Genomic DNA, 43,858 nt, shown 5'->3' with positions numbered 1-43,858 from the left:
TTTTTTTATTGGGAGGGACTCTTGTGAGTATCGTTGCAAATCCAGAAGCCCTTCGAGCGCTTGCACGGAGTTGTTCGGGTGCTTCGTTTGACATACGATATAACGCCAAGTTGTTTGTTGATCGGTCACAGGGTACAACTGCATGGCGAGGAAGTGCAGCGCAGGCATTTTTGCAAACGACGGGGCACCTGCATGAAGATTATCGAATTGTGAGCGTGACGTTGGATGATGCGGCGGGTGTTTTGCACGCGTTGGCAGGGCAGATGGATCATGTGATCCACCTCCGCCAACAAGCACAGCATCTCTACCAATCGATTGTCCATATGCGACCGGAAACGCCAGACCAGCACGACTATGTAAACGAACAGCGTTGGCGGGCGCAAGACCTGCAAAACCAAGCGGAGGTGCTTGCACAAGAAGCAGATCGGCGGGCATCGCAGGCGTTGGGGAACTTGCTGTCCTTCCAGAACCGCTTGACCCTGCCTCATTTAATGAGTCTGGGGGGCAAGGGCGCTGTAGCGATTGACGGTCTGCCTACGTCGTGGCAAGACTATTATGGGCGGCACGGGGAACTGTTTGAAGATGGGAGTACGCCAGAGTTAGATCCTACTTATACAGATGCGCAACGACGGGAGTACATGCATGCACTTGCTCAAGTGATGGTGTATAACGTCTATGTCCCGGATACGTTGAAAGCAGGGCCAGACAACGACTGGACCAAGCGTTGGATTCAGGAAGCGATGCAGGACGGGTATACCTACCTATTTGGGAACAAAAGCGATGAAGAGATTGAGCAGATGGTTGTAGGCTACTTCAATGCCCAGCGCATGGACGAGGAGATTGACAAGCTGAAGCTGGAGGGCTATGACATCACCGCAGAACCTGATTACGGTGACTACCTCATCCATCACATGAATGGTGAGGACATGCTTCCCGGCGGTGGTGGAGGCTATATCATTGGCAGTGTTGTCGGTTTCAAGGTAAAGGTACCCAAGAATGTCAAGTTGCCGGTGGGAACCGCGCAGTTTTTGGCGAAGTTGTTCAAAAGCAAAGCTGGGCGTGTCGTGCGTACCACAAATACCGGAATGCAGTATACATCAACGACAGGTATAAATGGGGAATTGCTCAGCGTATTCGCCAAGATCGAGAAACAGCATCTCAACACGGGATCTGGTACTACACAGGCCTCACGCGACATGGCACGCCAATTAGGAAATCCTGATGACGATGCTGGACACGCTTTAGGAAACGTACTAGGAGGTCCTGGTGGGGCGATGGCAGGTAACATCTTCCCGCAATCACCCAATGTAAACAGGGGAGATTTCCGTGTTTTTGAAAGCTATGTTGTGAAGGCTGTCAATGCGGGCAAGCAAGTATTTGTACGAGTCGTTCCTAGGTATAAAGCGGGTTCTACACGACCCTATGAGATCCTGTACCAAGTCCGCATTGATGGAAAAACAATCACTGAAGTCTTTCCAAATCCATAGGAGGAATTCAAATGAGTGCGTGTTATATCATGAAAATTGAGGATCAAACTGAACAGCAAAGCCGATCTGATACTTCGTTCATCGGGGGAGTCCCAGTTCTTCCATCGGATCATCAGATTCCGCAGTGCACCCTTTGTGGTGCGGAACAAACGTTTTACTTCCAAGTCGCGTTTCCTCCAGAACATGTGTGGGACGGCTTGACTATGGCTGTTTTTGCCTGTACGTCATGCGCAGTTCGGGGTGCCTTTATTCCTGAAATGTTGACAGGGAGGCTGCATGGGGTTGAGGTCCCAAAAGATTTTCTTACGAATTACCAGACAAACTTTCGGGTCCTGGTGTTTAGTACCCACAACGGCATCATGAGAAACGACTACCAAATGAAGGTCAAGTTCAAGCGAATCGAACTGGTACGATCAGACGACCCAGATGTAGAGGAACACAAGGTAGGAGGGAATCCAAATTGGATTTTAGAAGATGAGACCCCTGGATCTTATCAAGGTGGCATTTCTATGGAGTTACTTTTGCAGTTTTTACAGGGGTATGAATTTGAGATTCTCACTGAAGCTCCAAGGCAAATGGAATTAGAATGGTTGACTACAAGTAAACCTTCGGAGGATCTATTCTATAAACTTTTTATCCAGAACCAACTGTACTTTTTCGGAACGGTTGATCAGGACCACCCGCTCGTCTACATCCTCACGCAAGTCTAATAGGCCCTTTTTCAAACAAATCCACGTAGTCGTAGGTCGTTTCAACGAATTCATCGGCAGCAGACTGCTCGGCGGCGCGCTTGATGCCTTCAATCGTCACGGTATGGAGGAGGATGCAGTAGATGTCGCGTGGGTACCGGGTGCATTTGAAATCCCGTTGATCGCGCAAAAAATGGTAGCATCCGGCATGTATGACGCTGTCATCACCCTCGGGGCCGTGATTCGTGGGTCCACCCCGGCTGGGAAGCGGCTGTGACCGCGATTGAGATGGCGAACCTCGGCAAGCTGTTCAAATAAGGAAGGATTTAGCAAGCCTCATCTTGAAACTAAAAGTCGGCCCTCTGCGGAGGCCGACTTTTTTATTGGGAGGGACTCTTGTGAGTATCGTTGCAAATCCAGAAGCCCTTCGAGCGCTTGCACGGAGTTGTTCGGGTGCTTCGTTTGACATACGATATAACGCCAAGTTGTTTGTTGATCGGTCACAGGGTACATCTACTTGGCGAGGAAGTGCAGCGCAGGCATTTTTGCAAACGACGGAACACCTGCATGAAGATTATCGAATTGTGAGCGTGACGTTGGATGATGCGGCGGGTGTTTTACATGCGTTGGCAGGGCAGATGGATCATGTGATCCACCTCCGCCAACAAGCACAGCATCTCTACCAATCGATTGCCCATATGCGACCGGAAACGCCAGACCAGCACGACTATGTAAACGAACAGCGTTGGCGGGCGCAAGACCTGCAAAACCAAGCGGAGGTGCTTGCACAAGAAGCAGATCGGCGGGCATCTGCCAAAATTGAACCGCAACATCTCAAAACAGGCTCTGCGACCAATCAAGCCTCTCGCGATCTGGCTCGTGCTCTAGGAACACCCACTGACGATGCAGGACATGCAATAGGTAGTCAACTTGGTGGACTGGGCGGTGCAACCTCGGGAATCATTTTTCCACAGGCACCTAGCATTAACCGAGGCAGATTTCGAGACTTTGAAGACGAGATTGCAGAACTTGTGAAGGAAGGTAAGCAAGTTTTCATACGCGTGGTACCGAAATATGAAAATGGTTCAACTAGACCAACTGAAATTCTGTATCAAGTACGAATCGAGGGGAAAACAATCAGCAAAGTCTTCCCAAATCCATAAAGGAGGTAAGTTTACATGACGGTCTGTTATACACTTACGATTGAAGAGTCCGAAGTTATACAAAGTCCAACCGAGGATTCATTTGTAGGAGGACAACCTAAGTTACCGTTCGAGCACGAGATTCCGTGCTGTCGGGATTGTGGGGCGGAGCAGTCTTTCTTTTTTCAAGTGGCATTTCCAGAGAAACATGTTTGGTGCGGACGAAGTATGGCTGTGTTTATGTGTACGGCCTGTGTGGAGGAGGAGACTTTAATTCCGCGAATGTTGAATGCGCCACTCCTTGGTGCCGACATTCCAGCGGGTTTTCTCGACGACTACCAAACGAATTTTCGCATCCTGATTTTTGAATCGTCAAGGGGCGTTTTGAAGACAACGTATCAAGAGAGAGTCAAGTTTAAGCGGATAAGCCTCGTAGAAACGGATGACCCGAAGCGCAACGATCATAAGCTTGGTGGTGAACCCAATTGGTTATTGGGAGACGAGACGCCAAATACCTACAATTCAACTCAGCGCATGGCGTTTCTCATGCAGCTTTTGGAAGGCTATATGTTTGAGATCGGATCAGATGCACCACAGCAGTTGAAGTTGGGGTTGGGCACTGTTCCCGTGCCTATGAATAAACCCTTTTATCGCCTGTTTCTGAAAAACCAACTGTACTTTTTCGGAACGGTTGATCAGGACCACCCGCTCGTCTACATCCTCACGCAAGTCTAATAGGCCCTTTCTAAACAAATCCATTTGGTAACTATATCTACATACAGGTATACTACATGTATCGATTCGTACAGGGGGCACTTTTAGAATGAAAGAAACCAATCGTAAAGCGGTGCTGACCGCCGTCCTGCTCGCCAATTTTTTAGCAGCCATCGACGTGTCGATCGTGGGGACCGCGATGCCGACGATCATTGGCACGCTCGGTGGATTGCCGATCATGTCGTGGGTGTTCTCGGCGTTTCTGCTCGCCTCCACCGTCACCGTGCCGATTTACGGCAAACTGTCTGATCTCTATGGGCGCAAGATCATCTTTATGATCGGGGCTGCTTTTATCATCATCGGGTCGATTCTCTGCGCACTTTCCGGCTCGATGGTGCAATTGATCATCTTCCGCGTCGTCCAAGGACTCGGCGCTGGCGGCATCATGGCGGTGGCCACCACGATCATCGGCGACATCTTCACCGTCGAAGAGCGCGGCAAGATGCAAGGCTTGCTCTCATCCGTTTGGGGAATCTCCGCAATCCTCGGGCCGCTGCTCGGAGGCTTGATGATTAACTTCTTGTCTTGGCAGTGGGTGTTTTACATCAACGTGCCGGTCGGACTCATCGCGATGGCGGTGCTGTTCACCGCTCTCCACGAGAACATCGAACGCAAGAAACACTCGATCGACTACATCGGCTCGCTTACACTCGCTGTCTCGATGACCTCGCTCCTGCTGGCACTGCTCAGCGGCGGTGCGGAGTATGCTTGGGTATCTCCGCAAATTTTGGGGCTGTTCGGGGTCGCCATTCTCTTTCTCATCTGGTTTATCTTCAATGAGCGTCGTGTCGCAGAACCGATGATCTCGTTCGAACTGTTCAAAAACCCGACGATCTCTGTCGCCTCTGGAGCCAACTTCCTGATCGGTGGTGTGTTGACGGGTCTCTCTTCCTATATTCCGTCCTATGTGCAAGGCGTGCTCGGGGATTCGCCAACGATGGCGGGGATGGTGCTGATGCCGCTGTCGATCGGCTGGCCGATCGCTTCGTTTATCGGCGGCAGTCGATTGACGACATGGGGCTACCGTCGCACGGCTTTGATCGGTGTGGGGGGGATTGCCATCGCCTCTGTGCTGCTGAATTTCACGACGATTCAGCTTGGAGAGTGGTATCCGATGGTGGTGCTGTTCGTGATGGGCTTTGGGATGGGGCTGTGTACGATGGCCTTTATCGTGGCGACCCAAACGGCTGTCTCCTGGAACCAGCGCGGGATTGCGACCGCTTCGTTGCAGTTCATCCGCTCGCTCGGTTCGGCGGTTGGAGTCGCGATCATGGGGGCGGTGATGAACGCAAAAATCATCAGTGACCTGATGGAGAGTGGCGTGGCGAACCCGCTGGAGGCTTCGAATGCGTTGTTGGATGAGAGCCGGAGACCGCATCTGCCTGCCGATCTGCTGGACAAGTTGGTGAATGCGTTTGATAACGGGTTGCACTATGTGTTCATCCTGCTCGCGGTGTTCGGGGTGCTGAGCTTTGTGATGACGCTGACCTTCCCGAAAAAGCAAGTGCAGGTGGAGGAGAGGGAGGTAAAGAGGGTTTAGGAGAACGTCATGACCATTGGGATTAGGCCGTGAACGATTAGTCTAATCGTAATAGCCTGAATCAAGGTGACAGATTGCCCTTGCGTGTTTCACGCGAGGGTTTTTTGATTGTTCGGAGGTTGGGCGTTAATTCGACCCGCCATGCTACACAACTTTCATTGGAAAGAAAAAAGCACCTTGAAAGGTGCTGGCATCATCACTTATTTTATCGTTTGACTTGTAATATGGGGACCAGGGTCTAGATCAGCGGCATTTTTAATGCCAAGAGGTGCATTTGCGAACAAAAGCGATAGAACAAGAACAGCAATGAGCTTTTTCATGAGTAATTATCATCTCTCTTCCATCAATTGTTCTAGGAGATCGTTACGTTTGGTTTGGTAGAGGAGTGCGCACTCGAAATTTCCATTACTTTGGTAGGCTGCTACAGCAATCTTTAAAGCTTCAATCTGATCTCTTACCATCCCAAGTATACCAAATATTTCTGATGACTTTATACTATACTGGATGGCTTCCTCAAGTTTTTGTATTGCTAAAAGGTATCTACTATTTGAACTGAGAAGTTCCCCAGCTTCAAGGCAAATTGAGATTTGATGATTTTTCTTGATTTCCAAGGCGTTTTGTAAGACATCTCTACAGGAGATAAGATCGTTAAGCTCCAAGTAGATGTTTGCCATTTTCGCAAAAATGAAGATTACGCCAGGGAAATAGCTATCGTTTTCAAACTGTCTTGCACAAACTTTGAGATCCCCAATTGCTTGTACTGGATCGGTTTGCGAGGTTATGGAGGTGGCGACAGTTATTTGTACCTTTGTCCCTAATGTACTTAAATTTAAACTTTTGTAGAGGAGTTTGGCTTGTTCTAATAACTCGTTTGCAGTTTCGTATTCTTTTCGGTTTTTAAAGGCAATTCCTTGTACAAATAGTGAGTCTGCATATCGTTTGATATCGTTCGTTGTTTTGTAATACTCTCCTGCCTGCTGTAAGTAGAATATTGCGTCAAGAGATCGCCCTTTCCTCCGCAAAGCAAGCCCGACATTATAAGAAATGAAAGCCGCTAACTCATCGAATAAAGCAAATCTTGGGATGTAATCGTAAGCACGGTGGTAATTATAGAGGGATCGTTCAGTGTCCTGTTTCTGAGTGTAGGCGTTTCCGATTTTATTTCTTATTAAGGCCATGAAATGAGCGTCATGATAATTTTCTACTTCTAACTTCTCGATCAAGGGCTGAAGGAGTTCAAACACCTCATTGTATAACGTTTGTTGATACCGGCACTCTGCCAAATGGACAATAAGTGTCATTCTCTCTTTCGCGGTCAGTTCAGGATGAGCCTCTAAATCAACAATAAATGACTCTGCTTCCTTAGACTGGTTACGTTCCAACAATGCCTCAATCAGACGGATCCGACTGACCAACTCCATACGTTTATCTTCTTCTTGCAAAAGTTCATGAACCGGGATCTTGAATGCAACAGCTAATTTCGTAATCATTTCAGGAGAGGGTGCGTATTTGTCGTTTTCAAGTTTACTGATCCATCCATTCGTTACTTCACAAAATTTAGCAAGGTATCCTTGTGACATTTCACGCTCATTACGCAATCGTTTGACCCTTTCTCCAAGGGTCTCATTTGTATGTAAAGACAGATTCATTTTTACACCTCTATTCATAACAATCAGAAATATTATACAAGAATGACCTTAAATAAACAACCAAGTATATAATTTTTACTTGTTGTTCCAATCGTGCAAAAAAGCTCAAGAATTGCTCACTCTGACAAATCAAATATAGACTCATCTCATAAACCGATGTGAGGTGATTCTGTTGAATATCAACGTTCTAGGGCAACGCATCAAAGAACTTCGCATGAAAAAAGGGTTGAAACAGCAGGAACTATCTGAAGGGATTTGCACACCTAGCATGATCAGTCAGGTGGAGAGTGGACGAGCACGACCGTCCCATGACATCTTGGTCGGGATCGCGGACCGGCTTGACGTCTCGTTGGAGTTTTTGATGGCAGATGCCAATCTCAATATGAAAGTCTCCAGCAATTACAAAATGGCACGGGGGTTTATCGCCAGTCAACAATACCGCACCGCTGTAGAGCTTCTTGAAGAAGTTTTGATGGAGCCGGATACGAGGACTCCTTCGGCGGAAGTCAAGATCGACCTAGCTGAATGCTACCTCCACGAGAAGGCATATGACCAAGCGTACTCTTTTCTTCATGAAGTCTTGGAAGAGGCGGCACTGACAAAGGGCAAGTACCAACTGGCTGGTGCTCTCAAACTTCTTGGAGAAATCGAATTTGAACTGCAACGCTACGCATTTGCCCTGCGTCATTGGAAACGGGCTGTCGAGGCTGTTGAGAAATCGAATGTAAGGAATCGGGTGTTATTGATCCCACTCTTGGTAAAGCTTGGGATTTGCTACCAAGCCATAAACCAAGATCAGGAAGCCATTTCTTGCTTCCAACGTGCAGCAAGGCTCAACGACAAAACCACAGACCTGAACTCAATCGCAGATCTGTACATGCATATGAGCGCGGCCTATCAGAGTACGGGCGATCATTGGAAGGCGAGTAGCTATGCAGAACGCGCAGTCGGCATTTGTGAGGGTTTAGGTGTACTTGCTCTTGGTGAGGATATCCGCACTAAGTACGCTTCATTTTTAGAGGAAGAGAATGAAACTGAAAAGGAAATTGAAGCGGTATGGAGTTCCATTCAGGGCACGCAGGAGGAGAACTCGTCCGAGGTCGGGTTTGCCTATTTGAGGCTGGCAAAATTGTACGAAAAATTAGATCAGCATGAATCGGCCATACAAGTCTGCGAACAAGCGAATCAGTTGCTACCTACCCAGCATCCAGACCGCACAGAGCTATACCGTGTCTGGTCGTGGGCTGCCTTCCAAAATGGCGATTGGGATCGTGCTAAGGAATTGGAAGCGAGCAGAGAGGAGGGGGAATCGCGTGGGATCGAGCATGGGGAAGCCAATAAAAGTCGTGACGGTGAGATGGGGCAATGAAGACGATGACGGGGTATTCAAAATAAAAGGTGTGCTCGTTTCGGAGAAAGTTGTCATCACGATCTTCGATGGTGACTTGGAGATTCATTTTGTAGCACCCACGGAAGATCCGACAGAGTATGAATTGATTCAGTGCTTTGGCCCCCTGTTCAGAGTGGGGGATCATGAAAGTGAACTTCCCGTAATCTTCGAGGACTTACATAAACTCTCCTTTGTGGAATTTGCAAGGAAGTATCCTCATTCGGAGATGTTGGACTATTTGAATGAGAGAAATCTCCGCATCCCCGGTCTAAATGTCGGGAAAAGGGAATCGGGTACGATTCTGCAATGAGGATCATTCGTGAATTGTGCGTGGGTTCGAAAGTAGAGCAAGCGAAAAACATGATGATTGAGGGAGACAACATCAAAGCCATGAGGGAGCTCCACCAGCACTTTGGACAAATCGATCTCATCGTCACCGACCCACCCTACAACACGGGGCAGAGCTTTCGATATAACGACAAGTGGGATGGAGGCGATACACAGAGCAGTTCACGCCATCCAAATTGGCTGGACATGATGAGACCGCGTCTGCAGATGATGCACGAGATGTTAAAGCCCGGTGGTATTCTTGCGATCTGTATAGATGACAAGGAGTTGTTTCAGCTCGGACTGATGATGAATAACGTGTTTGGTGAACGAAACCGGATCGCAATCATCAATTGGCAGAAATCGTATGCTCCTAAAAATGACAGCAGACATGTATCTAGCGCCACGGAGTACATTTTGGTCTATGCTCGTGAAAAAGAAAAGGCCAAAACAGGATTGCTTTCGCGTGACGAGGAGATGAACTCAAAATACAAAAACCCAGATCACGACTCGGTAGGAGATTGGAGAAGTTCTGATCCTACCGCATCCACTCCTGCTAAGAAAGATCGATATGCGATTCAATCTCCTTTTACCGGAGCGTTGCATTATCCCGGCTGTCGGGCATGGTCACATCCAAAGTCGAAGATGAAGGAATGGCTCGAAGCGTGGGGCTGCCGCTATGAGGAAAGATATTTGCAGGATGGGCGAGCTAAAGCACTGGTGCTTCACAAAGCTCCGACTCCGAACATTCCCACCAGACAGAATCTCGACAACAACTTCGTAGTGGAAAGTGATGAAGTCTTTCATGATCCGCGCATTGTGGCCACTCGTCAAAGGGTAGAGAAATTGCGTGACCACCATGCATGGCCGGTTCTCTATTTCGCATCCAAAGGGAAGGGGCGCCCCGCGATGAAATGCTATTTGAAGGACGTTAGACAAGGGAAAGTTCCTTTCACCTATTGGGCGGATGAAGAATACGAGGAGTCTGAAAGGATCGGTGTTCAATCCTGGGGATACAAGGAGTCCGGCCACAGTCAAACGGGAATCAATGAAATTAACGCGATCATGGGCAAAGGACATCAGTTTCAAACGGTTAAGCCGTTGAAGCTGATTAAAAAAATCATTCAGTTGTGGTGTCCACCGAAAGGCATCGTCTTAGACCCTTTTGCTGGTTCAGGTACAACGGCACATGCAGTCATGGAGTTGAACCGTGAAACGGGTGCAGATCGACGGTTCATTTTGATCGAACAAGGGAATCCTGAAACCGGGGATCAGTACGCACGGAGCCTCACTCAAGAACGTGTGCGAAGAATCATAACAGGGGAGAGACTATCACTTCAAGGGCAGTTAGTACCATCAGCGGAACCTCTAAAGGGAGGTTTTGTGTTCAAGGTGCTGCAAGATTAGATAAGCAATAAGTAGAGCAGCCATGACAAGGTTGCTCTTTTTTCGTTTTGGAACACATCCTGTCGCACATATCTGTTAACTCTCTATTCCAATTTTGGAGCGGTATTTGAGTGGAATATTGTATCCCTCTCGTGCTAAGAAGGACAAGAACATCATGAGGATGCGAACAGCGTTATGAACAGTACGTGAGGAGAGACAATTGATTTCTTCTCCAACTTCTTCGAGTTTGGAAATTGGAAAATTGCTTCGTCGATCTCATCTCTTGAGAAAAATAACTCCAGCTGAGCTTCACGAAAAAGCAAGTCCAGGTAGGAGAAGGAAGATCGAAATAAAGGAGAACATAGACACGGTTTTGTTTATTTTTGACACATAAGCACTCTATGATTTACAATGATAAAATGATTCTATTCTATTTATCGTGAAGGAGATACTACCAACATGAGTTTTGACTTTTCAACCTTGAACCTCTGGGCGGTGCTCGTGGCGACTGTGATCGGGATGGTCGTGGGATCGCTGTGGTACTCGCCGGTTCTGTTCGGCAACGTCTGGATGAATCTGATTCAAAAGAAAAAGGAAGACATGGTCAGTTCAACTGGGCCGATGATCGGGGCGGTTGTCGTCTCGATCGTGAACAGTTTGACACTCGCGCTGTTCCTGCACGCAACGAATGCGCAGACGGTGGCAGATGGCCTGCTCGTCGCTGCGCTGCTTGCGCTCGTCGTGACGATGGCGACCTTGATCAACTACCTGTTTGAAGGCCGGGGGATGAAGCTCTTGGCGATTCAGGTTGGCTACCATGTCGTTGTGTTTCTCGTAAACTCGGTGCTGCTGACACTGTGGAGCTAACAGCCTCAGAATCCCCTCTCGTGTCGTGACTGGTATGATATAATACACGGATAGCCAGTACAAGGGGGATTCAGCATGGCGAAAAAACCGAATTCCAAAAAGAAAAAACCCAATATTGCTTCTGCGAAACACATACCGAAAGCCCAACGGAAGAGCATGCTCCCTTGGGTGTTCGGAGGGGTTATCGTCTTGTTGCTCGTGGGTCTGATCTGGGGAACCATTCGTGGGGCTGCAGCATCAGAACCTATTGACGGCATCGCCTGTGAGAGTATGGAAGGCAGTGCCATTCACAACCACGCCCATCTCTCCATCTTCGAGGACGGCAAGGCAGTCACCGTGCCCAACGGCATCGGCAATGGCAACAACGCTTGCTATTATTGGCTCCACACTCATGATGCAACTGGCGTCATTCACGTCGAATCGCCGCAGGTGCGGGAGTTCACACTAGGGAACTTCTACAACATCTGGGGCAAGGAACTCAAGGCAGATCGCGTATACGTCAACGGAGAGCTGTTCAGCGGCGACCCGAAAACCATCAAGTTGGAACAACACACCCAAGTCACCGTGGAGACGGGGCCGACCTTTGTTGATCCACCGACATTCACCTTCCCAGCGGGGGATTGAGATGTGAAAAGGCTGACATCCGCTAGTGGATGTCAGCCTTTTTTATCTGTCGAGTTCCTTGATCGCAACGACGAGACCGTTTGACGTCTGTCTGATCTGTTCGAATGAGGTTTGGACTTCCTCCATACTCGCGGACTGTTCCTCGGTAAAGGATGCCAGTTGTTGAATGTTATCGTCAATTTCCACGATCGATCCTTGAATCGAATTCAGCAGGGATTGGATGCCGATGACGGCGCTTTTGCTGCGTTCCGCCATCTTGCGAATCTCATCAGCTACCACGGAGAACCCACGGCCGTGCTCGCCAGCTCTTGCCGCTTCGATGGCGGCATTTAACCCGAGCAGATGGGATTGATCCGAGATCTCCTGAACAAAGGAGAGGATCTCACTGACATTTTTGATCTGTTTGGACAAATCCGTGCTGACCTCGGATGCTTTGCCGAGGCGACTTGCGACGTCATGTGAAGCGGTGGTAGCATCTGCTGTCGAGGCGGAAACTTCATGGAGTGAGCTGGAGAGTTCGTTGGCGACGCGACGCAGCATGTCTGTTTTTTTGTTGGAAACGATCGTCGAGAACACGCCGACGACCTTGCCGTTCTCGAGGATTGGAATGGCCGTCGAGATATAGGAGACGCCAAAGCGCTCTGGACCGCGCTCGTCCTGTAAACGTTTCCCGGTAATTAATGCCGTGTGTGTGACAGTGCCTTCAAACAGTTCGGACTTCATCCCTGCTTGAACTCCAAGGTTGAGTTGCTTTCCAGGCAAACAACAGAGCACTTTCTCTGTATCTGCGAGGATCATGCAGGCATCCTCGGGGACAGACTGATGTAGAACTTCCATGCTATTCAAAATTTCAGTCAATCTTTCTGACACGGCATGATTCCTCCTTACTCCATATAGGATCATTTTATACTATAATTGAGTTGTAAAAAAGGGGTGCGTGAAAAGAAATGACCCTCGCACGGACACCAGATTCCCTGAGACTACATGGGTTCTCCTCTGAATACACATCACAGAATGACGCCTGACAACGCTCCAACAGCGCAAAACTCTTCGCCATGTGGCTTGAGGGTATGGTATGATAATTTAGAACTTATTTGCCCAGAAACAATTGGTGTTTTGGCTGGCAAAAGGAGGGCATGTAATGTTTTTCAGTGGTTTGGATATGAATGAAATTTTGTTTCGTGCGCTCGCGTTTCTGATCGGGATCACCGTTCACGAGTTTGCACACGGGTTTGTTGCGTACCGGTTGGGCGACCCGACGCCGAAAGCACAGGGCCGTTTGACGCTGAATCCGATCGCTCATATGGAGTTGATCGGGACACTGATGATCTTGTTCGCGCCGATCGGTTGGGCGAAACCTGTGCAATTTAACCCACAGAACTTCAAGGGCAACAAGCGACTAGGCACGATCTTGACCACGATGGCGGGTCCGGTTGCCAACTTGATCATCGCGATCGTGTTCGCATGTCTGCTCATGGCGATGGAGCGACACAACTGGATCACCGATACGGCTTGGCACAGCTTCTTCCTTCAATTCATGTCCGTGACATTTAGTTTGAACCTCTACTTGTTCCTGTTCAACCTCATTCCGATTCCGCCGCTGGACGGCTATTGGATTCTGCGCGACCTCTTGCCGCGCAAGGTCGCGTATGACCTGACACCGTTTGAGAAGTACGGTTCGTTCATCCTCCTGCTGTTTATCTTCTTGGGGCTGTTCGACACCGTGCTGTCTCCGATCTTCCACGTATTGGCGACCTTGATCATCGGCCTGTTTGGATGGGTCTAGACGGTAGATGATGGCGCTGAATCTACAGTTGGATTCCTTCGAGGGTCCGCTTGACCTGCTCCTGCACTTGATCGACAAGTCGGAGATCGAGATCACCGACATCCCGATCGCACGGATCACCGATCAGTACCTCTCCTACTTGCACACGATGCAGGAGCTGAACTTGGAGTTCGCCAGTGAGTTTCTGGTCATGGCTTCTCAGTTGCTCGCGATGAAGTCCGGTCTGTTGTTGCCGCGTCCGATCGAGATGGATATTCCCTTGATCGACTACGAGGAAGACCTCGACTATGACCCGCGCCAAGCCCTGATGGAGCGTTTGATCGAGTACAAGAAATTCAAGCAACTGGCCGACGATCTGCGCGACCGCGAGGAGAAACGCAATCGCGTCTTGACCCGCCCGCCGGAGAATTTGACGCACTTGATTCCCGAGGTCGAACCGAATCCGGTGGAGGGTGTGACGCTGTTCGACTTGCTCGATGCGTTTCGCAAAGCCCTCGCCAAGGCCCAGCCTGACGAGTATGTTGCGGGCATTCAACGCGACGAGATCTCTGTGGAGGGCCGGATGCAGGAAGTGCTGGATCTGATGATCTTCAACGGAGGTCGCGTGCGGTTCTCTGAACTGCTCGGCAGTTTTTACCGTCGCTCAGATATCGTGGTCACGTTCCTCGCGCTGCTCGAACTGATGAAGGGGAAAAAGGTGATCTGTCTACAGGATCACCTCTTTGACGACATCTTGATCGAAGCGCAGTAAGTTTGTGAAAGTAAGGGTGGAATGAAAGTGGATGCCAGAGAGAGGAAAGCCGTGATCGAAGGCTTGCTCTTCGTCAGCGGCAGCGAAGGCATGGAAGCGAAGCAAGTCGCTCAGATCTTGGAGATTTCCGTCGAGGATGCGTTGGATTTGCTCTACGACCTGCAAACGGAATTCAATCGGGAGCAGCGAGGCTTGCAGATCGCTGAGGTGGCGGGTGCGTTTCAGCTCACCACGCGCCTCGAACACGTCCCGTTTTACGAGCGGTACGCCTACGAACCGCAGACCTCCGTGCTCTCGCAAGCTGCGCTGGAGACGTTGGCGATCGTGGCGTACAAGCAACCGATCACTCGCTCCGGCATTGAAGAAGTGCGTGGGGTCAAGTCGGAGCGTGCGATCAACACCTTGATCTCCAAGCAACTGATCAAGGGCGTTGGCCGCGCCGAAGGGCCAGGACGCCCGATCCTGTTCGGCACGACCAAGGAATTTCTCGAGCACTTCGGGCTCGGTGCGCTCCAAGAACTGCCACCGCCGCCCGCCTTCGTGCCCAGTGAGGCATTGGAAGAGGAGGAGCACATGCTCTTCCAGACCCCCGAACCATTTCCTAGTGAATAAAGAAGCCTGAGCCGCGCTTGCGGACTCGGGCTTTTTTGTATGAACTGGTACTTAGTGGGCAAGCTAAGACGGAATCTGAATGTCTGGAGGAAGGCGGCCATGACCTGGGGTTGGGGGCTCCTGCTGGGGCTCTCGGTGGTGATCGTGATCCTGCTTTTGTTGCCTGTGCGCGTCGAAGTGCACTTCAAGCGCGAAGGCATGGATGACCGGTTGCATCTGGGCGTGCGTGCCCTGTTCGGAATCGTGCGGCTCGGCTATGACATCCCAGTCGTCGCCCTCATGGAACGCACCGGAAAGATCGCGATCAAAAAAGAACCGGCCCATCAGATGCCAGAGAGCAAAAAAGGCTGGGTGACTCTCACCATCGAGGAAATTGACAAAGGGATGCGTAAACTTAACGACGTCCGCAAACGAATAGGGAAGTACAAGCGTGCCATCCGTCGGTTGACGCGATCGTTTCGCTTGGAACAGACGACATGGAAGACCAAGTTTGGCACGGGTGACGCTGCGCAAACCGGTTGGTTGACCGGACTAGGCTGGGGGCTCAAGGGTGTTTGTAGCGGTGTCCTCTACCGCTATTTCACCGTCGAAAGCCGCATCGTGTACGATGTGCAACCACACTTTCGGGCGAAGGGTTTTCGGTCGGAGTTTACTTGCATAATCCGTTTTTGCCCCGGAAAGACTATGATAGCAGGACTTACATTGGTGATCTTATGGGTGATGGAGGGGATCAAATGGCGGAGCATCCGATTCAAGGGCTGATGTCAACAGCGATGGAGAATCTCAAGGAAATGGTCGATGTGAACACGATCATCGGCGATCCGGTCGAGACTCCAGATGGCAGCGTCATTTTGCCGGTATCCAAAGTAGGCTTTGGTTTTGCAGCGGGTGGGTCGGAGTTTGATCCAGAAGTCGAAGCTGGCAAGAAGGACCACGCAGATGTCGAACTTCCGTTTGGCGGCGGTGCAGGTGGTGGGGTCTCGATCACTCCGATCGGTTTCCTCGTCGTCGGCAACGGCCAAGTGAAAATGCTGTCCACCGAAGGCCCGAATCAAATGTATGAAAAACTGATCGAACTCGCCCCGCAAATGGTGGACAAGATCTCGCAGATGATGAACAAGAACACCAAGCAACAAAGTGGCGGTGGCCAAATTCAAGGTGCGACAGGTTCGAGCGGTGGTTTTATGAGCAAGAACAAGCAAGCAGGCAATGCGCAGCAACAGCAACAAGGCGACTGCTAGACAACGTATGGAAAAGACGCCCCTTTTGATAAAGGGGCGTCTTTTTTGCGTTCAGAGCGCTCTCGTTAGTTGAAAGCCATCGCTTGTCCTGTCGCGTGGCTTTGCATCGCCAATTCAATCACGCGGATCGTGTCGCGAGCCTCAGCAGCGGTGACCGGCAGTGCGGAACCCGTCAGGATCGCGCTGGCGACTTGCTCGTAGTACGACTCATAGCGTCCGCGCAGTGTCGGGATGCGACCTTCTACTGTCAACCCGCCGACATCGGTGGTGATCGTTCCATACCACTCGGGCCGATCCTCGCCCCAACCGGCATCGCCAGGAGCTTGCCCCGCGCGCAGGGCGTTCTCTTGGGAATCGATGCCGAACTTGCGGAAGCTGCCCTTGGTGCCGTGCAAGATATACCGTGGACCGGCTTCCCGCACCAGAGCCGATGCGCGCAAGGTCACACGCAGGCGGTCGTAGTTCAAGACGACATGAAACGAATCGATCGTCTCGGCATGTTCACGCTGAATCTTCAAGTCCGCAAATACCGTGCGCGGCGTACCAAACAACACCAGCGCTTGGTCGATCAGGTGCGACCCAAGGTCGTAGAGCGTCCCAGAACCGGGGACATCCTGCTCCCGCCAGCGCACCTGTACCTGCGGGCGCCAGCGGTCGAAGTGTGCCTCATACGAGAGGAGCTCGCCCAACAACCCGGTCTGCAACAGTTCTTGCACCGTCAAAAAGTCATTGTCAAAGCGGCGGTTGTGGTAGACGCTCAGCAGCACCCCTTGCTCGCGCGCCAACTTCACCAAGGCATCGCCCTCCTCAGACGTGACGACGAACGGTTTTTCCACAATCACATGCTTGCCGGCGAGGATGGCGTCTCTCGCGTATTCGTAGTGTGTGGTATTCGGAGACGTGATCACCACCAAGCCGATCTCGTCATCGTCCAGCAAGTCCTGAAGGGTCGGTACGACGCGTACATCTGGCAGGTCTTGCAACACGGTGTCAGGCTTCGACGAGACGACCGTTGAGAGGTGCAGGTTCTCCACCGCCTGCAAGATCGGCGCGTGAAACACGGAACCGGATAATCCATATCCAACGAGTCCTACCTGGATGGTCATCTTGAGAATTCCCCCTTGATGCTTTTGGTTATCGTACTGCGAATGAGCAGGCTTGGCAAGTCGTAAAAGCAACGGCCTGTACATACTCCGAACTTTCTCTCATATAGATAGGACACAGGGAAAATCTGAGGAGAGAGTAGGAGGACTAGATGAAAGCAAAAGTGCTCGCGGCCACGCTCACGTTCGCCGTCGGTGTGACGCTACTGCCGATTTCCGTGGGGGCCTCCCATGATCCGGCGGCTACCACCTATGTCGATGTCGCACCTGCCACCAACAATGTCTATGCGGGAGAAGTTGCCATCAGCGCCCGCTCCGCCGCGGTGATCGATGTGCAGACCGGTCGTCTTTTGTACGAAAAAAGCGGCGATGACAAGATGCTGATCGCCTCGCTGACCAAGATCATCACCGCCATCGTCGTCATCGAATCAGGAATAGATCTCGACTCGCAGACCACCGTCTCCAGCCGAGCCGCTGGCAAGGAGGGCTCGTCGATCTATCTAAAAGTCGGCGAAAAGCAGACGGTCCGCGACCTGCTCTACGCCGTTATGCTACGTTCTGGCAATGATGCCGCCACCGCAGTAGCGGAAGCAGCGGGCAAGGGGTCAGAAGCGAAATTCGTCGAGATGATGAACGCCAAAGTCGAAGAACTTGGACTCAAAGGCACACACTTCGCCAACCCTCACGGCCTCGATGCCAAAGAGCACTATTCCACCGCACACGACATGGCGATCCTGACGGCCTACGCATTGCGCAACCCGACATTTGCGGAGATCGTCTCCACCAAGGTCAAGACGATTCCCTACCCCGGCCAGGACTATGACCGCAAACTCTACAACAAAAACAAAATGCTCAACCGCTACGACGGTGCGGACGGTGTGAAGACCGGCTACACCAAAGCGGCGGGGCGGTGCCTCGTGTCCAGCGCCACCGTCGATGACCGCCAAGTTGCTGTCGTCACCCTCGACGCCTCAGGCGACTGGGTCGATCACCAACGCCTGCTTGATTACGGGTTCATGAAGTACAAGAACTTGCCGATCGCCAAGGAGAACGATGTGGTCAAAACCCTGCCGCTCGAAGGTGGGGTGGACACACAGGTTGATGTGTTGGTCGGTCATGAGTTCAACTATCCGATTCGCAGTGATGAGCAGGACAAACTGCGCACGGAGATGACTCTCGACGATCATCTGAAGGCACCGGTCGTCGCGGGGGAGAAAGTCGGGGAGCTGAAGGTGTACTACGAGGACAAACTTCTCGGCATCGTTCCGCTCGTCGCTGCCAAGGATGTGCGGGAAAAAACGTTCTGGGAACGCTTCAAATCGATGATCAGCGGTGTGATCCAGAACTGACGAAGAGGGAGGGGGAACCCGCATGATCAATGCGATCTGGGTGATTTTGCTCGTGACGGGTGTGATCGTCGCCGCCCTGAACGGCAGGATCGACGTCGTGACCGAGGCGGTGCTGGGTGGAGCCAAGCAAGGTGTGATCGTCTGTGGCGGTCTCCTGAGCATCGTCGTGTTTTGGATGGGGCTGATGAAGATCGCAGAGGCAGCGGGCCTCGTCCAATCACTCGCCAAGCTGATCTACCCGCTGGCCCGCTTTTTGTACCCATCAGTGCCCAAGGACCACCCGGCGATGGGCTCGATCGTTGCCAACATGAGCGCCAACATGCTCGGCCTCGGTTCGGCCGCCACGCCGCTCGGCCTCAAAGCGATGCAACAATTGCAAGACCTCAACCCGCACAAAGATCGTGCGTCTGACGCGATGTGTACCTTGCTTGCCGTCAACACATCAGGACTGACGATCATCCCGGCGACGGTCATCGGCCTGCGCATGCAGTACGGCTCGACCAACCCGACACAGATCGTGGTCACCACGCTGCTCGCGACATTCCTCGCGACGACGTGCGCGGTATTTCTTGACCGCTACTTCCGAGCGCGGGAACGGCGCAAGGGCGGGTGGCAGGTATGATGCAAGTCGCACAGTGGTTTGCGGCGTGGTCTCTGCCGCTGATCATCGCCTTCATCCCGGTCTACGCCTATCTGATCAAAAAAGTGCCTGTCTACGATACCTTCATCGACGGAGCGAAGGACGGGTTCAGCACCGTGCTGGCGCTGTTGCCGCATCTCGTCGGGATGCTGGTTGCCGTCACCGTCTTTCGGGAATCAGGTGCGATGGAACTGCTGGTCAACGCGTTGAATCCGCTGCTGCAACCGCTAGGGGTGCCGCCGGAATTTCTGCCGATGGCGTTGTTGCGCTCGATCTCCGGGTCGGGCAGCATGGCGGTGATGACCGACATCTTCCAGACGCACGGCCCGGATTCATTCCTTGGTCGGCTCGCCTCGACGATGCAAGGGGCGTCTGATACCACGCTGTATGTCTTGACGGTCTACTTTGGTTCGGTCGGCATCCGCAAAGCCCGATACGCCGTCAAAGTCGGCTTGCTTGCCGACCTCGCCAGCGTCATCGCGGCCCTGTTCGTGACACACTGGTTCTTCGGGTGATCGTGTGAACGCTTCGCCCTCTGTGCGCATAGGATGGAGGTACGCAAGGGGGCGGGAGCAGATGAAGTTCTCGGGCATCGTGTTGCATGATTCCGGCTGTCCGAACGTGAGAAGCAAGGCCGGGTATGACTTTTTCGTCGGTCGTGACGGCCTCGTGACACCGTCGAACGACTTCACCGACGACGATCACTTGCATGTCTGCGTGGAAGGGGATTTTGATGATCCAATTCCGGCTGAGGAATATCTGCTCGTTCGGGAGCAGATGTTTACCTTGGTCAAATTGGTGTTGCGTCTCGCCTCGCTGTTCGAGTTTGACCCACAATCGATGAGCGCCCACGGGGATACTTGCCCAGGCGAAGAGTTTCCTTGGCACGACCTCAAAGTACGCATCGGACGCCCCCCTCATTAGATGAGGGGGGCTTTGCTTTTTTCTGCTACTTCACCCAAAATAAACCACAGCTTAGGTGCGAGTTTAAGGGTTTTAAAATCTTCTAGACAGTATTGTCCTGTAAGATTAGAATGTTTATTACTTGGCCAGGAAGCTGAGAGGGGAATTTGTCGAACCCAACCTGTCGCGCCCCATTGGGCCGTGACCCTTAGTACATGAATATGGAGGAGACAATATGAGTTATGTAATTTCAGATAAGGAATCGAACACCATTCCCTTCAAAGAAACGGAAAACCCGGTAGAGGGGCCAGTTGTCGCGGCCCTCTCCCGTGGTCAGCGCGCGATGTGGTTTTTGTGGAACTTGAACCCCAATGGGGCAGAATACGGACTTCCTATGGCGTGGACAATTCGCACGACGCTTGAGATCAACGCTCTACAGGGAGCACTGCAGGACCTTGTGGATCGACATCCGGTCTTGCGCACGACGTATTCGGTTCGTGATGGAGAGCCGGTACAACTGATCCACGCCCAGAGCCAAGCCCACTTTCAACAGGTGGACGCATCGGGATGGGACGCAGATCGGCTACATGCTCGCTTGATCGAAGAGACCCATCGTCCCTTTGATCTGGAGAAGGGTCCCGTCTTCCGAGTTCACCTCTTTTCCCGTGAGAACAATGAGCATGTGCTGCTATTGAACAGCCATCACATCGCGTCAGATACTTGGTCGCTCATCATTTTGATGGAGGAACTGGGCATTCTCTATCGTTCGCGTGTATCCGGGATGCAACTCGACCTCCCGCCGACCGGACTTTTGTACACGGACTTCGTCCCTTGGCAACAGCAAATGTTAGCGGATCGCCGAGGCGAGGAGCATTGGCAATACTGGCAAACGCAACTGGCCGCCCCACCTACCTTGGATCTGCCTACGGATCGACCGCGACCACCCGTACAGTCCCATTCCGGTGCTGGGTTTGCCTTTCAAATAAGCCAAGAGATAACACAGGAATTGCGTCTGTTGGCTAAACAAGAGGATGTTACTCTGTACACGGTATTACTTGCCTCTTTTTATGTCTTGTTGTACCGATACACAGGGCAGGAGGATCTCGTTGTTGGCTCGCCTCGCTTCGGAAGACCTCCGCAAGGCTATGAACGAACCGTTGGTTACTTTGCGAGCCCGTGTGCGTTGCGAACCCAACTTGCCGGCGCTACGCCATTTACACAGTTCCTGTCTCAGGTCCGACAGGTCTTGGTCGGAGCCAAGGATCATCAGGATTTCCCATTCCCATTCTTGGTGGAGCGGCTGGGTTTGCAGCGTGATGTAAGCCGCAGTCCTGTGTTTCAGGTTGCCTTCACGTACCAGAAGTCGCACCTAGCGCACATGCAGGGAGTTGCCGCTGCGAGGATGGGGTTTGCGGGTGCCAAGCTTGATCTATCTGGCTTGCAACTGGACTCGTACCCGTTGGAGCAACACAGTGTGAAGTTCGACCTCGACTTTGTAGTCGAAGAAGTGGAAGGTTCCTTGCGCGCGGTCTGTTGGTACAACACGGATCTTTGGGACCGAGAGACCGTCGGCTATCTGGTCGATCATTACCAGGCTTTGTTGGTCAGCGTAGTACGGGACCCCCATGAAGTTTTGGATGCACTTTCCATGCTGACCCCGCAGGAGCAAACGGCCTATGCGGAGTGGAACGCCACTGATACTCCGTTTTCGGAGGCGTGCGCCCATCATCTTTTTGAGGAGCAGGTGGCACGCACGCCGCATGCGCCGGCACTCCGAGCTGAGGGGCGCGAGGTCTCCTACGGCGACCTCAATCACCGTGCTAACCAGTTGGCCCACTATCTGCGCCGGATCGGTCTGAAAAAGGGTCAGCTCGTCGGCCTTAGCATGGAGCGCAGCCCGGACTTGGTGATCGGGATCATCGGCATTTTAAAAGCCGGCGGTGCTTACTTGCCTCTGGACCCCACGTATCCCCAAGATCGCCTCGCCTATATGATGGAAGACTCCGGATTAGCGTTGCTTTTGACACAAGAGTCTCTGCGCGCACAATTTTCGGCAGTGGGCGTGCAGCAAGTGTACCTCGATGCGGACTGGGCGACCATCGAGCAGGAGCCAGTAGTCAATCCGGAACCTAGATCTGCTCCTGCGGATCTGGCCTATGTCATTTACACATCGGGTTCCACGGGGCGGCCGAAGGGTGTGCTCCTTGCGCATCTCGGGCTGTCCAATCTCGTGCAGTCGATGAGTGAAGCATTTGCGATTCAGCAAGGCAGTCGGGTGCTGCAGTTTGCATCTTTCAGTTTTGACTCCTCTGTCTCCGAAATTTTCACAGCGCTTTGCATCGGCGCAACCCTTTACTTAGCGCCAAAATCGGATATGATACCGGGTTCTGCGCTCATCAATACCATCAACACCAACGCCATCACGGTCGTCACTCTGCCTCCCTCTGTGCTGGCACTTTTGCAGCCTGAGGATGTTCCAACTTTGAAGACGTTGGTGACGGCAGGCGAGCCGTGCAGTTTGGAACTGGTCAAGCGCTGGTCAGCAGGGCGGCGCTTCCTGAATGCTTACGGACCCACAGAAGATACGGTTTGCACGACGGTTGCCCATCTGCATCCGCAAACGGATCGCGTGACGATCGGGCGCCCCATCGCAAACACGAAGGTCTATGTTCTGGACAAGCACCTGCAACCCACGCCGCTGGGAGTTGCTGGTGAGGTGCATATAGCGGGCGTTGGCCTAGCTATGGGCTATCTCGGACGTCCTGATCTAACAGCTGAGCGCTTTATCCCGAATCCCTTCGGTCTATCAGGCGAGCGCATGTACAAGACCGGTGATCTGGCTCGTTGGCTACCCGATGGTCGCTTGGAATTCTTAGGCCGTCTCGATCATCAAGTGAAGATTCGTGGCTTCCGCATCGAGCTAGGCGAACTTGAATCGGTCATCGCGGAGTATGCAGGCATTCGTGAAGCGTTGGTCGTGGCACGCAGGGAGGCGAATGGTGACCAGCGCTTGGTTGCATACGCCATCACGCACGATGCAGCAGCCGTAACGGTGGCAGATGTACGGGCCTATGTCCAAAGCAAGCTGCCAGACTTCATGGTCCCTGCGGCCTTTGTATTCCTCGATGCATGGCCCCTGACACCGAATGGAAAGATTGACCGACGAGCATTGCCTAGCCCTCCTGATCGAACGACTGCGGCGAGCACAGTCCTGCCACAGAACCCGCTGGAGCAACAGATTTCTGCCGTGTGGATGGAAGTGTTGGGACTTGGGGCGGTGGGGATCGATGACAATTTCTTCGAGGTTGGTGGACATTCGCTAAGCCTTGTGAAAGTCGAGGTACGGTTGAAGGAGGCGCTGGGGCTAACCGTTCCCACGATGGATCTGTTCCGCTTTCCTACGATTCGTTCGCTGGCCCATCATCTGCGCACCTCGCAGGGAGCCGGGCAACAGCTGGACGCGCAGAGCAGGGAAGGCGAGCGTGCAAAGCCTCGAACGTTCAAACCTAGCGCAACGGACACGGACATCGCCATCGTTGGGATGGCTGGCCGTTTTCCGGGTGCCAACAGCGTGGACGAATTCTGGCGCAACCTGATCGCAGGCGTTGAGTCCGTGACGGATTTGCCGGATGGAGAGTTGGTGGCAGCGGGCGTTGACCCAACGTTGATACAGGACCCTCGGTATGTGAAGCGCAAGGGCACCTTGGAAGGGGTGGAGTTGTTCGATGCACCTTTCTTCGGGTATCCCCCGCGCGAGGCGCAGATGATGGACCCTCAGCAACGCTTGTTCTTGGAAGTGGGATGGCAGGCACTTGAGCACGCTGGCTACAGCAGTCAGGCATATCCCGGCCGGATTGGTGTCATTGGCGGGACGGGGCGACCGGGTTATCTGCTCCATCATCTCAAGACCAACCCCGAGACCGCTGCAGAACTCTTCCAGACGACCATCTTGAATGAGAAAGATTTCTTGTCCACACGCCTCGCGTACAAGCTGGACCTGCGCGGTCCTGCGCTCACCGTCCAGACGGCATGTTCGACGTCGTTGGTCGCCGTTCATCTGGCCTGCCAGCAACTGCTGCAGGGGGAATCCGACATGGCGCTGGCGGGTGGCGTCTCCATCGAGGTTCCGCATGGAACCGGGTATCTCTATCAGGAAGGACACATCCTGTCGCCCGATGGACATTGCCGAGCGTTTGACGCCGAGGCACGTGGCACGGTACGGGGAAGTGGCGGCGCCGTTGTTGTCCTGAAACGTCGCGCCGATGCCGTGGCCGATGGAGATACCATATGGGCTGTGATCAAAGGCTCTGCCATCAACAACGATGGCAGCATGAAAGTTGGCTACACGGCACCGAGCGTGGATGGGCAGGGCGATGTCATCGAGCAGGCACTCCAGCGGGCGGGTGTGAATCCCCGCACCATCGGGCTCGTAGAGGCGCATGGTACGGCTACACCGCTGGGGGACCCGATTGAAGTTGCAGCCTTGACGCAGACCTACCGGAAATACACGGAGGATCAGGGGTATTGCTTCCTCGGCTCGGTCAAGACCAACGTGGGGCATTTGGACGCAGCCGCTGGCGTGACGGGGCTGATCAAGACGGCTCTCGCTCTGCATCACGGCGTCGTGCCGGCCACGCTCCATTTCCAAGCACCGAACCCGAAACTCGGTTTGGAAAACAGCCCGTTCGTGGTGAACAACAAATGGGTGGAGTGGGAGCGTACAGGGTTCCCTCGCCGGGCGGCGGTCAGTTCCTTTGGGATTGGCGGCACCAATGCTCACGTGATTCTGGAAGAAGCGGCGGGGCAAGCGCCCACGAGTGCTGGCCGAGCGAATCATTTGCTGATGCTGTCGGCGAAGTCGGAGCGCGCATTGGACGCGATGACCACTAATCTGGCGCAACACGTGCGGGAACATCCCGATGTGATTCTGGCGGATGTGGCCTATACTCTGCAAGTTGGACGCACACATCTCCCGCATCGACGGGTCGTGGTCTGCGCCAGTCCGTCCGATGCGTTGGAAGCGCTGGAGAACCTGCCCCAGCGCCGTGCATATACGGGGACACCTGCGGGGGGGAGTCCACGCGTGATCTTCCTATTTCCCGGTCAGGGCTTGCAACAGGTCAACATGGGGCGGGACTTGTACGAGTCTGAGCCGGAGTTCCGCCAGTGCGTAGATTCCTGTGCGCAACTGCTGCAACCGTTGCTGGGGCTGGATCTGCGGACGGTGCTCTATCCGGAGCCTCATGAGGTAGACCGATCGGCAGAACAACTTGCGCAGACCGCGATCACGCAGCCTGCCTTGTTCGTGGTGGAGTATGCGTTATCTCAGTTGCTCATGACGTGGGGCGTACAGCCGCAAGCCATGATGGGGCACAGCCTGGGTGAATATGTGGCAGCCTGCCTCGCGGGTGTCATGTCCTTGCCTGATGCACTCAAACTGGTCGCCGCACGAGGACAATTGGTGCAGCAACTGCCCGGTGGTGCCATGCTGGCGGTAGAGAGCACGCCTGAACAGATACAGCCATTCTTGGGTGCGGGTGTGGATCTGGCTGTTGTCAACGGCCCCCGAGCCTGTGTGCTCGCTGGAACGACAGAGCGGATGGAAGCGTTGCAAGACCAGCTTACAGCGGTAGGGTTGCGCTGGAAGAGCGTGCGGACATCGCATGCGTTCCACTCCGCCATGCTCGATCCGATTCTGGACGAGTTCCACGCGAGGGTCGGTCAGGTCGAGTTGCATCCCCCGCAAATCCCTTATATCACAAACGTTACGGGTTCTTGGGTGACCGCCGAGGAAGCGACGGACCCGGTCCATTGGGTACGGCATATGCGCCAAACGGTGCGGTTTGCAGAGGGGCTTGAACCCTTGTTGCAGGAACCGGGCGGCATCTTCTTGGAGGTGGGTCCTGGGCAGGCGTTTTCCTCTGTCATTCAACGGCACCCCAAGAAACAGAGCGTGCTATTTGCCGGACCGACCTTGGCTACAACGCCGGAATCATCGGACTGCGCGACATTGTTGACGACTCTCGGGCGTCTCTGGATTGCGGGCATCTCGCCGGAATGGCAGAAGCTGTACGCGCATGAAACACGGCGACGTATCGCGTTGCCCGTCTATCCCTTCGATCGGCATCGTTACTGGCTGGAAGCACGCCCGGCGGCGACGCACGGTGAGTGGATGTCCGAGGTTGCAGCAACCACCGAGGTGGAATACGAGTCGGTTCACGTGGAGTACCGCCCTAACTCGCAGGTGATTGGACCCCGAGATGAGGTTGAACTGGAACTGGTCAAGGTTTTTGAAGAGATTTTGGGAATGGCACCCGTGGGGGTCACGGACAGCTTCTTCGACTTGGGCGGGAGTTCGCTTTCTTCCTTGAGTGTCATGATCCGTCTGGAGCAGATCTTCGGTTGTAGTCTATCGAATGCGGTCTTGGTCGAAAGTCCGACGGTAGAAGCGCTGGCCCACGTATTGCGAGCGGGTCCGTCGTCCCACAGTTCCCGATTGGTGGGAATCCGAACCACGGGCAACCTGCCGCCGATCTTCTGCATCCATCCCTATGGTGGCCATACCACTGGCTATTTTGAGTTGATACGCTGCCTTGGAGCTGATCAGCCGGTGTACGGGATTCAGTCACGCGGGCTGAGAGGTGAATCGGCCCCCCACAATCGGTTTGAGGAGATGGCTGTCGAGTACATCGACTTGGTCAAATCCAAGCAGCCGCAGGGTCCCTACATCCTGGTTGGGCACTCGATGGGCGGATGCATTGCCTATGAGATGGCACAGCAATTGCGACAGGCGGGTGAAGAGGTGGCGTTGCTGGCGTTGCTCGATTCCCGAGCGCAGAACTTCAGCGTACAGCCACTTTATCGAAACGGTGCTTACGGTCAGATGGCGAGCAAGGGGTGGCTAAGTGACGAAGCGGTCATGCTGGGCATCTTGCTTCCGAAGCTTTCGATGGATTGGGAGCAGATGCGCGACACGCCTACGGACGAGCACTGGCTCCGCGTGCTGGAAGTTGCCATGCAGCAGGGCCTGCTTCCGCGTGGCACGGGGGAAGACCAATTGCGGCATCTATTGGCCGTGACGCAGGCGAATGATGAAGCGCTGCGCACCTACCAGCCCAAGCCATATGAGGGTCAGGTCGTGCTCTTCAGCGGAGAGGATGGTTTCGCCAAGCAATTCGGTGAACCCGATCTGGGGTGGGGCGAACTGGTCTCCGGCAGGCTAGAGCAGGTCAACGTGCCGGGAGATCACCATAGCATCATGGCGGGAACGAACGTGGAGGCGATTGCAAGGCACTTGCAAGTACGACTGCGGGAGTTGTCTTCCTGATCGAAACTGTTTAGACACAATCAGCGATGAAAAAAAGAGCCAGCCCGCAGGGGCGTGGCTCTTTTTTTAGTACGGCCGCATGGCCATCCAACCTCAATGTTCGCTTAGAATTGCTTTTCTCTTCCACTTCCTGCATAATGAACTCTCAGAATCAGAGGGGGTGTGTCCCGATGGAAGAACGTTTACAAAAAGTGCTGGCACAGGCTGGAGTTGCCTCCCGCCGCAAGTGTGAGGAGATCATATTGGCCGGGGACGTCACGGTCAACGGACAAGTTGTCACGGAGCTGGGCACCAAAGTCACGCCAGGTGTTGACCAGATCGAAGTCAATGGCGAATCGATCTCGTTTGAGCAGAAAGTCTACATCCTGTTGAACAAACCGCGCGGCGTCGTCACCACGGCGTATGATCCGCAAGGGCGCAAGACGGTCATCGATCTGATCGACGTCCCGGAACGCATCTACCCGGTCGGTCGACTCGACCTCGACACGGCAGGTCTGTTGATCTTGACCAATGACGGGGCGCTGGCAAACGGGTTGATGCACCCGAGCAAGGAAATCGACAAGACCTACCGCACTTGGGTCAGAGGCACCGTCAAACCGGAGGCGATCAAAGAGCTGTCCAACGGCGTGGAACTCGAGGATGGCATGACCGCTCCAGCCAAGGTTCGCCTGATTGAGAAGGAAGGTGACGAGACGTTGCTGGAGATCGTGATCCACGAAGGGCGCAACCGCCAAGTTCGCCGCATGTGTGAAGCGGTCGGTCACCCGGTGAAATCACTGATGCGCGTGCAACTCGCGTTCCTGAAACTCGGTCGTCTGCGCTACGGGGAGTATCGCCCGCTGACTCCGCTGGAAATCGATCGACTGTATGCGGTTGCGGGTGTGGAGCGAGCGAAATAAATCGGGTATTCCTGCTGATTCCGGGCATCCTATTGGACAAACACGGACCCAATAGGAGGGCTCATGCATGAAACAGTTCTGGAAACCGACGCTCTGCCTCTGCCTATCTGCCGCACTGCTGGTCGGTTGCAGCCCGCAAGCGGCGCAGCGGCAGACCAACGAGACGCTGACTGACAAAGGCATGCAATCCTATGGCGCCTACCAAGCCCCGGCGAGTCATCGCCAAGTCGTCACCGACACCCGACTGTCCCAATCGGGTGTCACGACCCGTTCGGCACATGGCCTCGCCTATGAATTGGAATCGATCCCGGCTGTGAAGGGGGCGGCGGTGCTCGTCGTCGGACGCGATGGCTACATCGGCATCACCCCGCCGCAGAACCTGCAAGTGACCGCTGCCGATGAGCAACTGATCCGTCGCAAAGTGTTTACACTTGACCCGACGATCCGCAGTTGCCACATCACATCCGACCCGCGCGCCGTCCAGTTCCTTAGCGGCTATACCGATGCGCTGGAGAAGGGACGGCCGTTGGGAACGTTTTCGGCTCAATTCCGCGCGTTCATCGACGAGACATTTCCGAACAGTCCGCAATAATTCAATTTTTATGGAAGCCGATCCCAGCGTGGAGAGGCTTCTTTTATGCTCTCTGTCATAAAAATGTCACTTCCTGTCGCCCAGAGTTTGCATACATTCCTGTATAATAAAATGCGGGTGTACTCAGTCAGAACAAGAGGTGTCAGATATGTCGAACCGTTCGAGTCTCTCTAGAAACATCACGATCCTCGTGTTGTTTTTGGCGGCCATCGGAATGATGTTTGCGGTGGTACAATCCACCAAAAAAGAACCCACCGTCCTCGAGATCGGACAGGCGGCACCAGACTTCCAGCTTCAGACGCTGGATGGCAAGCCAGTCAAACTCTCAGACTACAAGGGGAAAGTCGTACTGCTTAACTTCTGGGCGTCTTGGTGCGAACCATGCCGTCAGGAGATGCCGGACATTGAAAAAGCCTACCAAGCTTACAAGGACCAAGGAGTCGTGGTGCTCGGATCAAACCTCCGAGAGAACAACGTCTCGGTCAAAGGATTTGTGGACAACATGGGCCTAACCTTCCCGATCGTCATGGACAAGGACGGCAACCTCGCTACGCAAACGTACAAGGTCAAGCCGATCCCGACTTCGTTTTTCATCGACAAGGCCGGAATTCTGCGCCAAAAAGCCGAGATGCCCATGTCGTACTCGTTTATTGAGCAAAACGTCAAGGCGCTCCTTGACTAATACTGGGAGATGACAGCTGTGAACAACGGGAAGCAAACCTCCGTTTTCGACACGGTCTGGGACTTTTTCGCCTCGGTCAAGGTGGGCGTCACGATCATCGTATTGATCGCGGTCGGCTCCGCAATCGGAACGATCTACCCGCAAACCAACGCGATCCCAAGTCCCAATCCGGAATTTTACTACATGGATACCTACGGCAAATTGGGAGATTTCTATTACCGAATCGGTCTAGCTGACACATTCGGCTCCTGGTGGTTCCTCGCGCTGGTGCTCTTGCTCGCGATCTCGCTGGTCATCGTCTCGATCGACCGCGGGGTGCCGCTCTACAAGTCCCTGAAAAACCAACCTGTCGCCCGCAAAGTCATCGCACTTCGCACCGACCGGCTCTACACGCACGCAGAGGATGCGGACGAGAGCAAGCTCGAGGAGTTGGCGCAACACCTCAAGAAACGCCGCTACAAAGTCCGTCGTGAAGGCGATGCACTGCTCGCGGAAAAAGGACGTTTCCCGCGCTTTGGCGCGTACGTCCTGCACATGGGGTTGATCGTGATCATCCTCGGGGTCTTCTCCCGCCTGATTCCAGGTTGGTACTACACCGACATGATCTGGCTGAAGGAAGGCGAGACCAAGACTGTCGGCAATCTCGGCTTTGAAGTGCAAAACAACGGCTTCGAGCTGGAGTTCTACGACAATGAACAGACGCGCGTCAAGCGATTTGAAACGGACGCCGTCGTCTACAAGAACGGGCAGGAGATGGCGAAAAAGCACTTGCTCGTCAACGATTACCTGACGTTTGAACACGCGAATATCTACCAGAATAGCTACGACCCACAACCGATGTTCAAAGTCGGCACCATCGATTTGATCGACAACACCACCCAGAAGTCGGTGGGGACGTTCACGATCAATTTCGATGACCCACAGCCGTCCTACAAAGTTGGCGAGTACACGCTGACGATGGCGAACTACTTCCCGGATATCAAGATCGACCCGGAAAAAGGGGTGTTCACCAACTCGCGTGATCCTTACAACCCGGGCATCCAGTTTGACATCACCGGTCCTGATCTGTCGGAACCGGCACGCCAATGGATGATGCCGCTGGCCGGTCCCTTCGTCAAGCAGATGCTCGGCAAGGACTACCGTTTCGATATGCAGTTCAAGGACGTGGACTTTTTCCACATGACCGGACTCAAGATCGAGAAAGACCTCGGTACGCCGATCGTGTATACCGGATTGGGTATCGTGCTGTACGGGCTCGTGCTTTGCTTCTACTTCCAACACCGCCGTGTCTGGGCACGCTTGGAAGCGGGCGTGCTGCACATCGGGGCTAACACCAACAAGAACTGGCTCGGCATGACCGGAGAAATGAAACGGGTGCTCGTGCCACTCGGCATCGAACCGATGTCGATGAAGCGAAAGGAGGAGCCACAACAGCCATGATGCAGTTATCCAGTATCTTTTTCGGTACCGCGTTTTTCTCGTACCTAGCCGCAACCATCCTCTATGTAGTCGGACTGACCGGGCGCAAGATCAAAGCCCAAAACGCCACACTGGCCACCTTCTGGACCAAGTGGGGGTATTACATCATCATCCTCGGGGTTGTCACCCAAGGGTTAGCGATTGCTACCCGTGGCATCTACGGCGGATTCACGCCAGTCTCGAACATGTTCGAGTACATGAGTTTCTGGGCCTTCACGATCATGCTTGCTTTTGTCATCATCAACGCATTCTACAAAGTCCCTGTGCTCGGCGCGTTCGTCGCTCCGATCGGCTTGGTGATCCTCGCCTACGCCTCTGTGTTCCCGCGCGAATCCAAGCCGCTGATTCCGGCCCTGCAATCCTACTGGCTGAACATCCACGTCACCACGGCAGCGCTGGGTGAAGGGATTCTGACGATCTCGTTTGCAGCCGGTCTGATGTACCTGCTGGTGACGACCGATCTGCTCAAAACTTCGCGCACCGCGAAGTTCTTGGAGTTCACCGTCTACCTGTTCTTCACGCTCTTGTCCTTCGTCATCACTTCGCTGGGTTTCCGCGCTGGCGGGTATGAAGCGAAAGTGACGGGCGACATGGGCGAGATCCTCTATCACTTGCCTCCGCTGGTCGGCATGAGCGGTGGAAGCCTTGGCGGTGCCACGCACTTCCTCGGCCTGCCGTTGCCGCTGTTCAATGCACCGGGTTGGATGCATGCGGCTGACGCAGGTCAGCAGCTCAACACGATCCTCTGGACGATCATCTCGTCGCTGATCCTCTACGGCCTGCTGCGTGCCATCGCCCGCAAACCGCTGTCGATGGTCATTCAAGGCTGGGTGCGCGGTCTGGATGCGGAGATGTTGGACGAACTGTCCTACCGCGCCGTCGCGATCGGCTATCCGGTCTTCACGCTCGGGGCGCTGGTGTTTGCGATGATCTGGGCACAGGAAGCTTGGGGCTCCTACTGGTCGTGGGACCCGAAAGAAACCTGGGCGCTGGTCACGTGGCTGTATTACACCGCCTACTTGCACTTCCGCCTGCGTCGCGGGTGGGAAGGCAAACAATCCGCTTGGATGGCGGTCGCAGGATTCGTTGTCATCCTGTTCCTGCTGGTCGGTGTCAACCTCGTCATTTCTGGCTTGCATTCTTACGCAAAATCCTAATTTCACAAACACACAAGTCACCGCCCGCGGTGGCTTGTGTTGTAGTTGAGGGAGAGTGAGTTACGATGGAACAAAATCCGAAGATTTTGATCGTTGATGACGAAGACCGCATCCGTAGACTGGTGCGCATGTACTTGGAACGCAACGCATTGGATGTGGAGGAAGCGGAGGACGGACAGGTTGCTCTGGACTTGGCGCTGGAGAATCACTATGACCTGATCATCCTCGACCTGATGTTGCCAAGCCTCGACGGGCGCGACATCTGTGCCCAACTGCGCCAACAAGGCAAGGAAGTGCCGATCATTATGTTGACAGCGTCCGGTGACGAGATGAACCGCATCCACGGCTTTGAATTGGGGGCGGATGACTATGTCGTCAAACCGTTCTCCCCGCGCGAACTCGTCATGCGTGTCAAAGCGTTGCTCAAGCGCTCGATGACCAACCAAGTCGGGGAAAAAGAGACGCCGGCAGCGATGTCCAGCGTATTGACCTTCAATGGTCTGACCATAAACATGGATTCCCGTCGTGTCGTCTGTGAAGGTGAGGAAGTCTCGCTGACCCCGAAGGAGTATGAGTTGCTCTGCTACTTGGCCCAGCGCCCAGAGAAGGTCTTCTCCCGCGAGGAACTGTTGCGCGACGTCTGGAACTACCAGTTCTACGGGGACCAACGCACCGTCGATACACACATCAAGCGACTGCGCGAGAAACTGGGCAAAGCTTCGGAACGTGCAGCCTCGATGATCGTCACCGTGTGGGGGGTCGGCTATAAGTTCGAGGTGTCGGAGTGATCCGCAACAGCGTCGTCGCCAAACTGTGGCTGACGATCATCTCGCTTTTCATCGTCGTGTTGCTCCTGCTCTCGATCTTCTTGGAGCAGTTGTTTGACAACTACTTCCTGAAGGCGGAGGAGGATCGGCTCACCGCACGGATGGATCATATGGCAGAAGTCCTGACCAACCCGAACTACTCGCAGACGGAAGCGCTGTTGATCATCAACGAACTCGCGCTCGAAGAGAGCGCCGATGAGCCGCTCAAATTTGACCGGGCGACCACCGAGAACTTGGTCGCACACTTGACGCCGGATGACCTCAAGACTTTGGTCTCCGGCAAACCGGTGATCGAACGGGGCAAGTCCCCCTACTGGGAAACCAAGCTGGAGAAAAAGGACGAGTCCTTCTGGGTGCTCGAACCCTTGATCGTCCGCAGCGAGATCGTCGGGTTGCTGTTTGTGGTCCAGCCGATCACTGCGGCGCAAGCGGTCGGAAAACTTCGTGAACTGTTGTTTTTCTCCGCAGGTCTCGGTGTCGTGTTGGCGACAGGCCTTGCGTTCGTCGTCTCCAAAAACCTCTCCAATCCGCTCGTTCAGATGAACAAAGTCGCCAAGCAGATGATGGAGGGGGACTTCCAAGGCAAAGTCAATATCGTCACACATGACGAGGTTGGGATGCTCGGGCATTCCTTGAACACGTTGGCCGACAAGTTGGAGGAGAACATCGACGATCTCGAACGGGAGAAGGAACAGCTCACCTCGATCATCACCTCGATGAGCGATGGCGTCCTCTCCGCCGATCTCAACGGTGCGATCACATTGGCCAACCCGCAGGCGCGCCGGATGATTCGGGCGCAACTGTTGATGGAGACGGGTGATCCCTCGGCGAAGCAACTGCCGCGCGACCTCGCTGACTTCGAAAAGTCGGTGATGAAAAATCGCCAGTCGTTGTTCGATGAATTGCAGTGGCAGGGTCGAGTGCTGTTCGTCACGATCGCACCGCTCTACGAAAAAGACGGCGAGACACTCCGCGGTTGCGTTGCCGTCCTGCGCGACGTCACCGAGGAGCGCACGATTGACAAGATGCGCAAGGACTTTATCGCCAACGTCTCGCATGAACTGCGCACGCCGCTGGCGATGATGCAGGGCTACTCGGAAGCGCTGCTCGACGAGTTCGGTGACGACCCGGAACAGCGCCAGGAATTGACGCAGATCATCCTCGACGAGACGCACCGCATGCGCCGTCTCGTCAACGACCTGCTCAACCTCGCCCAACTCGAATCCGGCCAGTTCCAGATGTCGGAGGAGGAGTTGGACATGGCGAATCTCGTTCGCCGCGTGGGCCGCAAGTTCACGACCGTCTCCCACGAGCGCGAGGTTGGACTGGACCTGTTCGTGGACGATGACGCGGCTCCGGTGCTCGTCTACGGCGATCCAGACCGCTTGGAGCAAGTGTTCACGAATCTCGTGGACAACGCGTTCCGCCACACGCCAGCAGGCGGGCGCTTGACGATGCAACTGACCGCTGATGACACGCTGGTCCAAATCTTGGTGCGCGACACAGGCGAAGGCATTCCGCAGGAAGACTTGCCGTTCGTGTTCGAGCGCTTCTACAAGGTCGACAAAGCCCGCACCCGCAGCAAGGGCGGCACAGGCTTGGGCCTCGCGATCACGCACAACATCGTCAAAAGCCACCACGGTGACATCGTCGTGGAGAGCGAAGTCGGCAAGGGGACGACATTCAACGTCATCCTGCCGCGTTACAACGTCGGATAGGAAAAAGCGGTGTGCCACCCACAGGTGGTACACCGCTTTTTTTACATCTCCGGGAGCAGGCGGGACACGATGTCGGCGATCTCGTCGCTGATTCCCGATATAGGTTTTCCGTTGCGAACGTCGTTGACCAACGCGCGCGCCCGTGTGACCGTGTCGATATCAGACGAGACGATCGCACGGTAGCCTTTGCCCGTGCGTTCAGCCGCTTCCTTGACGGAGAACTTGATCGTATCGATCTTGGAACCGCTGATGTTGTCCGCGAGGTCGATGCCGACCAGCGCCGTCTTGCCGGTCAGGAACACGGCGGCGCGTTCCACCCCTTGGATGCGAGTGGCGACGTTGGCGATCTCGTCGGCTTGCTTGGTCAGCGTGGCATCGGCGTTTTTCGGATTCAAGCTGGCGATTTTCGGCGCTCGCAAGCTGTAGTTTGGCTTGTGAATTTCACTGACTTGTGACCTGTCTGGGTTTTGCTCGGCGGGCGTGGTCTTTTCAGTCGCCTCGCGTTGCTGAACCCCTTCTGCAGTGCGCTTGTTGTCCGCACTGTTTTTATTCAACGCTTGGGGAATCATTTTTTGCGTGCAACCTGTCAGCGTCATTGCGAGGACGACAGACAGCGCCACAGTGAGCATGCGAGAGCTTTTCATGTCGGCACCCCTCCTTGCTTGTAGTGTGCCCAGCATGAAAGGAACGATATTGGGTAATTCTTGGTCGTAGAGGCTTGTCGAAAGGAGACCAGGGTCGAGATGAGTTGGGTGTACTACGGGAAATTGTTCGACAGCAAATTTCAAGCGGGTTGCCTCGCCGATCGCTTTCGCCAAGACTGGTGGAGCAGCGGTTATACAAGCCCGTCATTTGTAGGGATTTACCGAACCGCCAAGGGACGGTATGGGGTCAAATACTTGAAATGAATTGCATTTCCACGTGGAACAATTCTAAATATTACATAAATTTGTCGAATCAAGGAGGGGATTTGTCGTGTCAACATTCCAAAATCCGACGGATCAGGAACTGGTGAACATCTTGAAGCGCAGCAAAGACATCGCAGTGGTGGGACTGTCAGGTGAAGTGACCAAGCCCTCGCATGAAGTCGCTGCCTACCTGCAATCCCAAGGGTATGAGATCGTCCCGATCAACCCGAACCTCGACTCTGTGATGGGCCGTAAGTCACACCCAAGCCTGCTCGATGTCGAAGGCAACATCGACATCGTCAACGTGTTTCGCAGAAGCCATGAATTGATGGGCATCGTCGAGCAAGCGATTCAGATCAAGGCGAAAGTGCTCTGGGCCCAACTGGAGATCATCGACGAAGCGGCGGCGAAAAAAGCGCAGGAAGCCGGCCTCACCGTCGTGATGGACAAGTGTTTGAAAGTCGAGCATTTTCGATTGTTGGGTAAGGAGAAGATCTAACAAGGCGCCCTGCCTCCACCACTGGACAAATGGTCAATTCTCTGTACAATGTGGTGGGGGAGGTGTTTTGGCTTTGTTGAAACAAATTGCAGTTTTTTTGTGTGTGTTTGGTGTGCTCGGTCTGATCTACATCGGAGCGACGGAGAAGAAACTACCGATCGACACCGCAGTAGCGGCGGCTGTCTCACGATAAGAGGAGATGCGATATGTCGAACCAACAGCAAGACGAACAAAGCCAAGACAAAAAGAAGCAGAAAAAAAAGCCACCTTCCACCTTGCCCAAAGCGATGGAGAAGCGCTTGTCGCTCAAGTGGTTGACGATGCAGGCGCTCGAAGCCAGCATCGCCCGTCTGCAGGCGCAAGGCGGGCAACCGCGTGTGACGATCTTGACTGCATTTGGCCAGATCGAAGGCGAACTGCAAGACATCCGCGCTTCCTACGCGGAATCTTTTGTCGAAGAGGCCAACGGACAATACAAGCCAGACCTCGCCTCGATGGTCACGCACCTGCGCAGTGAGCTGTTGCGCACGTATGAGGAGCAAGAAAAGCAGATCGAGATCGTCGACACTGCCCCGATCCTCTCGTTGCGAGATGTGGTGCTGCAATCCAGCGGTTCGGACCTATCGACGAAACTTCCGCAATTGACACTGTTTGCCGACCAAGTGATCGGATTTGCACTGTCCGACGTGCCGACTGTGCAGTAAGTTGTCAGAGCTGGACAGCTATGGTAGGATGAGAGCGTATCGTTCCGTCTCCTTGCGTGGAGACGGTTTTTTGTATGCCACATGACGGAAATAAGTGAGGCGTTTGATATAATGGATTCGAGGCTCTATGTACTCACAGGTCACGCCTATTACAAGGGACGCCAACTGAAAGATGTGATTGCAGCCGCCCTGCGCGGTGGTGCTGATTGCATCCAGTTGCGCGAGAAGGACTATAGCGGTCGTGAACTGCTGGAAGCGGGGCACTTGCTGCGCCGTTTGACTCGTGAGGCAGGCGTGAAGTTAATCATCAATGACCGCATCGACGTTGCACGAGCAGTCGACGCCGACGGTGTGCATCTTGGACAGGGTGATCTGCCCATTCAGGTGGCGCGTGAAATTCTCGGTGCGGGCAAAATCGTCGGGCTCTCCACGCACAACGTCGAGGAAGCCGTGGCGGCCGAGCGTGCTGGGGCCGACTATATCGGTCTCGGGCCGATGAAGCCCACGCAAACCAAACTCGACACCGAGCCGGTCGTCGGACCTGCAGGCGTGTTGGAAGTGCGCCGCCATGTGCGATTGCCGATCGTGGCAATCGGTGGAATCACAGCTGCCGATACAGCGGAGATCATTCGGTGCGGAGCCAACTCCGTGGCGGTCGTCTCGGCGGTGGTCGGTGCTGATGATGTCGAAGCGGCGGCGCGCGAGCTTCGCGAGATCGTCGACAGAGAGAGGGGGAGCCGGGTATGAAGCTGATCATCAACGGTCAGGAGCGCGAGATTGACCATGCACAGACGCTCGCAGACGTGGTCGCGCATTTCAACTTGAACGAGCGAATCGTCGTCATCGAGCACAACCTGAACATCATCCCCCGAGAGCTGTACACAGAAACGGTTGTCGTTGCCGGGGACAAGATCGAGATCGTCCACTTTGTCGGCGGCGGCTGTTAGTCTCTTTCTACATAAGGAGTGTTATACACAATGACTGAAGATCTTCTGAAAATTGGTTCGTATACGTTCAAATCCCGACTGCTGCTGGGGACTGGCAAGTTCTCGGACTTGGACGTCCAGCAACAAGCGGTCGACGCTGCCGAGTCGGAAGTGCTAACCTTTGCGATTCGTCGTCTGAACATCGACAACCCAGACAACCCGAACTTCCTCGAGCGTCTCGACTTGAAAAAATACACCTTGCTCCCGAACACGGCAGGTGCACAGACGGCGGAGGAAGCGGTGCGCATCGCTCGTCTGGCCAGAGCAACGGGCCTGTGCGACATGATCAAGGTCGAAGTCATCGGCGACATGCGCACGCTGTTGCCAGACCCGATCGGCACATTGAAAGCGACGGAGATGCTGGTGAAGGAAGGCTTCACCGTCTTGCCGTACACCTCAGACGACCCGATCCTGGCGCGTCACTTGGTGGAGGCGGGTGCAGCGGCGATCATGCCGGGTGCCTCTCCAATCGGTTCCGGCTTGGGCATTCTGAACCCACACTACCTGTCGTTCATCATCGAAGAGGCGAAGGTGCCGGTCATCATCGACGCAGGTGTCGGTTCGGCGGCTGACGTGGCTGCAGCGATGGAGTTGGGCGCAGATGCTGTGCTGTTGAACACAGCGGTGGCTGCTGCGAAAAACCCGGTGTTGATGGCAGAAGCGATGAAACTGGCGATTGAAGCGGGGCGCAAGGGCTTCCTGGCGGGTCGGATCGCCAAAAAGCGCTATGCGAACGCTTCGTCTCCGATGGAGTTCATGATCGAGTAGAGAGAGAAGGCACGACTTGAGGAGAGGTGAGTGGAGGCTATGAGAACAGATTACCACGTACACACGGAACGCGGTCCGTACACGGTGGAATGGCTGGAGAACTTTATTCGAGTGGCGGCTGCAAATGGAGTGGGGGAGTTGGGGATCTCCGAGCACGGATATCGCTTCGCCCAGACCCGTCCGTTGTTTGCCAACGCTTGGACAGATGAGCGGCGAACAGAGGACATGGACGAGTACATGCAGATGTTCAAGGACGCCAAAAAAGCCGGCCATAACGTCAAGTTCGGTCTCGAACTCGACTACATCCCCGGCCGAGACAGCGATCTGCGAGAGTTTATCAAGAGCTATCCGTTCGATTATGTGATCGGCTCCATCCACTGGCTTGGTGATTTTGGTTTTGATCTCGCTGTGAACCTCTCCGAGTGGGACAAGCGCGAGGTGAAGGATGTGTATCAGGAGTATTTTGAGATCATGATGCAACTATCCGACTCGCGGATGTTCGATTTCGTCGGACACCCCGATGTGATCAAGGTGTTTGGACATGAGCCAGAGGATGCGGTGTTTCTGCAAGGCTGGTATGAGCGGTTGGCGAAGTCATTTGCTGTGAACCAGCAAGTGATTGAAGTGTCAACCGCAGGCTGGAGGAAGCCGGTGAACAAAGTCTATCCGGCACCTGATTTCCTGCAGGCCTGCTATGCCCAGCATGTGCCGATCGTGCTCAACTCAGATGCTCACCGCCCCGAGGACGTCGGTGCAGACTACGACCGTGCTGTCGAGTACATTCGTAGTGTCGGCTACACGCACATCGTCACGTTCGACCAACACAAGCGCACCTCTGTACCGCTCACCTAACCAAAAAGGAGACTTCCGCGCTGCGCGGAAGTCTCCTTTTTTAGGCACCGTCCCCGGTCGGTGGGGTCGGCGGGGTTTCTGGGCAAGCAGGTACTGGTTCGGTGGTGGTTGCTGTAGTTCCGGTCCGGGGTGGACAGATGGAGCAGGGGTCCCAAGTCGGAGGTTCGTTTTCAGCCAGAGCGTTGGTCGGGACCGTGTACATCGACAAGATTCCGATCAGTGCGAGCATCCAGAGTTTCCTTTTCATTCGGCAAGCCCCCTCTAAGCGTTGTTAAACAGTTTGCGATAATTGCGCAGCGCCTTCTGCAGGTAGGGAATCGCCAACGGACCCCTTCCTTTTTCCAGAAAGTACTCTCCTAACTTCTCGGCACTCTCAGCCAACTCGGTGGAGCAACCCAGTCGGTCATACTGTTCGATCGCTTTCTTATAGAACCCTGTAAAGTCGTCCTCCTGGCCTGCAATCTGCGCCAAATCCCCGAGATGTCGCCATGTATGTGCGATCTGTAAGGCATTGTCCATCTCTTGGGCTCGCAGCAACGCCTCATCTAAGTACGCGCGCGCCTCGTCCAATAGACCATCGTGTATCGAGATCTTGGCCAGCATCCGCAAAGTGTTCTGGATGCCATCGATGTCCTTGACCTGACGCTTGAGTTTGATCGATCGGTTGTAACTTTTGCGCGCTTTGTCATACTGTTTCATCCGAAGCTCTAATTCGCCGAGATTGTGGTAGCAACGGGCGAGGGAGACCACATCTGATGTCTGGCTCAAGATCCGAATGGAGCGTTCCAGATGGTACTGGGCTTTGTCGTTGCGGTTTTGGTTCATATAGGCATTTCCGAGCATCATCTGGGTTTTGCCGATGTTGATGATCATGTCATGCTGTTCGAAGATCGGCAGGGAACGCTCGCAATACCAGATGCAGCCTTCCCAGTTGCGGAGCAGTTGTTTGATGATCGCGAGGTGGTAATAGAGCTTGCCAGCCTGTTCAGAGGTGTCATGGCTCTCCTCGACCAATTTCTCTGCTTCCCGTAACAAGTCGTAGGCATCCCACGTCTTGCCAAGCATGTAGTAGTTGTTGCCGAGCGTGGTGTAAATGTTCAAGATCCGGTCGAGATGCATATGGTTAGGGACTTCCGCATGCAACGCAAGCAACTCACGACCCCACTCGTTGGAGACGTTGTACTTGCTGGTCGAGTTATAAAGGAAGCATAGATAATAAGTGCTCTCTTGCAGGTATTTGGTGTTGTTCTTGGCGAGCGATTCGGTGTAGAGGGTGTGCGCGGATTCGGTGGCTTCGTGAAGTTGATTCGTTGCTTGGTAGCGGAGGACGAGCTGGAGGAGTTCATCGAGCCAATCTTCCTGAAGATCGTGCATGACCAACAGATCGTCCACACTGCACTGCAAGCGTTCCGACAACGCCGCCAATGTTTCGGGCGTCACCTTTAACTTGCCGCGCTCGATGAGCGAGATCGATTGAACGGAGAACAGCTCCCTCGCCAAGTCACCTTGCGTCAACCCGAGTTCCTTGCGGCGCTCCCGGATGTTGCGTCCAATTTGGACGGCTTGACGATGTTTCCATGCTTGCACGGTTGATACCTCCAGAAAAATATGGCTTACTAGCATTTATTGTAACAGAATTTTCCCGCGAATCCTAGCGCTGAACCCATAATAAAGTAGAATTTTGTCGAAAAATGTCACATCTGCTTTAATTAAAGTAAATGCCCCAAAACCCAAAGACAATATGTTATAAAATAAGTATAGATCAATACGTTATTGATTTTGGCACAAGGGGTAGGAGGGGTCTTCGTGAGTGATTTGACAATAGGGATGCAGTTGAAAAAGCTGCGCAAACAAACGGGGTTTTCGGTTAAGGAATTGGCAGACCGAGCTGGTGTCTCGCAATCTTATATCTACGCTATCGAGTCCGGAACTCGAGGAACGAACGCTACAAAACTCGATTGCATTGCACATGCGCTTGGGGTGCCTGTTGCGGACTTGTATGGCTTTTGGAGTTATTAATGAATAGGTTCATGTAGGTGGAGGACACTGCTGGGGGCAGTGTCTTTTTCCTGTTTTGTGGTAGGATTATACTATGGCTTTTGTTTTGATGAGGAGGAACTATCGCATGCAAGTACAAATTTTTTCGCTGGGCATGTTTCAGACGAACTGCTTCTTGTTGATCGACGAGGTGAGCAAGGAAGCGGTCGTGATCGATCCAGGGCAGGACCCGGATGCCTTGCTGTCCGCCATTGAGGAGCAAGGGCTGAAGGTGACGGGCATCTGGTTGACGCACGCCCATCTCGACCACATCGCAGGTGTAGGCGAAGTCAAAGCGGCGACGGGGGCACCGATCTTGGTACACGAGATCGAGAAGGATTGGATGACCGATCCGATGCTCAATGGATCAGGGCGCTACCCCGAGTATTTTGAACCGATCACCGGGCCGGCAGCAGATCAATTTGTGGCGGCCGGGGATCTGCTGAAACTGGGTGACCAATCGTTTGAGGTGCGTTTCACACCGGGCCACACGCCAGGTCACGTGGTGTATGTGACAGAAGGCATGGTGTTTGCCGGGGACACGCTGTTCAACAACGGCATCGGGCGCACAGATATGCCAGGTGGTAGCACTGCGCAGTTGATCAAGAGCATTCGCGAGCAACTCTACACGCTACCAGGCGATACGGTGGTCTTCTGCGGTCACGGCCCAGAGACCACAATCGGCCACGAGCGCAAACACAATTGGGCGGTCAACGACCAAACGGATCTGCTTCGCTAAAAAGCCCCTCTCCAACGCAGAAAGGCCCCCTTCGAAGCTAGCTAGAAGCTTCGAGAGGGCCTTTTTTCGTTACAGGGTGACGTCGCGGACGCTGAAGATCCCGTCCACTACTTCGATCTCACGACGAGTTTCCTCGTCAGGGGCGCGGTCGACGGCGAGCACCATCAGCGAGATGCCGTTATCGAGCTTCCCGACCTTCATGGAGTCGATGTTGACCCCTGCGCCGCCAAGGATCGTCCCGACCTTGCCGATCATGCCCGGCTTGTCTCGGTTTTCCGCCAACAGCAGCGTACCGTTCGGCTCCAGATCGAGTTTGAAGTCGCCGATCTGTACGATGCGCGGTCCGACCGTCGCTTTGTGCGTGCCGGCGACGATGATCGTGGTATTTTCGGTCACGACGCTGACTTTGAGCAGCTCCGTGTAGGTATCATGGCGTGAGGATTTCGTTTCCTTCAATTGAATCTGGCTCTGCTCAGCGAGGAACGGCGCGTTGACGTAATTGACTTCCTCGCCGTGGTAGTAGGAGAGCATGCCTTTCAAAAAGCTCCGCGTGACCGGCTCGGTCTGCTGCTCCGCCAGTGGGCCGTAGAACGTGACTTCGATCTTGCGCACACTGTCGATCGCCAAGTTCGCTGCGAGCGTGCCCAGTTTCTCTGCCAAGGTCAAGTACGGCTCCAAGGTGCGCAGCGAGTCGTTGGACAGCGAAGGCAGGTTGACCGCGTTGCGGAACGGAAGGCCTTGCAGGATGTTCAAGAGTTCCTTCGCCACGTCGATGGCGACATTGATCTGCGCTTCCTCCGTCGAGGCGCCCAGATGCGGGGTGACGACGACATTGTCCATTTCGACCAGCGGGTTGCCAATCGGCGGTTCTTCTTCAAAAACGTCCAGCGCCGCTGCGGCGACTTTGCCGTTCGCCAGCGCTTCGACCAAGGCTTTCTCATCGATGATCCCGCCGCGTGCGCAGTTCAGGATGCGCACGCCATCGCGCATGCGGGCGAATTGATCGTGGCTGAGCAGGTGCTTGGTGTCCTTGGTCAGCGGGGTGTGTACGGTGATGAAGTCGGAACCTTCCACGATCTCGTCGACGGTCGACATCCGCACGCCCATGCTCTCCGCACGCTCGCGGGTCAGGAACGGGTCATAGGCCAGCACACTCATGCCAAACGCTTTGGCACGAACTGCGACTTCCGATCCGATCCGACCGAAGCCGAGGATGCCGATCGTCTTGTTTTTCAACTCGACGCCGACAAACGACTTGCGATCCCACGTGCCGTTTTTCAATTTCATGTGCGCTTGCGGGATCTTGCGCGCCATCGCCATCATCATGGCGAACGTGTGCTCACAGGTGGAGATCGTGTTGCCGTCTGGGGCATTGATCACCACCACGCCGTGACGGGTGGAAGCGGGGACGTCGATGTTGTCAA

At 54.1% G+C, this 43,858-nt stretch carries 43 protein-coding genes and 1 pseudogene (1 of these 44 running past the window's edge); 37 read left to right on the top strand and 7 right to left on the bottom strand.

Annotated features, from left to right (window positions below; translation table 11 throughout):
- Positions 1-23 precede the first annotated feature (23 nt).
- The 6 genes and pseudogenes from C7459_RS07515 (at position 24) to C7459_RS07490 (ending at position 5,632) form a co-directional block, all read left to right on the top strand.
- Entirely contained in the window at positions 24-1,487 is a 1,464-nt protein-coding gene (locus C7459_RS07515) for a DNA/RNA non-specific endonuclease (RefSeq protein ID WP_109687972.1), read from the top strand.
- Positions 1,488-1,498: 11 nt separating this feature from the next.
- Positions 1,499-2,197 (top strand): hypothetical protein, encoded by a 699-nt coding sequence (locus tag C7459_RS07510; RefSeq protein ID WP_109687970.1) that lies wholly within the window; start codon positions 1,499-1,501, stop codon positions 2,195-2,197.
- A gap of 19 nt (positions 2,198-2,216) precedes the next feature.
- Positions 2,217-2,435: pseudogene (gene ribH / locus C7459_RS07505) on the top strand (6,7-dimethyl-8-ribityllumazine synthase); the annotation flags it as partial.
- A gap of 139 nt (positions 2,436-2,574) precedes the next feature.
- Complete coding sequence (locus C7459_RS07500) at positions 2,575-3,339, top strand: DNA/RNA non-specific endonuclease (RefSeq protein ID WP_109687968.1); 765 nt, start codon at positions 2,575-2,577, stop codon at positions 3,337-3,339.
- A gap of 15 nt (positions 3,340-3,354) precedes the next feature.
- The gene (locus tag C7459_RS07495; RefSeq protein WP_109687966.1) at positions 3,355-4,053 is read left to right on the top strand and encodes a hypothetical protein; all 699 of its coding nucleotides are present in this window, start codon (positions 3,355-3,357) and stop codon (positions 4,051-4,053) included.
- A gap of 88 nt (positions 4,054-4,141) precedes the next feature.
- Positions 4,142-5,632 carry an MDR family MFS transporter gene (locus C7459_RS07490; protein ID WP_109687964.1) on the top strand — a complete coding sequence of 497 codons (1,491 nt, stop codon included), beginning with the start codon at positions 4,142-4,144 and terminating at the stop codon, positions 5,630-5,632.
- Between the two features lie 329 nt (positions 5,633-5,961).
- On the opposite strand, the gene C7459_RS07485 is transcribed toward C7459_RS07490, so the two are convergent.
- Positions 5,962-7,281: a helix-turn-helix domain-containing protein gene (locus tag C7459_RS07485; RefSeq protein WP_170119342.1), complete on the bottom strand. Its 1,320-nt coding sequence runs from the start codon at positions 7,279-7,281 to the stop codon at positions 5,962-5,964.
- A 172-nt stretch (positions 7,282-7,453) separates the two neighbouring features.
- On the opposite strand from C7459_RS07485, the gene C7459_RS07480 reads away from it, so the two are divergent.
- The 5 genes from C7459_RS07480 (at position 7,454) to C7459_RS07460 (ending at position 11,875) form a co-directional block, all read left to right on the top strand.
- Positions 7,454-8,650 carry a helix-turn-helix domain-containing protein gene (locus tag C7459_RS07480; RefSeq protein ID WP_109687960.1) on the top strand — a complete coding sequence of 399 codons (1,197 nt, stop codon included), beginning with the start codon at positions 7,454-7,456 and terminating at the stop codon, positions 8,648-8,650.
- Positions 8,595-8,981, top strand: a complete 387-nt coding sequence (locus tag C7459_RS07475; RefSeq protein WP_146200967.1) for a hypothetical protein — start codon at positions 8,595-8,597, stop codon at positions 8,979-8,981. Before C7459_RS07480 ends, C7459_RS07475 begins: the two co-directional genes overlap by 56 nt.
- Positions 8,978-10,405 (top strand): site-specific DNA-methyltransferase, encoded by a 1,428-nt coding sequence (locus C7459_RS07470; RefSeq protein ID WP_170119341.1) that lies wholly within the window; start codon positions 8,978-8,980, stop codon positions 10,403-10,405. The genes C7459_RS07475 and C7459_RS07470 overlap by 4 nt, the downstream gene beginning before the upstream one ends.
- A gap of 438 nt (positions 10,406-10,843) precedes the next feature.
- Positions 10,844-11,251, top strand: coding sequence for a DUF1761 domain-containing protein (locus tag C7459_RS07465; RefSeq protein WP_109687956.1), 408 nt, complete (start codon positions 10,844-10,846; stop codon positions 11,249-11,251).
- 75 nt (positions 11,252-11,326) lie between these two features.
- Entirely contained in the window at positions 11,327-11,875 is a 549-nt protein-coding gene (locus C7459_RS07460) for a hypothetical protein (protein WP_109687954.1), read from the top strand.
- A gap of 42 nt (positions 11,876-11,917) precedes the next feature.
- Here C7459_RS07460 and C7459_RS07455 read toward each other — a convergent pair whose 3' ends face one another.
- Positions 11,918-12,745: a methyl-accepting chemotaxis protein gene (locus C7459_RS07455; protein WP_170119340.1), complete on the bottom strand. Its 828-nt coding sequence runs from the start codon at positions 12,743-12,745 to the stop codon at positions 11,918-11,920.
- 271 nt (positions 12,746-13,016) lie between these two features.
- Here C7459_RS07455 and C7459_RS07450 point away from each other — a divergent pair, with 271 nt between their 5' ends.
- The 5 genes from C7459_RS07450 (at position 13,017) to ytfJ (ending at position 16,265) form a co-directional block, all read left to right on the top strand.
- Complete coding sequence (locus C7459_RS07450) at positions 13,017-13,661, top strand: site-2 protease family protein (protein WP_109687950.1); 645 nt, start codon at positions 13,017-13,019, stop codon at positions 13,659-13,661.
- A 10-nt stretch (positions 13,662-13,671) separates the two neighbouring features.
- Entirely contained in the window at positions 13,672-14,412 is a 741-nt protein-coding gene (locus C7459_RS07445) for a segregation and condensation protein A (protein ID WP_109688122.1), read from the top strand.
- A gap of 27 nt (positions 14,413-14,439) precedes the next feature.
- A complete protein-coding gene (gene scpB / locus C7459_RS07440; protein ID WP_109688120.1) occupies positions 14,440-15,024 on the top strand; it encodes an SMC-Scp complex subunit ScpB in 585 nt (194 codons plus the stop codon).
- A gap of 99 nt (positions 15,025-15,123) precedes the next feature.
- Complete coding sequence (locus tag C7459_RS07435) at positions 15,124-15,786, top strand: DUF2953 domain-containing protein (protein ID WP_170119339.1); 663 nt, start codon at positions 15,124-15,126, stop codon at positions 15,784-15,786.
- Positions 15,759-16,265, top strand: a complete 507-nt coding sequence (ytfJ, locus tag C7459_RS07430; RefSeq protein WP_109687945.1) for a GerW family sporulation protein — start codon at positions 15,759-15,761, stop codon at positions 16,263-16,265. The genes C7459_RS07435 and ytfJ overlap by 28 nt, the downstream gene beginning before the upstream one ends.
- A gap of 65 nt (positions 16,266-16,330) precedes the next feature.
- Here ytfJ and C7459_RS07425 read toward each other — a convergent pair whose 3' ends face one another.
- Entirely contained in the window at positions 16,331-17,371 is a 1,041-nt protein-coding gene (locus C7459_RS07425) for an oxidoreductase (RefSeq protein ID WP_109687943.1), read from the bottom strand.
- A gap of 149 nt (positions 17,372-17,520) precedes the next feature.
- Between C7459_RS07425 and C7459_RS07420 the strand changes: the two genes are divergently transcribed.
- The 12 genes from C7459_RS07420 (at position 17,521) to C7459_RS07365 (ending at position 34,941) form a co-directional block, all read left to right on the top strand.
- Positions 17,521-18,717: a D-alanyl-D-alanine carboxypeptidase family protein gene (locus C7459_RS07420; protein ID WP_109687941.1), complete on the top strand. Its 1,197-nt coding sequence runs from the start codon at positions 17,521-17,523 to the stop codon at positions 18,715-18,717.
- A 22-nt stretch (positions 18,718-18,739) separates the two neighbouring features.
- Positions 18,740-19,339: a nucleoside recognition domain-containing protein gene (locus tag C7459_RS07415; RefSeq protein WP_109687939.1), complete on the top strand. Its 600-nt coding sequence runs from the start codon at positions 18,740-18,742 to the stop codon at positions 19,337-19,339.
- Positions 19,336-19,872 carry a spore maturation protein gene (locus tag C7459_RS07410; protein ID WP_109687937.1) on the top strand — a complete coding sequence of 179 codons (537 nt, stop codon included), beginning with the start codon at positions 19,336-19,338 and terminating at the stop codon, positions 19,870-19,872. The genes C7459_RS07415 and C7459_RS07410 overlap by 4 nt, the downstream gene beginning before the upstream one ends.
- Positions 19,873-19,933: 61 nt before the next feature.
- The gene (locus C7459_RS07405; protein ID WP_109687935.1) at positions 19,934-20,281 is read left to right on the top strand and encodes a peptidoglycan recognition protein family protein; all 348 of its coding nucleotides are present in this window, start codon (positions 19,934-19,936) and stop codon (positions 20,279-20,281) included.
- Positions 20,282-20,495: 214 nt separating this feature from the next.
- Entirely contained in the window at positions 20,496-27,587 is a 7,092-nt protein-coding gene (locus tag C7459_RS07400; protein WP_109687933.1) for a hybrid non-ribosomal peptide synthetase/type I polyketide synthase, read from the top strand.
- Positions 27,588-27,757: 170 nt separating this feature from the next.
- Positions 27,758-28,486, top strand: a complete 729-nt coding sequence (locus C7459_RS07395) for a pseudouridine synthase (protein ID WP_109687931.1) — start codon at positions 27,758-27,760, stop codon at positions 28,484-28,486.
- A 67-nt stretch (positions 28,487-28,553) separates the two neighbouring features.
- The gene (locus tag C7459_RS07390) at positions 28,554-29,078 is read left to right on the top strand and encodes a YhcN/YlaJ family sporulation lipoprotein (protein WP_109687930.1); all 525 of its coding nucleotides are present in this window, start codon (positions 28,554-28,556) and stop codon (positions 29,076-29,078) included.
- Positions 29,079-29,226: 148 nt separating this feature from the next.
- On the top strand, positions 29,227-29,760 hold the full coding sequence (gene resA / locus C7459_RS07385) for a thiol-disulfide oxidoreductase ResA (RefSeq protein WP_109687928.1): 534 nt from the start codon (positions 29,227-29,229) through the stop codon (positions 29,758-29,760).
- An 18-nt stretch (positions 29,761-29,778) separates the two neighbouring features.
- Positions 29,779-31,200 carry a cytochrome c biogenesis protein ResB gene (gene resB, locus C7459_RS07380; protein ID WP_170119338.1) on the top strand — a complete coding sequence of 474 codons (1,422 nt, stop codon included), beginning with the start codon at positions 29,779-29,781 and terminating at the stop codon, positions 31,198-31,200.
- The gene (gene ccsB, locus C7459_RS07375) at positions 31,197-32,396 is read left to right on the top strand and encodes a c-type cytochrome biogenesis protein CcsB (protein ID WP_109687923.1); all 1,200 of its coding nucleotides are present in this window, start codon (positions 31,197-31,199) and stop codon (positions 32,394-32,396) included. Before resB ends, ccsB begins: the two co-directional genes overlap by 4 nt.
- Before the next feature lie 65 nt (positions 32,397-32,461).
- The gene (locus C7459_RS07370; RefSeq protein ID WP_109687921.1) at positions 32,462-33,184 is read left to right on the top strand and encodes a response regulator transcription factor; all 723 of its coding nucleotides are present in this window, start codon (positions 32,462-32,464) and stop codon (positions 33,182-33,184) included.
- The gene (locus C7459_RS07365; protein WP_109687919.1) at positions 33,181-34,941 is read left to right on the top strand and encodes an ATP-binding protein; all 1,761 of its coding nucleotides are present in this window, start codon (positions 33,181-33,183) and stop codon (positions 34,939-34,941) included. Before C7459_RS07370 ends, C7459_RS07365 begins: the two co-directional genes overlap by 4 nt.
- Before the next feature lie 41 nt (positions 34,942-34,982).
- Here C7459_RS07365 and C7459_RS07360 read toward each other — a convergent pair whose 3' ends face one another.
- Entirely contained in the window at positions 34,983-35,585 is a 603-nt protein-coding gene (locus C7459_RS07360) for a YhcN/YlaJ family sporulation lipoprotein (RefSeq protein ID WP_170119337.1), read from the bottom strand.
- A 99-nt stretch (positions 35,586-35,684) separates the two neighbouring features.
- On the opposite strand from C7459_RS07360, the gene C7459_RS23245 reads away from it, so the two are divergent.
- The 7 genes from C7459_RS23245 to C7459_RS07330 all read left to right on the top strand — a co-directional run bounded on the left by C7459_RS23245 (position 35,685) and on the right by C7459_RS07330 (position 39,658).
- Positions 35,685-35,849 (top strand): hypothetical protein, encoded by a 165-nt coding sequence (locus C7459_RS23245; RefSeq protein ID WP_170119336.1) that lies wholly within the window; start codon positions 35,685-35,687, stop codon positions 35,847-35,849.
- 67 nt (positions 35,850-35,916) lie between these two features.
- Positions 35,917-36,348 (top strand): CoA-binding protein, encoded by a 432-nt coding sequence (locus tag C7459_RS07355; protein WP_109687915.1) that lies wholly within the window; start codon positions 35,917-35,919, stop codon positions 36,346-36,348.
- Between the two features lie 206 nt (positions 36,349-36,554).
- On the top strand, positions 36,555-37,052 hold the full coding sequence (locus tag C7459_RS07350; protein WP_109687913.1) for a hypothetical protein: 498 nt from the start codon (positions 36,555-36,557) through the stop codon (positions 37,050-37,052).
- 111 nt (positions 37,053-37,163) lie between these two features.
- A complete protein-coding gene (gene thiE, locus C7459_RS07345) occupies positions 37,164-37,799 on the top strand; it encodes a thiamine phosphate synthase (RefSeq protein ID WP_245884439.1) in 636 nt (211 codons plus the stop codon).
- Complete coding sequence (gene thiS / locus C7459_RS07340; protein WP_109687909.1) at positions 37,796-37,999, top strand: sulfur carrier protein ThiS; 204 nt, start codon at positions 37,796-37,798, stop codon at positions 37,997-37,999. The genes thiE and thiS overlap by 4 nt, the downstream gene beginning before the upstream one ends.
- Before the next feature lie 30 nt (positions 38,000-38,029).
- Positions 38,030-38,806, top strand: a complete 777-nt coding sequence (locus C7459_RS07335) for a thiazole synthase (protein WP_109687907.1) — start codon at positions 38,030-38,032, stop codon at positions 38,804-38,806.
- Positions 38,807-38,845: 39 nt separating this feature from the next.
- Positions 38,846-39,658: a histidinol-phosphatase gene (locus C7459_RS07330; protein ID WP_109687905.1), complete on the top strand. Its 813-nt coding sequence runs from the start codon at positions 38,846-38,848 to the stop codon at positions 39,656-39,658.
- 40 nt (positions 39,659-39,698) lie between these two features.
- Here C7459_RS07330 and C7459_RS22955 read toward each other — a convergent pair whose 3' ends face one another.
- The gene (locus tag C7459_RS22955; RefSeq protein WP_146200965.1) at positions 39,699-39,905 is read right to left on the bottom strand and encodes a hypothetical protein; all 207 of its coding nucleotides are present in this window, start codon (positions 39,903-39,905) and stop codon (positions 39,699-39,701) included.
- A gap of 14 nt (positions 39,906-39,919) precedes the next feature.
- Positions 39,920-41,245: a helix-turn-helix transcriptional regulator gene (locus C7459_RS07325; RefSeq protein WP_170119335.1), complete on the bottom strand. Its 1,326-nt coding sequence runs from the start codon at positions 41,243-41,245 to the stop codon at positions 39,920-39,922.
- A gap of 219 nt (positions 41,246-41,464) precedes the next feature.
- Here C7459_RS07325 and C7459_RS07320 point away from each other — a divergent pair, with 219 nt between their 5' ends.
- Together C7459_RS07320 and C7459_RS07315 are read left to right on the top strand one after the other, a co-directional pair.
- Positions 41,465-41,677 carry a helix-turn-helix domain-containing protein gene (locus C7459_RS07320; protein ID WP_245884438.1) on the top strand — a complete coding sequence of 71 codons (213 nt, stop codon included), beginning with the start codon at positions 41,465-41,467 and terminating at the stop codon, positions 41,675-41,677.
- A 106-nt stretch (positions 41,678-41,783) separates the two neighbouring features.
- Entirely contained in the window at positions 41,784-42,434 is a 651-nt protein-coding gene (locus C7459_RS07315) for an MBL fold metallo-hydrolase (RefSeq protein ID WP_109687900.1), read from the top strand.
- Between the two features lie 69 nt (positions 42,435-42,503).
- On the opposite strand, the gene serA is transcribed toward C7459_RS07315, so the two are convergent.
- A protein-coding gene (gene serA, locus C7459_RS07310; protein ID WP_109687898.1) for a phosphoglycerate dehydrogenase crosses the window boundary here: on the bottom strand, positions 42,504-43,858 show its 3' portion. The gene runs 232 nt beyond the window's last position; 1,355 of the gene's 1,587 nt are visible here — the last part of the coding sequence; its start codon lies beyond the right edge, outside the window; its stop codon occupies positions 42,504-42,506.

The organism is Tumebacillus permanentifrigoris (assembly GCF_003148565.1).
Classification (GTDB): Bacteria; Bacillota; Bacilli; order Tumebacillales; family Tumebacillaceae; genus Tumebacillus; species Tumebacillus permanentifrigoris.
Note: the sequence above shows the minus strand (reverse complement) of the source record. Positions and strands in the feature narration are given on the sequence as shown.

Excerpts from the sequence above, each read along its gene's own strand:
- C7459_RS07510 (WP_109687970.1), top strand. The coding sequence starts at position 1,499 with ATGAGTGCGTGTTATATCATGAAAATTGAGGATCAAACTGAACAGCAA.
- C7459_RS07495 (WP_109687966.1), top strand. The coding sequence starts at position 3,355 with ATGACGGTCTGTTATACACTTACGATTGAAGAGTCCGAAGTTATACAA.
- C7459_RS07490 (WP_109687964.1), top strand. The coding sequence starts at position 4,142 with ATGAAAGAAACCAATCGTAAAGCGGTGCTGACCGCCGTCCTGCTCGCC.
- C7459_RS07485 (WP_170119342.1), bottom strand. The coding sequence starts at position 7,281 with ATGAATCTGTCTTTACATACAAATGAGACCCTTGGAGAAAGGGTCAAA.
- C7459_RS07470 (WP_170119341.1), top strand. The coding sequence starts at position 8,978 with ATGAGGATCATTCGTGAATTGTGCGTGGGTTCGAAAGTAGAGCAAGCG.
- C7459_RS07465 (WP_109687956.1), top strand. The coding sequence starts at position 10,844 with ATGAGTTTTGACTTTTCAACCTTGAACCTCTGGGCGGTGCTCGTGGCG.
- C7459_RS07460 (WP_109687954.1), top strand. The coding sequence starts at position 11,327 with ATGGCGAAAAAACCGAATTCCAAAAAGAAAAAACCCAATATTGCTTCT.
- C7459_RS07450 (WP_109687950.1), top strand. The coding sequence starts at position 13,017 with ATGTTTTTCAGTGGTTTGGATATGAATGAAATTTTGTTTCGTGCGCTC.
- C7459_RS07445 (WP_109688122.1), top strand. The coding sequence starts at position 13,672 with ATGGCGCTGAATCTACAGTTGGATTCCTTCGAGGGTCCGCTTGACCTG.
- C7459_RS07435 (WP_170119339.1), top strand. The coding sequence starts at position 15,124 with ATGACCTGGGGTTGGGGGCTCCTGCTGGGGCTCTCGGTGGTGATCGTG.
- ytfJ (WP_109687945.1), top strand. The coding sequence starts at position 15,759 with ATGGCGGAGCATCCGATTCAAGGGCTGATGTCAACAGCGATGGAGAAT.
- C7459_RS07425 (WP_109687943.1), bottom strand. The coding sequence starts at position 17,371 with ATGACCATCCAGGTAGGACTCGTTGGATATGGATTATCCGGTTCCGTG.
- C7459_RS07420 (WP_109687941.1), top strand. The coding sequence starts at position 17,521 with ATGAAAGCAAAAGTGCTCGCGGCCACGCTCACGTTCGCCGTCGGTGTG.
- C7459_RS07415 (WP_109687939.1), top strand. The coding sequence starts at position 18,740 with ATGATCAATGCGATCTGGGTGATTTTGCTCGTGACGGGTGTGATCGTC.
- C7459_RS07410 (WP_109687937.1), top strand. The coding sequence starts at position 19,336 with ATGATGCAAGTCGCACAGTGGTTTGCGGCGTGGTCTCTGCCGCTGATC.
- C7459_RS07405 (WP_109687935.1), top strand. The coding sequence starts at position 19,934 with ATGAAGTTCTCGGGCATCGTGTTGCATGATTCCGGCTGTCCGAACGTG.
- C7459_RS07400 (WP_109687933.1), top strand. The coding sequence starts at position 20,496 with ATGAGTTATGTAATTTCAGATAAGGAATCGAACACCATTCCCTTCAAA.
- C7459_RS07395 (WP_109687931.1), top strand. The coding sequence starts at position 27,758 with ATGGAAGAACGTTTACAAAAAGTGCTGGCACAGGCTGGAGTTGCCTCC.
- C7459_RS07390 (WP_109687930.1), top strand. The coding sequence starts at position 28,554 with ATGAAACAGTTCTGGAAACCGACGCTCTGCCTCTGCCTATCTGCCGCA.
- resA (WP_109687928.1), top strand. The coding sequence starts at position 29,227 with ATGTCGAACCGTTCGAGTCTCTCTAGAAACATCACGATCCTCGTGTTG.
- ccsB (WP_109687923.1), top strand. The coding sequence starts at position 31,197 with ATGATGCAGTTATCCAGTATCTTTTTCGGTACCGCGTTTTTCTCGTAC.
- C7459_RS07370 (WP_109687921.1), top strand. The coding sequence starts at position 32,462 with ATGGAACAAAATCCGAAGATTTTGATCGTTGATGACGAAGACCGCATC.
- C7459_RS07360 (WP_170119337.1), bottom strand. The coding sequence starts at position 35,585 with ATGAAAAGCTCTCGCATGCTCACTGTGGCGCTGTCTGTCGTCCTCGCA.
- C7459_RS23245 (WP_170119336.1), top strand. The coding sequence starts at position 35,685 with ATGAGTTGGGTGTACTACGGGAAATTGTTCGACAGCAAATTTCAAGCG.
- C7459_RS07350 (WP_109687913.1), top strand. The coding sequence starts at position 36,555 with ATGTCGAACCAACAGCAAGACGAACAAAGCCAAGACAAAAAGAAGCAG.
- thiE (WP_245884439.1), top strand. The coding sequence starts at position 37,164 with ATGGATTCGAGGCTCTATGTACTCACAGGTCACGCCTATTACAAGGGA.
- thiS (WP_109687909.1), top strand. The coding sequence starts at position 37,796 with ATGAAGCTGATCATCAACGGTCAGGAGCGCGAGATTGACCATGCACAG.
- C7459_RS07335 (WP_109687907.1), top strand. The coding sequence starts at position 38,030 with ATGACTGAAGATCTTCTGAAAATTGGTTCGTATACGTTCAAATCCCGA.
- C7459_RS07330 (WP_109687905.1), top strand. The coding sequence starts at position 38,846 with ATGAGAACAGATTACCACGTACACACGGAACGCGGTCCGTACACGGTG.
- C7459_RS22955 (WP_146200965.1), bottom strand. The coding sequence starts at position 39,905 with ATGAAAAGGAAACTCTGGATGCTCGCACTGATCGGAATCTTGTCGATG.
- C7459_RS07315 (WP_109687900.1), top strand. The coding sequence starts at position 41,784 with ATGCAAGTACAAATTTTTTCGCTGGGCATGTTTCAGACGAACTGCTTC.